This is a genomic window from Paenibacillus sp. FSL R5-0486 (assembly GCF_037975155.1).
Taxonomy (GTDB): domain Bacteria; phylum Bacillota; class Bacilli; order Paenibacillales; family Paenibacillaceae; genus Paenibacillus; species Paenibacillus amylolyticus.
The window spans coordinates 5,997,827-6,055,497 of the sequence record NZ_CP150237.1; the positions used below are offsets into that span (position 1 = coordinate 5,997,827).

The window sequence follows — 57,671 nt, forward strand, 5'->3', positions numbered from 1 at the left end:
TCTAGCCGGTCTGGCTTATGTCGATCCTGTCGTCGCGGCGAGTCCCATGCTTGCAGCTGCGGTAATGGTTGGCACGATCGCCGGTTCCCAGGCCCCTGACATTGATACTGCGTTACGTCTCAAAAGCAATTCGCTTTACATTCGGAATCATCGGGGCTTGTCACACTCTCTGCCATTTCTCCTGTTATGGGTTTTGCTCATCACCGGCGTCATTGCACTGATATTCCCTGGTGTCCCTATTGGACACGTTGCCACCTGGACCGCTGTGGCCGTAGGCTTTCACGTATTCACCGATCTGTTCAACACCTATGGAACCCAAGCCGCCCGGCCTTTTACGGAACGCTGGATCGCCTGGAACATCATTCATATTTTTGATCCGTTTCTATTCACTACACATGTCATAGCTATCCTGTTATGGGCCTTTGATCTGATCGCCCCTGCACCACTCTTCGTTACGTTGTATAGTTTGACCGGTTTATATTATATATGGCGAACGATTGCTCGTGCACAAGCAGTCAGAAAAGTTAGACGTCTCGACAACAGCCCAGAGCAGGCAAGATACATCGTCATTCCAACGATATCCTGGAACCGCTGGCATGTGGTTAAACGAGTTGAGGACGGCAGTTATGTGATCGGTAAAATGGATGGTTCTAATCTGGTATGGAGTCTGCACGCCTCGTCTTCTACTCACGCGGCCGTTGCTGCTTCACGCAAATCGCCGGAAGTCAGTGCCTTCCTCTATTTCACCTCCTATGCGGTGGCAGAGGTTGAAGAACTGCCTGCTGGTTACAAGGTCCGCTGGGCAGATGTACGTTATCGACACCGGAAACAATATCCATTTGTCGCTGTGATTGTGATGGATCGGAATTTTGAGACGATTGATACGTATGTAGGCTGGTTAAGCGATGAGAAAATGGATAAAAAACTTTTATCTGCACGCCCTTGACGAAGTGAGCATGGCAAGGCACAATCAGACATAGGAACTGATACGCGAGAAAGCCCGGAGCGTTTCCGCTCCGGGCTTTCCGTTTATCCTGTTTTGTTGCTGTTGGTTAAAATAAATTATTTGCCAGACCCAGCCAGAGACTGCTCAGCGATTTGTACCAGACGTTTGGTGATATATCCACCCAAAGATCCTGTTTCACGGGAAGTGTAGTTACCATAGTAACCGTCTTGTGGGATAGTTACACCCAGTTCCTGTGCAGCCTCGATTTTCAATTGTTGCAGTGCTGAATTTGCCTGAGGTACCACCAAGTTGTTAGAACGAGATCCTTGAGCCATATTTATAATCTCCCTTCAATCTGTGTCTGTAATGTAATTGCAAGCTTGCAAGATTATTATGGCTCGTAGGCTACAGGTTATACGGAGTTTTACTAAATTTGTAGATGGAGGTTTTTCCCAATGAGTAAAGGCTTGTCTTTATGGTTCGCATTCTCTTCGATTATCTTGTTAACGGTTTCAGCAATTATGATCTCCTACTCCGGTTGGTTTGCTGCACTACTGTTTGTCCTGTCCATTGCCAACATTGGCTGGGGATTTGTGATTCGTGCCAAAAAAGAACGTCAGGAAGTTCGTTCGGCTGCTTCAGAGCCCACTTCTTGATTAAGTCATTTGATAGTTCAATAATGAACGCACAAATAAAGAGGAGTCCTTCAATAGGGCTCCTCTTTATTTATGTTAACTATTCATTGCATGAAATGAAGATCTTGTTCAGGGCTACTGTTTACGTCTCGGAACAAATCCCATACGTTCTTTCACTGCATCCAACGTTTGAGCAGCAACTTCTTCTGCACGACGGGCTGACGTATCCAGAACATCCGCCAATTCGCCAGACTCACGAATCTCATTATATCGTTGTTGCAGCGGTTCAATCACAGATACAACCACTTCAGCCAGTTCCTTTTTGAACGGACCATACATCTTGCCTTCATAACGCTCAGCTACTTCCTTAAGCGTCATACCTGCACATTCAGCATAAATACTCATCAGATTGCTGACTTCCGGTTTGTTTGCCGGATCATATACGACTTCACGTCCCGAATCTGTAGTGGCACGGCTGATTTTTTTGCGAATCACATCCGGCGGATCCAGCAGGGCAATATAGCTGCCAGCGTTAGGGTTACTTTTGCTCATTTTCGAAGAGGCATCATCAAGTGACATTACCCGTGCACCCACCTGCGGAATATACGGATCTGGAATGGTGAAGTACTCCCCATAACGGTGGTTAAAACGTCCTGCCAGATCACGTGTCAGTTCCAGATGCTGCTTCTGGTCCTCACCTACTGGTACAAGGTCAGCATTGTATAACAAAATATCAGCCGCCATTAATGATGGATACACAAACAGTCCGGCACCAACGGAATCTTTACCGGATGATTTATCCTTAAACTGAGTCATGCGTTCAAGCTCACCCATGGAGGTCAGCGTTGTCATCAACCAGCCCAATTCCGCGTGCTGCGGTACATGGGATTGCAGAAATACGTTAGATTTCGACGGATCAATGCCTGCTGCAATAAACAGCGCAGCTACCGCTTCCGACTGTTCACGCAATGCTGCTGGCTCCTGAGCCACGGTGATGGCATGAAGATCAACCACCATGAAATGACATTGATAGTCATGCTGGAGTTTTACAAAATTTTTGATTGCACCAATATAGTTACCCAATGTGAGCTTACCGCTTGGCTGAATACCTGAAAGTACTGTTTTCATTACACATAACGCCTCCCTGATTGTATATAAAAAACTCCTGCCATTCTCTGCGAACGCAAAAAGGCCCCACATCCGCAAGGGACGTGAGACCGTGGTGCCACCCTTATTCGCTTTTCTTCGATTGCTCCTGACCCTGAAATCAAGTCAAGCTGAAGAAATGCCTTCATTGTTCCGTAACGTGGATTATACGGCAGACTCTAGTGGGGCAAGCCCATCTCTGGCTTAACCTGTTCAAACCTACACTCAAGGGTCCATTCGGTAAAGAGCTCACACCGGTTCACATCAACCACCGGCTTTCTGGAGAGGATTCTCTTGGCCTACTTATCCCTGTCATCGATTTCATGTCATTTAATTCTAATAAATGCTTTCAGAGTTCCATCTTAATGCGCACAGGCGTGAATGTCAAAATGAGTTGAACTTTTTTACCCGAGACATCAAAATCTGTTATGATGGAATTGCTTATCCTGTTGCCTACTTCACACAAAATAGCGCAGGAAATAGCTGGCATGTACACAACGACACGCCTGTAGCAGTAGCTTCATCACAACTGCTTGCAGACAGATTTCAAGTGGGAAAAGGAGCATCGATATGAAACAAGTGACCAAAGGCCAATGGAATGGTTACGACACGTATATCCTACATAGCCGTGAATTGGAAATCACCCTGCTGCCGCGTCTTGGAAATAATATTATTTCTATTCGCGATTTAGTGCAGGACAGAGATGTCGTCCGCCGTCCGGATGAAGACGATCTTGCCTTTTATCTGCAGAAGCCGTACCATTTTGGCGTTCCTCTCCTGATTCCACCAGGGCGCATTCATCGTGGACAATTCGAATATGAAGGCGTTCGTTACCAGTTTGATCAGAACACGGCGAATGACAACCATATTCACGGTCTCCACCGTACCCAATCCTGGTGTGTCAGTGACATTGAGGAAGATGAAGACGGCTGTGCAATTACGACTGAATTACTGACCAAAAATGAAGAGCATTGGATGGCCCAATTCCCGATTCCCCTAAAACTTGAGATGACGTTCAGTCTGCAAAACGCTGTATTTAGCCAGCGTCTGCGAGTCACCAATCTGAGCTCAACGCCTGCTCCTTTTGGGATGGGATATCATACATGGTTTTTGTTAGACGGCAAACCTGCCGACTGGACACTGCAACTTCCTGTTTCCGGAATATACGGACAGAATGAAGAACAACTACCGACAGGTGAACTGGAATCCCTGGGTGAATGGTCTGCTCTGAACGAAGGCATCAATTTGCAGGGACGTAACTGGGATACCCTGTTGAAAGCTACCGAAGGTGAACCGGCTACGGCTTACTTACGCAGGCAAGATGGATATACATTGAAATATTCAGCAGATGAAGCATTTTTCAAACATTGGGTTCTCTTTACCAAAGGTGAATCCGATCAGTTCTTGTGCATTGAACCGTACACTTGGCTCCCGGATGCACCTAATTTGGCTTTATCGGATGAACAAACCGGGTTGATTCGCTTGGAACCGGAACAGCCTGTTGAGTTATTTACACGTATTGAGGTTATACCTCCTACAGACTAAGCGAGCTGATCATGCTCTACTTTGCTTTTACGCATATCACCCTATATTTTGATATCCAAATACAACTTGCCGACCCGCATTGGGTCGGCTTTTTTATGTGTCCTGTGCACTGATAGTTATCCATATTTTCCCTGACGCCATATCATGTATATTTCCGTATTCTCTAACCATACTAACATCACCAACCCATAAGGAGGTGACACATATGTACGGAAGTCAAAACCAAGGTAGCGGTAGCCGCTCCAACAACCTGGTCGTTCCCCAAGCAACAGCAGCATTGCAACAATTGAAAATTGAAGCTGCTCAAGAGCTGGGTGTAACTATTCCACAAGATGGTTACTACGGTAACTATACTTCCCGTGAGACAGGTTCTCTGGGTGGATACATCACTAAACGTCTGGTGCAAATCGCTGAGCAGCAATTATCGGGTCGTTCGTAAGCTCGTAATTATTGCTTGAGCCTAAGCAGAATCCAAAAGTAAAAGCGGCCTTCTTCGGAAGTGCCGCTTTCTCTTGTGCAACTAATTAGGAGGTCGACTCCATATCTGAATCCTTGTATGTATTGGTTCTAGGGTAACGAATCATCAGGCTCGCCATATTGTAATTAGACTCCATCGTTGCATCTACCAAAATCATACCTTGTCTTACTGTGAAGTCGTACGATATTTCGCCATGCGTCCAATTACGTTTGAATTTCAACGTCTCCAGCGCCATCGCCCGGAAAGAAGTTCTCTGGGTTACGTTTAGCCCCCCTTCCTCCACATCCATCTGCCCATCTCGTCCAGCTATCGGATTATGTCGAATACCGAACTTCCCAATTACGTTGTTTCGTATTTGCACAAAAACTACCCCTGAATCTAACCCTGATAACTCATTATCAAGTTCTTTGAATACCAGATCCAACTGTCTCGCTAATGAAAGCTCATCAATTTTCATATTAACACTCTCCTTATATGCTTATAGTCCTATACAGCAAGGACTTACGACTCATTATATGACATCATATGTGCTCATTCAACAAAGAACGGAAAAGTTGGGTATTTCTAACTATGATTTGCACAATTAATTGCCATTCCGCTCCCTTAAACTGAGCTTTTTCAATTAATTACGACAAAATCTTCGAGAATCGAAAATGAGGATTCTGTACAAAAAAAAGGCTACAATCCTGTGTCTGTTAACACGGAATTACAGCCTTTTCATATATATTTAACCTATTTTTCGGTTGCTGTCATCTGCAGAAACTGCTCAATATCGGCAATAACCAAGTCCGCAGCATTTTGCCAGAATTCCGGTTGTGTCAGGTCCGTACCCAGATGTTTCTGAGCAAGTTCTTCGACCGTCATACGCCCTGTATCCCGCAACAAATCATCGTATTTATCTGCAAATGCCGTTCCTTCTTGCTGTGCTCTCGCATAGATTCCCGCACTGAACATATAACCGAACGTGTATGGGAAATTATAGAATGGCACACCCGTCAGATAGAAATGCAGTTTGGATGCCCAGAAATGAGGATGATCTGATGCAAGTACACCGCAGAACGCTTCCTGCTGCGCCTCCACCATTAATTTGGATAATTCATCCGCGTTGACAAGACCTTTTTTGCGTTGTTCATAGAAACGATTCTCAAACAGGAACCGGGCATGGATGTTCATAAAGAAAGCCACACTTCGCTGTATCTTGTCTTCCAGCAAAGCCAGCTTCTCTTGCTCATCTGTTGCCGCCTGCACCAGGGCATCTGCTACAATCAGTTCAGCAAACGTGGACGCTGTCTCAGCCACATTCATCGCATAACGTTGATTCAATGCAGGCAACTCTTCCATAATGTGTTGATGATATCCATGCCCAAGTTCATGCGCAAGAGTCGACACATTAGATGGTGTCCCGGAGAAGGTCATGAAAATTCGGGTTGCTTTGCTAAGTGGCAAAGACGTACAGAATCCGCCTGGACGCTTGCCAGGACGGTCTTCTGCTTCGATCCAGCGTTTCTCAAAAGCCATCTCTGCAAACGAGGAAAGTTTAGGACTGAACTTGGCAAACTGTTCAACAATATTGATGGCTGCCTCATCGTAAGTGATTTTGCCACTCGATTTACCTACAGGTGCATCTACGTCGCTCCAGCTGAGCTTGTCTACCCCCAGCAGTTCTGCCTTGCGCTCCAGATATTGAACAAGTGCAGGTTTGGCACCATTAATCACATCCCACATCGTATCCAGTGTCTGACGTGACATCCGGTTGATGGCCAGAGGTTCTTTGAGGATATCATCCCAGCCACGTTTCTCATATAACTTCAGACGGAATCCCGCGAGGTGATTCAGCGTGTCAGCACAGAAATCTTCGACATCAGTCCAAGCTTGCTCCCAGTTTGCGAATACCGTCTCGCGTACATTCCGATCACTATCGCTCAGCTTGTTGGCAGCCTGTCCTGCGGAGAGCATCACCGTTTCCCCATCTTGCTCAAATGGAATGTTCACCTTGCTGACAATCGTGTTATAGAATTTGCCCCAACCATGGTAACCATCCACACCCAGATCCAGTGCAAGGCCTTCCAGTTCAGGCGACAGCTTCTCACGAGCCAGCGTGCGACTCTCGTTCAGTACAAATGCCAGCGGCTGAATATCTTCCCGAGCAACCCAAGCGTCCCACACCAAATCCGATGTCTGACTGAGTGTATTATCAAACTTCGATTTGCTGCCGTTCAGCATCGCTGCAATAGAACTGATGGCGCCCTGAAGCTGCGTTGCCTTTTTGTCCTTCTGGTTTTGCGATGAGAGGCAGGATACAAACGCAGATCCTTCCGATATGCGGATATAACAGCTTTGCAGCAGTTCCAAAATCGGATCAAATGCAGCCGTCTCTTCTAATGAAGTCGGTGCAGCTGTTTCGTTCAACAGATGTTGCAGTTTACGTACATCCTCTTCCAGTTCAATCAGATACGCAGCAAATGTCTCGGAGGAAGAACCTCCACTAAAAATGGACTCCAGGTCCCATACGGGGTGTAATGGCGTTTTCATTTAATAAGGCACCTCTCTCTATAAATTGGATGGTTAGGATTGAATTAAAAACTGGTTTTCTGTCAGCCATATCTCTATACTAGAGAAATACTTATAGCAACCTTCAGGAGGTAAACGTATGAAACCTTTACAAGTATCGGCTGATACAGCCGTCAAATTAGCAGAATCCCTGGGCGTACCTTTGGAGCACCTGATGCACATGCCCCAACATATCCTGATGCAGAAGATTGCGGAACTCGCCAAACAAGAAACCTCCAAACCTTCCGCACCAGAAGGCCAACAAGAATGATTCCGTTTGAGAACAGCTGGCCTTACGATATTGTGATGGGAGACATCTATGTACAGCAATGTCCCTACTGTCACGCAAGCAACGTGCTGCTCCCCCTCAAACCCAAAGAGCTTGTGCTCATTCGCGAAGGCAAAAAGAAATTACTGGTCTTTCCCTGCTGTAATACAAGCATGACCGTGATCGACAACGACAGTGACTATTTGTTATCCAGCCGTCCTGTCCGTAACTAATGTAAGATCAACCTAGAGGGGGCTGCGCTTTGCAGCCTCTTTGTCTGTTTCCAGCATCTCTTCAGGGAGTTCCAACTTACTTGAAATCATCTGCTCACGCAGCACGGCCCACTGTTCCCTTGAAGCACGAATCATGGCCGCATCTGTGATCCGCTTGTCATGAATGACCTTGCTGAACCATTGCACTGCTTCATTAAACCGTCCTACCCTGCGGTTCAATTCCCCGAGCAAATACAACAGTTTGGCTTCATTGCCACCCGTTCCTTCACGTTCGAACACCTTCACATAGGCTTCCAGGCTAAATTCAAGAAAACGATGTTCCTGTGCATGGTCCTCCATATAACGATACAACCAAGCTATATGATGCAGCAGACCAGCGACGACACGATCTTTCTCCCGGATAACCTGTGCGCACAGCAAGGCAAGCTTGTACGTTGCCAACGCCTGTTCCAATGTTCGTGCTCCGCTATAATCACGTTTAACCCAGCGGTTACCGATCTGTTCCTTAAAAGCCTTGCGCTGAGCATCATTTAAATGCTCCGTTGCGTTCTCCGTCGTGGCAAACCCGCACTGCGGACAGATGCGAACCACATAAAAATCTGGATTCTCCAGCTTGTAGTAAGCACAAAAATCCGAATCCGTCCGGTAGGGCCTTTTCAAACTCGGTCTTACCCGTGAGGTTTCATACTCGGTTTCGCAATAATGGCAGGTCACTTTCACCCTATACAGCGGCTCTAATTCCAATCTCTTCCATCCCTCTCCCGTACGCTTATAATCATATTCGGATCTACGGTGTATTCACAAAATGATGTGCAGGCCCGGATAAACGCTGCAGGATAAACGAATGCAAGGGCTCCTCCACACCAATCTGTGTTAAGGCTTGATCCATACATGCAAGCCAAGCCTCAGCCCGTTCAACCGTCACTTCAAAATGCATATGACGGGCACGCATCATCGGATGTCCAAACGCCTCGGAAAACAGCCCTGGTCCTCCAAAAAACTGAGACAAAAACATATACTGCTTGTCGATGACCGGCTGAATATCTTCCGGGAAAAGCGGAGCCAGCTGCTCATTCTGCTGAACGATCGGATAGAAAGCCTCGACCAGTGCGCGAACACCTTTCTCACCGCCAAGATTATCATAAATACTCAAACTGGGATTCATTCGTCTGATTCCCCTTTCTGATGTCGAATTTTTCCATATATTACACGTTCCGTGAACATTGTGAAAACAGTAACAATATCCAGGCCACAAAAGCCTTTATCTCCATTCTATCAAAAAAAACCAAAAAGTCCTATATAACATGAAATCATCAGGACATGTAACCTGCCATCTGTATATAGGACCTTATTCGAAACATAACACAAAAAAAGCGCCAACCGCTTGGGTTGGCGCACTAGATATTTCATTAATAACTCCGCCAGTCCTCTTCCTCAGAGCGTACCAGCGAGGCACGTATCACATATACAAAAGCACAGACCAGGATTCCGGTGACAAGACTCATGATCATCACTCCATCCGAATTGAATTCCACCTTGGAGACAATTAGGTGACGTTCAGGCGTTTTTCTCATTTTAGCACACATCACTCAAAAACACAGCCACTTTTGCAAGCGCTTTCTGCGTATAATTTTGTACTGTTTGTCCACTTTTTTTCATATATTGATGGCAATAACATCACAGACTTCTGCACACCGACCATTCCAAATATAAAGGAGAAGAATTCATGGCTGCTTCACAACGACTCACCCATGTCCTGGTCACACTCGCTCTCCTGATCCTTTGTGTGTTAATGGTCTTGTATCCAGCGGAAACCTGGCATGCAGGTGTACGTGGACTGTCCATCTGGTGGGACGTATTGTTTCCCTCCCTTTTTCCTTTTTTGGTGCTGTCCGAGCTGCTGCTCGGCTTTGGCATTGTTCATTTTCTAGGTACCTTGCTGAATCCACTGATGCGTCCATTGTTTCGTGTTCCCGGAAGCGGTGGTTTTGTATTTGCCGTGAGCTGTGCATCCGGTTATCCTACAGGGGCGAAACTGACCGCTCAGTTATGGGAACAAAAGCTGGTTACCCGGGAAGAAGGAGAACGGCTCGTTGCCTTCACTACATCATCCGATCCGATCTTCATGATTGGAGCGGTATCGGTTGGGTTCTTCCATAATGTCGCCATTGCTCCAGTATTGGTTGCGAGCCATTACGCTGCAGCTTTTCTGGTGGGTATGCTCATGCGTTTTCACGGGGGTACAGCCAAAGGCTCACACCCAGACAGTTCTTCTGGATCTCCATCGGAGGAGATACCTAGAAACAGACTGGTCCGGGCCATCTATGCGATGCACGAAGCAAGAAAAGCTGACGGACGGGCATTTGGTGAACTGCTGCGCCAGGCAGTCTCCTCATCCCTTCGCCTTATTATTATCGTAGGAGGGCTGGTTGTATTCTTCTCGGTCATGATGGAGCTGCTTGTCCAGACCGGTTGGCTTGGCGGATTATACGGCATAACCGAGCAATTGTTACGACATAGCGGACTGCCTCCATCTTTATCTCCTAGCTTGGTCGGTGGACTATTTGAAGTAACGCTGGGGAACAAAGAGGCTGGGAGTGCCGGGGCATCCATCCCTCTCGTCTATAAAGTAGCAGCAGCAGCCTTTGTTCTCTCCTGGGGCGGATTATCCGTCCATGCACAGATTATGAGTGTCCTTAGCAACACACCCATGAGATATGGTCCCTTTCTATTTGCCAGAGCCATTCATGCGCTAATCGCACCTGTGCTGGTCCTGCTCTTGTGGACACCCATGATGGGACGTTCCTCTTCACCCGTTCTCATGGAGCCCGGTTTCATCCCATCGTTATCAACGTATACACCGGACTGGGGACTGATTTTCTTATCCGGAATGATTGTTTTTGTAAGCCTCATCGTGTTGTTGTTATTCCTTGCGATATTAAGTTCCATTCTCAAGCCTAGACGACATACCAAAAAATAAGTGAACGATTCATCTATATTTAACTGAATATGCGCCCAAACGTTGTGTTCTTCCGCGGAATTGATTATCATCGGTAGTATAATGACCACAAAGGAGCTTTCATCTTGAGATACTATGTTCAAGACCGCGGAGACCAGTTATCGATTGATCTCAGTCAGCAGTTTCACGCGCTGGCGAAGGAAGAAGGGTTCAAGCTGGATGCAGAATCGCCGGAGATTGTTATCTCCATCGGGGGCGATGGTACGATGCTACAGGCATTTCACAATTTCATCGACCGTATTCCGGATATTGCTTTTGTTGGGGTTCATACAGGCCATCTCGGCTTTTACGCCGATTGGAAGAAGGAAGAATTACGGGAGTTAGTCAGGCTGATGAGTGGCAAGGGAGATCCGGAGCGTCTCAAACCACGTATTGTACAATACCCACTCTTGGAGCTTGAGATTCGTAAAAAGTCGGGGAATTCCTCTTACATCGCCCTTAATGAATTTACGTTAAAAGGTGTAGACGGTACCGTCGTAGCCCAGGTCGATATTAACGATGTGACATTTGAGATGTTCCGTGGGGATGGCATCTGTGTATCCACGCCATCAGGCAGCACGGCATACAACAAGGCCCTTGGCGGTGCCATGGTTCATCCAACCATCGAGGCGATTCAGATTGCGGAGATTGCATCGATTAATAACCGGGTCTATCGTACACTTGGTTCACCGGTTATTTTGCCCAAGCATCATCATTGTGATATTTTCTCCCGCAAGGATCAGCGGTTATTGATGACGATTGATCATGTGAATGTGATGGTGGAGGATCTGATCTCCGTCCGTTGTCAGGTATCCAGTCACAAGGTCAGTTTCGCACGTTTCCGCCCTTATCCATTCTGGAACCGGGTTCGCACGGCATTTCTTGACTAAAATAAACACACCAAAAAAGCGGTCCTTCTCAGGAACCGCTTTTTGCTTTGGCTTGAGGTTGATCCTTGCTCTTCTGAAGCACAAAGTACGCACAGCCAAAGTTACAATATTCATTGATATAATCCACCATACTGGCAATCGTGGAATCCTTCGTTGCTTTTGGATGGTTATCACGGTAAAAACCTTTTAACCTCAACTGGCTATAACCCCAGTCTCCGATAATATAATCATAACGCTCCAGCACTTCACTGTAACGATCACGGAAAACCTCTGGATTCCAGCCCTCTTTGTGGTTCTGGACGATTTCATAATTTTTGCCGCCGATCTGTACAATGACCGGTTCTTTGGGCTTTTCCTCAACTGATTCAACAACTGATTCCTGAACCGGCTCCTGGATCTGCTCCTGAAGTTGGTCCTGAATCTGTTCTGTGATTTTTTCTTCTTCCAATCCGGTATCCTCCATCACGCGTGTGTTGCCGCCTGTTCAGCATGTTTGGTAGCCGATTTCACCTGTTCATGCGCATGGTAGGAGCTGCGTACCATCGGGCCGGATTCGACGTGGCTGAACCCACGTTTTAATCCTTCCTGTTTCAATGCAGCAAACTCCTCTGGCGGATAATACTTTTCAACATACAGATGTTTCTCCGATGGCTGCAAATATTGACCAATCGTCATAATATCACAGTTCACCGCACGAAGATCATCCATTGTTGATAAAATTTCATTATATTCCTCACCTACACCAAGCATAATGCTTGATTTCGTAGGGATGTTAGGTTGCATTTCTTTGGCACGAGCAAGCAATTCCAGTGAACGTTTATATTTCGCCTTGGCACGCACTTTGTCTGACAACCGCTCAACCGTCTCAATATTGTGATTCAGAATGTCAGGTTTGGCATCCATTACAATCTGCAAAGATTCCCGATCGCCCAGAAAGTCTGGAATGAGTACTTCAACGCTACACAATGGCAACCGTCGTCTTACGGCCTTCACGGTCTCTGCAAAAATCGTAGCTCCCCCATCCTTCAGGTCATCACGGGCTACACTTGTAATTACGCAGTGTTGCAGATTCATCTGCTCTGCTGCTTCCGCCACACGTTCTGGTTCCTGCAAATCAAGCTCCGTTGGCAAGCCTGTATTCACCGCGCAAAAACGGCATGCCCTTGTGCAAATGTCGCCCAAAATCATAAAAGTGGCCGTTCGATTGGCCCAGCATTCATAAATATTCGGACACCGTGCTTCCTCACATACCGTATGCAGCGTTTTGGAACGCATCATCGTTTTCATTTCCTGATAGTTATCGCCGGTTGTCAATTTGATCCGAATCCAATCCGGCTTCGGTTCTTTAACACGTTTAGCCAATGCATAAACCTTCTTTCTACTGAAGTTAGGCTGTTGCTCGGAACATATTATACCATGAAAGCGCTGGAAAAACCCCCATTTGTCACATCTTGTGCATTCATGCCCGATATGGACAATTTGTATAATTGGATTCCCCCCCCAAGAGCTTACATGGATAAAATGAGAACTTTTGAAGAACGCTAACCTTTAGCTTGGTTCATCGGGTACCTTGTATCATTCTAATGGAAAGGGGTTGCTTCCCAGTGCAACAACGCTTGACCTTCAGGCACACGTACCGCTTTTGGATCAAAACATTACTTGCAGGTACTCTGCTTCTCCCATTCTTGCCTGTTGAAGTTTACGGTGAACCCGCCCAGGCCGCTCCCAAACCACAGGCTGCCGAGTTAAAACCCGCAGAAATTTTCGCTGCACGTCGCCATTTATATGAAACCATTGGTCAGATGACCCAGATTCCCTGGTACAGGCTTGCTGCCATTGATCAGTATGAACGAACGATTACTCGTGCACATCCAAAGGATCGCAAGCATCCGGAGCGGCTTACGGGTATCTTCATGACCCCTCCGGCCTGGAGAGGATGGCTAAATCCCGATGAGACGGATCAACATCCGGAATCCATTCTTTTTTTCAAAGGATATGGACGTGATGGTTCAGGAGACGGTATAGCGGATGCCAACAATGATCAGGATGTGCTGTACAGCATGGCTTCTGTTATTCAAGGTTACGGAAACAAACAAGAGGACTTCAACATTGCCTTGTGGGAATATTATCACAACTCCCGTGCTGTGCAACGGATACAGCAATTCGCGAAGTTATATGAGCATTTTGACAATCTGGATCTATTCGGACATGCCTTTCCGGTCCCGCTCGGAACCAACTACTCCTATCGCAGTACCTGGGGGACAAAAAGAAGCTGGGGCGGTTATCGCATTCATGAGGGAACAGATATTTTCGCTCCACATGGCCTGCCTGTGCGCAGTACCTGTTACGGGGTCGTGGAAATCAAAGGCTGGAATCCGTTTGGTGGCTGGCGCATCGGAATCCGTGATTTGAACAATCATTATCACTATTACGCCCACCTTTCGGGTTTTGACAAAAGTGCACGCATCGGTGAAGTTGTGATCCCCGGTCAGGTCGTAGGTTGGGTTGGCAGTTCGGGTTACGGGAAACCTGGAACACAGGGCAAATTCCCTCCACATCTGCACTATGGGATCTATCGCGACAGCGGACTGCACGAATGGTCGTTTGATCCTTATCCACAGCTGAAACATTGGGAACAGGATGAACGCAAACAAAAGAGCAAGAAAAGCAAGTGAGACGAGGATATGCACGATCAGCAAAGCGAAAAAGGGACCTCTTTAATAGAGGCCCCTTTCTTTGCTTTGCAATTCAAATTTGTGTGTATCATGGGAGCGCGTCCTTATTGAGCTGCAATCCCCCATTCACATCAGGCAGATCATCCGGCTCAATTTCAAGTTCATTCCCTTGCAAATGGTCTGACGGCGTCTGTTGCTGATTCTGGCCAGGGGGATTCGTAGTTACTCCATTACCGCTTGATACACCCGTATGACCTGATGGCAGCGCAATAGCTGGGGCATTACTGCCGTTACTGCCCACTGGCTTGCCCTGATTATCGTAATAATACATTGGCACATCCCCGACAACCAAAAGGTAGGAAATCGGGATTTCCGTATCGACCGTTTCGGGTTCCATGTCGAAGGGCACCACGACCGCGACCTCAGCAATGATGTGAATGTACACTTCCACCAAAATCATGTTAATACCCGCATTCTGTTGACGGGTGTTCAGATCCACTTTGACAGCACCTTGGGGCTCAATACGAACCGGTATACTCGGGCCAAATGAAGCCAACACCGGACTGCCCAGCGCCTGCCCCAGCGGGATTTTTTCTTTTAACATGTGTACATTCTGCAACGTAGATTGCACAATATTCATCGTACTTGCAGTGATTCGCATATGCTCATTGTAGTTCAGCATGAAACCGGACACTTTCCCGGCGGTATCCGTCTTCCAGTCAATCAATCCTTCGTTGGTTTTGCCATCGGCAACCTGTGCTGTAATCGCCTTGTTGATCGCTTCGGTCGCAATCTGCTTCACTCTGATCTTGGCCAAGTGCATGATGGGGGGCTTCATCTTTTTATCCACATAAGCAAAGCCCTGCATCAAACAAAACGCGGTGACCAATAAAATGATCAACCACATTTTGCGTTTGCCGCTTGGCGGCTTACGGCGTCTCCGGCTTCGCCATTTTCTTCTCATCATCGAAGTGTCCCTCCCCTACGGGATGAGCTATAGGCTATATGTTAACCTTATGCACCGTTGTCCCGAAAAAGAAGGACAGCACATGGACACTGGATAAAAAGTAACAACAACATGAAAGGGACAAGTACTCCTCATTGGCTAAACTAACCTCGAATCGGAAACTACATAAACAGAGATAAAAAAACCTTTCACCCGCAGATTACTCTGCAAGGCAAAAGGTTTTATGTTCAGACCACCCAAAGATTCAGGCCATGTCTATCCTTTTATTTCGGAACAGATTCCCAGTCTTTCAGGAAACGTTCAATCCCGCTGTCCGTCAGTGGGTGTTTCCAAAGTGTCGGGAGAAGCGAACCCGGAATGGTGGCGATATGCGCACCGGAAAGGGCTGCATCCTCTACATGTTTGATATTGCGAATGCTTGCTGCGATAATCTCGGAAGGCAGATCATACATGTCCAGAATCAGACGCAGATCACGAATCAATTTCATACCATCCACCGCAATATCATCCAGGCGACCAACGAATGGACTGATGTAGGTTGCACCGGCTTTCGCCGCCATCAGACCCTGTGCTGCGGAGAAAATCAGCGTTACATTGGTTTTGATCCCTTTTTGCGTCAACTCATGACAAGCGTACAGCCCATCTTCGGTCATCGGCAATTTAATGACTACATTCGGTGCCCATTCTGCAATTTCATAAGCTTCCTTCAACATATCCTCGGCTTTGAGACCGATGACTTCAGCACTGACCGGGCCTTTAACAACGCCACAGATCTCCTGAATGACTTCTTTAAATACGCGACCTTCTTTGGCAATCAAAGACGGGTTAGTCGTGACTCCATCCACCAGACCCAGACGTTCGATCCGTTTGATTTCTTCCACATTCCCTGTATCCAAGAAAAATTTCATGATATGTTCCCTCCACTTGATGAATTCGTAAACACGATATAAGTCATTACCCGATTCTCATCATATGTTAACAGTTATATATAAAATTAATTTTTCTCTACAGCGTGACCGCCAAATTCATTACGCAATGCTGCTACCACTTTACCTGTGAATGTATCTGTTTCCAGGGAACGATAACGCATCAGCAAGGACAACGCAATAACCGGTGTAGCGGTTTGAAGGTCAAATGCCGTTTCAACCGTCCAACGTCCTTCACCGGAAGAGTGCATTACGCCTTTAATCTCATCGAGGTTTGCATCTTTGGAGAAGGCACGTTCTGTCAGCTCCATCAACCAAGAGCGGATAACGGAACCGTTGTTCCATACGCGTGCTACTTGTTCGAAGTCGAAATCAAATCCACTTTTCTCCAATACGTCAAAACCTTCACCGATGGATGCCATCATACCGTACTCGATACCATTGTGAACCATTTTGAGGAAGTGACCGCTGCCCGCTTTACCAGCATACAGGTAGCCATTCTCCACGGAAGTATCTTTGAATGCCGGTTCAACGATTGCCCAAGCTTCTGGGTCTCCACCGATCATATAACATGCGCCATTACGTGCGCCTTCCATACCGCCAGATGTACCTGCATCCATGTAGTGAATGCCTTTAGGTTTCATCTCTTCGTAGCGACGGATGGATTCTTTGTAGTGGGAGTTACCCGCTTCAATAATGATGTCGCCTTTGGACAACAATGGGCTCACTTCAGCCAGCACAGCATCTACCACGTTGTGAGGGACCATGATCCACAATACACGTGGGGATTCGAGTGAAGCCACCATCTCTGCGTATGAAGATACGCCTTCAGCGCCGTATTCTTTCATTTCATTTACTGCTTCAGCGTTCAGGTCAAAAGCAACCACTTCGTGTTTGTGATCAATCAGGTTTCTACCCAGGTTCAATCCCATTTTTCCTAATCCGACAAGTCCAAGTTTCATTTCAAAATCCTCCTGTTATGAACAATGTTTAATTTTTATTTGCGTTCAAAATTAAAAATAAGTGCTTAACGTTTGGCGAAGTAACCGTTCCGGTCACGAATCGTTCTTTTGATCGCTGTTATCCCCAGATTTTTTGAATCTCCTATATAGGAGAAAATCCGGGGATAAAGGCGAACGCTATGCTTCTACAGAATCGATTTCGTCCCCTACACTACATTCTCAGCGTTCAAGCCAACCATTTCCAAAACTGAACAGCTAATCTATATTCAAAAATTTTCACGGCCTTCCGGCCACATAACCGGAAGGGCTTATGCAAAATTGGAACGGTATAATTCACAATAGATACTGTATATATCAGCATCTTGCACATTCGATCCAACTTGCTCCTGAGTACAAGCTCTAGGGGAATAAAACATTTCGTTCTATATCCTGTTGACTTGAAAAGGTTTGTTTGGATTTGTGCAAATGATTATTTGTGAGCAGAACGGATTGAACTGTTGTTTTTACTATTGTGTTCTCTTATGCTCACTTTTTCGTTTCACTTACCACCAACGGTAGCCGTCTGCTGCGGTCAGACGATCTGCTGACTCTGGTCCATGCGAACCTGCGTTGTACGTATCCAGTGGCACGCTGCCCGCTTCGAATGCTTCCTGAATCGGTTGTACCCATTGCCATGCCAGCTCCACTTCGTTCCAGTGTGCAAAGAAGGTGGAATCTCCACGCATCGCATCAAAGATCAGATTCTCGTAAGCTTCAGGGATGTTACGTTTACCTGAGTTGAAGGTCATATGCATTGGTTCCACTTCACCATGGTTCAATGGATTCTTCGCATTTAATTGAAGGGAAATGCTTTCTCCCGGACCAATTTCAATCGTCAGCAGGTTAGGTTCCGTTGTATTTTCGGATTCATGACCGGTCTTCAGTGGTGCCTTGAACTCAACAACGATTCGGGTGGATTTCTCAGCCAGGCGTTTACCTGTACGGATATAAAATGGAACCTCGCTCCAGAATGGATCATCGATCCAAAGTCTTGCGGCAACATAGGTCTCGTTCTGAGATCCGGCTGGAATGCCAGGCTCGTCCAAATATCCAACAACCGAGGAACCTTGCAGCTCACCTGCTGCATATTGCGCACGAACAACTTCAGAAGCGATATTTTCTTTTGTCAACGGACGAAGTGCCTCAGCAATTTTTTGCTTTTTGAATTGAATTTCTTCCGGTGTGCAGCGTTTTGGCAAATGCAAACCAATCATCATCAGCAACTGAAGCATATGGTTTTGGAACATGTCACGAAGAGCTCCACTTTGGTCGTAATACGCGGCACGTTCTTCAACACCCACCGTCTCACTAGCCGTGATCTGTACATTGGCAATATAACGGTTAGACCACAACGCCTGAATCACCGGATTTGCATAGGTGAGCGTCTCAATATTTTGAACCATCGGTTTACCGAGGAAATGGTCAATGCGATAGATTTCTTCTTCCGCAAAGGTATTGCTCAGTTTTTCGTTCAAATCACGAGCTGATTGCAGGTCGTGTCCGAATGGTTTTTCGATAATCAGTTTCTTCCAGCCTTTGGTGTTACCCAGGCCACTTTCTTGAATGTTTAATGCGATTGGCTCAAAGAATTCCGGTGCCACCGACATGTAGAACATGCGGTTTTCGGGAATGTTAAGCTCTTGTTCACGCTGTTGAACCAGTTCCAACAGCTTGGTGTAATCTTCAAGCTTCGTATTATTTAAAGAACAATAACGGAAAGCTCCAATGAAATCACGAACTTGTGATTCTTCTTCCGGCGTCTGACGTGAGAATTCATGCAGTGACTTTTCAACATTTGCCTGGAAGTCCGTATCCGACAATTCACGTCGTCCCAATCCGATAACGGAGAAGGATTTCGGCATTTTCTGATCCATGTACAAGTTATATAATGCAGGGTAAATCTTGCGTTTGGCTAAATCGCCTGTTGCCCCGAACAGGACAAATGTCATTGCATCCATTGGAGTGCCTCCTGTGATCTGTGCAGTATAGTATATGATGTTGCAAAATGTTCAAATCCAAGCATGACAAAAGACGGAATAAGTGGGTGTGTTCCCCGCCTTGCCTCCGTTTATATAACAAGCCTGAATTCAACCATGGAACATTCCTTCTCTCCACAACCTGTGTTTAGGTTATAAATTGTAACCATTTGAATTAACGTTACCCATATTACACCTGTCGTCACAATTCGTCAATAATCGTGTCGAACCTGTGAACTCCAGTGTTTATAGGGTTTTTATTTGATGATAACGCTTTATGTGGTAACATTAAGAACAATTGGTATGTGACATTTTACACATATGGCCTGTGGACAAGTAGGTTACAATAAGTATACTAATGATATTACAAGCAATACTAAACCAAAGGAGTACAATCATGAGCGATGATGAGAATGCCAAGCAAATATGTACAAAAGTGGAACAATCTTATCAGATCATTGGCCGAAAATGGGTAGCCCTCATTATCCATGCGTTGATGGAGGAACCCAAACGCTTCAGTGAGATTCACGCTTATATCCCTGACTTGAGCAAACGTGTGTTAAATGAGCGAATGAAGGAATTGGAGGAAGAAGGACTTGTGGTTCGCCATGTGGTCACGGAACGTCCAGTTCGGACTGAATATATGTTGTCACGAAAAGGAACGGAACTGGGGAGAGCGCTAAGCGCCGTGGAACGTTGGGCTGATAAGTGGCTGTAACAGCTTGAGGAATCCTTAATGTTTATTTAGCTTGAAGGTTACCGATGTGCATCCCGGAGGTGAGTATCGCATTTAGCAACTGGCTAGTGCAATCCACAGCCGGGATTTATTTACTTCAAACGGTAAATACTAATTGTGTATATAGAGACGTAATAACGCTATTATTTTGCAAACTAAAATAATGCTTGCTGCACCGTTTAAATTGTTGCCTATAATACAACGGGCTCGTCCGGCAGATTTGCGAAATAATTGGATGAAATACATCCGTTCGGAAATCTGGCACGTCTGCCAATCTCCTCCACCGAAAATGTTGTTATATCAAGGCGTAAGTAGTCCTGCTTCAACCTTCGAGCTGTGACGTAATCCGTAATGCTACTACCTGTCTCTTGATGAAAAATGCGGGAAGCATACGATTTGGACAGGTGAACATCTGCCGCCATCTGATCCAATCTCATCTCATAATCCAAATGCTTTTCAATCCACCACATCATCTTCTCCAAGTGTCTAAAATGACGTGAATCCGCTACTGTTAGGGCGCTACATTTGCACCCTCTTTCTGTTGAACCAACACGCTCAAAAGCTGAAGCTAAACAGCACTGATTCTTCCCATTCTCCCCCAACACGACTCCGAGACTGATTGTAGCTCTCATACATCCAATCCACTTGATCCATATGGGAACTCAGGTCAAAAACTTGCTGCTGATTGCGCCCATTCCACAACCTCAAAAAAAAAGAACGCCGATGTGGGAACGCTTCTAGATAACGATCCATGACTATCGGCTCTACATAGAAGATATTTCGCTCATACGGGGTATTGGGATGAACTTCCGCATAGACATGATGCAATTGATAGGGTTGGAAAAAGAACAGCATGCCTTGGCGAATCGGATAGGTATGATTGTTAACGACTACTATGCCCTCACCTTGATGAACGTATAGAAATTCTCCACATTGATGCCAATGATAATATCCTTTGAAATGATCCACAGACTTGATTTGATAATCCCACGCTAACGTAGATCCTCCAAATTCCAACGCTCCAGCATCCCTGTTCACCCTCCCATATGATGACAACAGAACAACATTTCTTCATATCCTAACACAACTTTGTGCGAATAGAAAAAGATATACTGAGCACATGAGAAAGCGTTATCTTACTTTCTAGTTCTACACTCAGGAGGATGAATATGATTAAACCAGGATCGGCTGTTACAACCACATATTGGCAAGAAGTAATGCAGAGATTGGAACGAAAAGTAGGTGAAATGAAAGAACATATTGGAGATAAATGCCCTCATTTTGCAGGGAAAGACGGCAAGTATGATAACATCAATACAGACTGGTGGGCTTCCGGTTTCTGGCCTGGCATGTTATGGATTATGTATGATTTGACGGGAGAACAATCCTATCGGGATGCAGCATGGTCGTGGGATGAGACGCTGGAGCAATGGTTTGTTAAACCTACCGTGGAGCTTCATCATGATGTGGGCTTCCAGTTCCTCTCCACCGCTGTTATCAAACACAAGATCACAGGCGACGAGGATGCGCTCAGACGTGGTCTGGAGGCAGCCAATTTCCTCGCAGGTCGTTACAATCCGGCAGGGAAATTCATTCGAGCCTGGAATGAGGATAAATACAGTTGGGCTATCATTGACTGCATGTTGAATATCTCTCTGTTGTTCTGGGCTTCTGAGGTGACAGGTGACCCTCGGTACAGACACATTGCCATTAATCATGCCGAAACAACCATGCAATATGGTGTCCGGGAAGATGGATCAACCAAACATATCATCTCCTTTGATCCAGAAGATGGACGATATATTGAATGTTTTGGTGGTCAAGGATATGCCCCGGATTCATCATGGAGTCGAGGTACATCATGGGGTCTCTATGGATTCGCCAACACGTATCGGTATACCCAGGATGAACGATTCCTGAACACAGCGAAACGGATCGCACATTACTTTATTGCTGCGCTACCAGAGAATCATGTCCCCTATTGGGATTTCAGACTTCCGACGCTAGAAGGCCAGTCCCGCGACAGTTCCGCCGCAGCCATTGCTGCGTCCGGTCTTCTAGAGCTGGCCGCCGTCGTTCCCGAAGGCGAGAAACGCCTTTACGCAAGTGCCGCTGAACGTATCCTTCGTTCTTTAACCGAGAACTATGCCGTTTGGGATCAACCCAAGCATGAATCCATTCTGCTACACGCCACAGGTAGCGGCAATTCCTTCATCGATGTCTCTCTAATCTATGGAGATTATTATTATCTGGAAGCGGTTGCGAAGTTAAATGGTTGGAAGCACCGGGTGTATTGATTTTGGTGGTGATGTAGGTGTAGTCGACCTAAAACAAAAAAAGATGCCGATCTCACTGTGATGTGAGGCGGCATCTTTAGATTTCGATAATAATCGCTTATTACTCTCGATTAGAATTCACAGCAATAAATTTAGTCGAATTACCCGGAGTAGAAAAAACCAATATCACCTGATAGTTACTACATACAATAAATACAGATAATATTACTAAACAATTTCGCAGACCTCTAAATTCGATATGTACATCCTCTAATCAATTTGGTATATAGAATGACGTAAGGGAGTTACCAACCTTTATCGATGAAACGTTTAAAGTAACATCCTCAGAACGATATCGATTGATAGATTGGGCCATCCAATATCGCCTAGAAACCCCTTTTTTGAAAAAACCAGATTTCACATAATCTACTCTTGGCAAGTTTGTTATGCCATATTTTTTTACAGCTCCACTTGTAAAATTACTAGCTGCACCACTAGTTAAGCGATATCCAGTCGAGTTAGCTAAGGCAAGATTGCTAAGATTATTTCCATTAGGGGTAACTGTTACTTCCATAAAAACCATGTAGCGATCTTCATCAATGAATCTGTCAAAATCTTTATCGATAAACATTTTCCCATACATATTATTCACAGTGGACGAGGTAGGGGCGTCGGCTATGATCATTCGATGGACTATCATTTCTCCAAGATTGTTACGAAGTGAAAAAGGTTTCTCCGTTATCAAGTCAAAACTATTCAAATAGTCTGCGTTCTCATATTTACTGTAAACAAATGGCGTAGCAGAAGTCAGATTCGTTCCTGTTAGACCTACTTCCCGCATTTCATTCAGATCTCTATACGAAGTTGCCTTACTCACCTGCACCTGTTCGTAACGTGATAAAATAACTGCCGCCTCTGCACGTGTGGTTGTTTTACTTGGACCAAAGGTCCCATCTGGATATCCAGCCATCAATCCGGTTCCCAATACCACCGACACATAGGGATATGCCGCTTTCTTCAACCCACCCTTGTAATATTCTGCAACAGGCACTAGCGTATTCTCTGTATCCTTCAACGCTTGCCTGTAATCTTCATCCTGAGCTGCAAGTCCAGAGCTGAGCCACTTCGCCATTTCCTCTCGTGTCAATAATGTGCCTGGTTTAAACCCATTGGGGTAATCTGAAGCATTCAAAAAACCGAGGGATATCGCAAGGTTCACCTCTGTCTCACTCCAATGACCCGTCAAATCCTTAAATGCATTTGCTTGTTCTACCTCAGGCGTTCCTTTGGACACACGCGCCAGCAACGCTGCAAATTCCGCACGTGTCACCGTCGCCCCAGGCTTAAATGTACCGTCACTATATCCATTGAGATAACCTTTTGTCACGGCAGCATCTATGGAAGCTTTTGCCCAATGGTTTGCAGGCACGTCTTTAAATGAAGCAACCGTTGCCTCGCTCGTATTGTCAGTGAAAGGGAACATTCCGAATACCAACGCACCGCTTAATATGAGTTGTGTTACTTTTTTCAAATCTTTCACACTCCAATTTTAATTTCTTTTCTTTTCTTTGAATCCTTCATGCTATGTATTTTTTCTTTAGTCTGCCTTTTGCTGAAAATCTTTAATATCTTCTAATCTTATATTTTATACGATCCATCCTTGCGTACCATAATCACATCCCTTAACAAAATTACATTGAGTGAGTTAAGGTGAAATCTAGACTTTCATCATAAAGACAAACTGATTGTCTGTTAATTTTTCAGAAAAATTATTTTCATCCAAAAGTTCAACTGCCAAGTCTAAATCCCCTCCACGGATCACATCTCGATTTAGGAGCCTAAAAGCAAACTATACTGAATTTATTAAAGATTATATCTAATAAAGGAAGATCGCTAAAACCAGTAATTCTTAAATGAACTAAATTATTTAATTCCTCTTCATCAAAATCCATTTTTTTTAATTCTCTAAGTTCAATCTCAAGCAAACTTGATTGATTAAATACCTCAAACTTGCTAATCTCCCTACCTATAGAGTTATATTCATATAATCTAGTATAGTCTTTAATAATAATCCCTAATCTCTCCCTTGTTCCGCACCGGGAACTGTTCCTCGGGTATAAAATCAGCACCTGATCCTTCGCTATATTCATCTAGTTTTTTATAGTATTACCGTCAATATCTCACGAGTCTATACTAACTAGATTTTTCTGCCTAAATCTCTATCAGCTTCTATTTGTAGTTCTATCGTTTTAGGTCCCATATAATTCCGTGCAGTTCGTAGAATGGATCTATCATTACCGAGTATTTCCAATACCGTAATTGAAAAAATATTAATTAAATGAGCATCTTCATCATTAGATATTTCTTCAAAATATTTAAAAATACTTCCTAACAGCTCGATGTTTCTTTCCTCTCTTAATAGTTTAATTATTTCATGCATAAAGATGTCTTCAATAATGATAGTTTCTAGCACCTCACCGTAAGTCGCAATTGATTTTCTATAGGCAGCTTCAGTTGATGGTAAGAACTCTAACATTCTTCTAAAGAATTCTTCCGATTTTTTATTCATGACCACTAACTCCTCTATCTAAACAATTTTATTGCTTTCTTCAAATCACCTCTTAAAACATCAAGAGAAACAGACACGTACGATAAAATCAACTAATTTATTATTTTCGATACTTTTATACCGTCAAACTTATCACCCCATCCTCTATTTTCTTTAATAGAGTAAATCAAAAATGACTGAATATCTGGTAAAGGAAAATTATTTTGATTCATAAAAAAGATAATCTTCTGCAAGGAATTCAAACTACTTTCACCATATCCTTCAATCACAGAGTAAGCATGGCTAATACCTAATTCATAGATTTTTCGCAGTATAATAACAATCGTATTATCAATGTTCAAATATAATTTAGACAAATAAACAAATTCATCTTCACTCAGTCGTTCAAACTCATTCTCATCATATAAACTAAACTCCATCAAATTTTCAGGAATTAACTCGACAATAACATCAATCCAATCATCTAGATATTGTGTACTAGTAAATCCCCATAAGTACTCCAATCCCCCCCTCCAATCATTAGGGTTATATTTTAAGACCATAAGTATGTTCTCGAAACAACTAATTCCATAGGCTACTCTACCTCTAAACGAAACAAGCTTAATTTGCTCGATATCCACGATTATTGCCCCCTAGTCTATCTAGTCATTGTATCATCAATTAACTTTATTATATTGGATAAATACCTTTAAAGATGCTAGATAGCACAGCACAAACCTTTTCTAACTAAAGAAAGGTATTATTTCATAATGATCATGAAATAACACCTTATTCTTTAAAAATCCAACTTCCTCCCGAGTGTAATACTCGAATCCTCGAAGTTGTCCACCGTCGTCTTTTTTTCATAAAAGTGTACGGCATGTTGCATAATTCCTTCTCTTGTGTAAAACGCGTCTTCCGCCCCTAGTGGAAAAACAACCTTTTCTCCCGTACTCGCCGACTTATAGATACCCACAATCAGTTCAAGCGTATTCCGACCACTTTGGGCATCTACCAGAAGGGGTGATCCTGTCTCAATAACGTTTAACACATTCTCAACTTGCCCAGCGTGACCCACATGAGTAACATCCGGTAATTCGTCAGCGAGCTTCTGAATCTGGTGTTCCAACTCTCGATTCGGTTCCGGAAATCCGTTATTCCGCGTGGTAGAAGCAACCACTTTCCAAGGTGCAGATACCCGGGCTTCTTTGCCCTGAAAAATTAACTGTTGCTCCTCTCCGTGATGTACGACGGAACTGGTAATCATGCCAAGCGCCCCTTCCTGGAAGCGAAGCATTGCCATGGATATATCCTCAACTTCGGCATTATCATGTGCCGTATTTGCCATCATCGCCTGTAGTTCCACTGGAGGTCCCATCATCCAGAGCATGGCATCAATATGATGCACCGCATGATTAAGGGTACAGCCTCCGCCTTCTTTTTCCCATGTCCCGCGCCACCACAGATCATAATAATTGTGGCCCCGCCACCAGAACGAATCAACCTGCACATGTACAATCGGTCCCATCCGTTTACTGTCCAGCACACCTTTTAGCTTCATCATTGGTGTCGTAAACCGATTCTGTGCTACTACGGATAGCAACTTGCCACTTGCTTGCGCTGCTCTCAACATCAGATCCGCTTCCTCCAGGGAAGATGCCATCGGTTTTTCGACCAACACATGCGCACCTGCTTGCATGAAATCACAAGCAATGGGAGCATGCGTATATGGCGGCGTACAAACTGATACCAGATCAATGTTTTCGGCAAATAACTCTGTGTAATCCGTGACAGCTTGTGCACCTTCCAGACCATATTCATTAATTCGCTTCTGTGCTTTTTCCACGTAGATATCGACCACAGCAACAATCTGACATCGCTCAGGGAACGCCATATATGCTGAGATATGTGCTCCACTAATTGCACCTGCTCCGATAATAGCCACTTTTAACATCGTTGCATACCTCCCTTATTCCCTTCACAATACACAATAATAAAGCGCTTTTATGCGTTCATCTTGTGCTAAAATAAAACTATCTTGCGCATGATAAGGGAGGCATTCATGAAGTCCATCTTTCTGGGAGAACAATTTAATCTGGTCTGTCGTCGTGCATCCAACACTACGTTTCGCGAAGTGTTTCATGCTCATTCGCAGATGGAGATAACATATATCCATGAAGGATATGGGCAGTTGATAACCGAAGGTCAGGTTTTCTCCCTTGAACCTGGTATGCTCATGATTTTTCGACCTTTTCAATTGCATCACGTCCAGATTCAAGTATCCAGACAGCAGCCTTTCATTCGAAATGTACTCATGGTTGAGCTTGATATATTGAAGGCACTTTGGTCGCATTTTGTGGCGACTCACCACTTCATACAGGATCTGCTGGGAGAGCAATCCCCCATTCAGCCGATCCGACTTGCTGACACTTCCCCACTCGTTCAACGAATGGAGCAATATGCAGATACGTATCCAGGTCTGCTTCCCCACGAAGTAGAAGAGGATACACACCTCTTTTTATTGGATCTGTTCGCACAGCTTCGCTATCTGTGGCAAGATGGGCAACAGCGCCGCTCCCAGGATGTACTCTCGTCCAGTGCAAGCGTTCTTCCACCTCATGCCGAAACCATCATGCAATGGATTGAACAGCATTACCATGAGCCTTTTCGTTTGGAGGATATCGCAGATACACTTCATTTATCTCCCTATCATCTGTCTCATGTTTTCAAAAAAGCGACCGGAACCACAATCGTTGCTTATGCTCAAGCCACCCGCATTCGTCATGCCTGTGTGCTGCTCACCCGTTCCTCGCTCACCGTTCCCGAAATCGGTCACCGTGTTGGTATGACCAGCCCCTCCTACTTTTGCAAAGTATTCCGTACTGCCACAGGATCTACACCACATCAATATCGGCTGAAGGTGCAGGGGAGGAAGTAATGGATCACAACAACAAGAAAGAAGCGAAAGAATTCACTTCTCCGCTTCTTCTCGTACAAACCGATTTCACTTGCTTCACCGCACATCAAGCCCCAACTTCTCCAAATACGGAATAAGTCGCTCTCTTAATTGCCTCAAATCATCCTTCTGTTCCACTGACAAGCGCTCATCATGAATGCTTCCATCCTTATCTACCACCATCACTTCATAAGCCTTCATTTGTTCATACACAGATTTGAACTCGGTAAACTCCTCTTTAGTTAACATCTCCTCCGCCCGCGCCAACTGCTCCGTCCAGAATTGTTGCTCATTCATAGGATCCTTTTGTGAAGCAGTACTCACAGCTTCCAGCTTCTCGAAAAACGGTTCCAGCTCGGCTACAAGAAGGTTATATCGTTCCTGCTCCACTGTACTCCACTGCTCTGGATGCATATTGCCCTGAGAATCGGCATACTTCACGGCCATTTGCCCTAATTGCTTCAGCAAGTCCATATATTGAACAAATTCTTCTTCGCTGAAATGGGCCTTGGCCGTCTGCAACTTTGCTTCCAACCTCATATAATCATCAGCTGTTCCCCCCATAGCTTTGATATTCTCCTGTGAACCATATATTCCGTCTGCGAGATAGGTGTATCCTGCGTAGGCTCCGGTGGGAATAATGAGCACAACAGCTAATAGTCCAGTGACCAGCCATTTTTTTCGATTTCTTCCGATGTGTGAATCATTTCGAATACCATCCATCATTTTATTTTTAATCCTCGTAGGAACGGACCAGTCTTTGGTCTCTTCCTGGTAGGCTGTTCGCAACTGTTCATCGAGTTTCATGCAGATCCTCCACCTTTCCCCGCAACCTTGGATTCATCTTTTCTTTCTGTCTTAACTTCGCCAGCGCCGCATGTATACGCGATTTTACGGTTCCAAGCGGAATCTCCAATATGCCAGCAATCTCCTCTTGCGTGTATTCATTCAAATAATGAAGTGTAACCACCTGCTGCAGCTTGTACGGCAAACGGTGCACCTGTTCCAGCAGAGGACGATTTGCCAGTTTGTTGACCAGATCAGTGGAAAAATCATATTCTAGTCCAACGTCAGATTTTTCGATCCGCTTGCTAAACCGAAACTGCATCAATCTTTTGCGTCGATAACTCTGAACCTGTCGCATCGTCACCCCCATCAACCAGGGACGAAAAGCACGCTCCGCATCATATCGCGCCAATGATCGATACGCCTGAATGTAAATCTCCTGTACCACATCCTCCGCGTCAGACTTGTCCTTGATGAGAAATCGCACAGTTTGATATATCCTCGTCACTGTTTTCTCATATAATTCTCCATAAGCTTCTTCATGCCCCGCCCGTATTAACGTTACAAGTTCTATGTACTCATCTTGCTCACTCATTATCCATCCCCCTCCTCCTTACACTATATATTGGCATGCCAGCATCATATCGTTCGATTTATTTATTGAATGAGTAGGTATGGCTGAATCTGATACAAAAAGGTCCTCTGGTGTTTATCATGATATAATATACCTAATTTTGATATAATTGGAGGTTCTGCATCCAGAATTTACTTCGAGGCCTACGCCACGGTATACAGACTTATTGGGATATTGGTTATCTTATCGTCTCTTTTTCTTTCGAAAGCGGAAATAAGGGAGTAACTTAGCAGGGGTGGTCACTACTGTAATGAAACTTTTCAGCAAATTGTACTCAGAATATCTCCTGATTCCACGACCTCTACGTTTGTTGTTTTTATGGGGATGGATTGTTTTGTTTATTGTTGCTGGTACCAAATTCAGATGGTTCTACTTCCTACAATAAGCTGATTCAAAGAAGTCTGATCCCCTGGGACATCAAAAAAGAGCTGAGTCGTCATTATGACGTCTCGGCTCTTCTTTGATCATCCTCTTCCTTACAGATAAAGATATAGGTAATCAACTCGAGCTAGCTTATACGTTCCTTTTTGAGGCAAACTTTATTTGATATTCAGAAATTCATATCACTTGATCACCGCTTCTGAATAGTTCTACCTGTTCAAGTCTTGCCAGTACGTTGGCAAGGCTTTTTTCTCTTAAACATAAGTTGTTTGGCTTTGCTTATGTATTCTTTAGATTTTCTTCAGATTTATGCTCATTAATTCCTTAGTTTTTTTAATTAAGATTGCTATATCAACAAGAGAGGAGGCAAAACAATGATCAGTAATACGATCTTAGAGCTACTTCATCAGTATGGTTATCTGATTTTTTATTTTGCCTTCTCATTAGGGCCTTTCGGTATTCCAATCCCAAATGAAATCACGATTATCAGCGGTGCCATTTTGAGTCATACAGGAGTTATCAATTCATGGATCACATACTTCTGTATTTTATCAGGACTATTAACAGCCATTACCTTTGCTTATTTTGCAGGGAAGTTATTTGGACCCAAGATAAAACACAGATTCCAACATCATAGACACTTCGTTAAGGCTGAACTCATTCTGAATAAAAGTGGCAATTGGGCGATGTGCATCGGTTTGTTCATTCCAATCGTGCGATATATTCTCCCTTTAGTGATGGGACTCAGTGGCGTGCAGTATAGAAAATTTGCTCTTATCTCCTATTCCAGTGCTTTGTTATGGACCATAACGTATTTTACAGCGGGAATTTACTTCGGTGGCCCCATTCTATCTACGCTTCATTTATTACATTTCTAACTGGTTTGGATAACATACCATCACATTATGGAGGAACCCTATGAATTCCAATGAACCTGTTTTATTTTTGAAAAGCTTTCTGCAAAGCCCTAAACATGTCGGCAGTATCATACCCAGTTCCCGGTTTCTCGCCAGCAAAATGGTGAAGCAAGCCTCTTGGCTAGAGGCAAAAACAGTCGCCGAGCTTGGATCGGGTACAGGTCCGATCACTCGTTATATTCATCAACAAGTACAGGATTCCACCAAAGTCCTATTGTTTGAGATGAACGAAACGATGAGGAACACTCTTAAGACGACATACCCGGAGTTCTCCTGTTATCCAGACGCCGCTCGATTGGTAGAATCTATGAATCAAGAGGGCATTCAGCAACTGGATTACATTTTTAGCGGATTGCCGTTTTTCAACTTTGAACCTGAATTAAGAAATACGTTGGTAGACCAGATCCATAAGGCACTCAAACCTGGAGGATTATTCATCGCCTTTCAATATTCACTTCAAATGAAAAAAACATTATCCGAACACTTTATCATCGAAAAAATAGAATTCGTGCCTTTGAATATACCTTCTGCGTTCGTTTATGTCTGTCGCAAAAAGGAAACAATTTAAACATTCCGGACGATCGTTTACACTGATGTTATCCTAATTTTTAAGGAGTGTTGAATTATGAATACCGTTCTTGTTGTTGATGATGAACCCGATATCCGGGATGTCATTCATGTCTATTTACGTAACGAAGGATATCAAGTCATTGAAGCAGCCAATGGTGAGGAAGCACTAAATATTATCAAAACAACATCGGTCCAACTCGTAATACTGGATGTTATGATGCCCATCATGGACGGAATCAAAGCCTGCTTCAAAATAAGAGAAGTATCAGCCACTCCGATTATAATGCTATCCGCCAAGGAAGAAGACATTGATAAAATCACTGGCCTGACTACCGGGGCTGATGATTACATGGTCAAACCGTTTAATCCATTAGAGTTACTTGCTCGCGTTAAAGCTCAGTTACGACGTCAAACACTGATCGGAAAACCAGAATCCAACTCACTTATTTTAATTAAGGACCTTATCATTGATACAAATAAACATTCCGTGAAGCTCAAAGAAAAGGACATTTCGCTTACACCACTGGAGTTTTCCATTCTGGTGCTGCTTGCCAGCCATCCTGGACAAGTATTTAGCTCCGAGAAAATTTACGAAACCGTATGGAAAGAACCTTACGGGTATTCAGATAATACGGTGATGGTTCATATTCGTAACCTGCGAGAGAAATTGGAAGTAAATCCGCGGGAACCTCATTACATTAAAACGGTATGGGGAGTGGGATATAAAATTGATTAAACGATTACCACAGTTTAAAAAAAAGATACAGATTAACATCCTATATCAAATGTTGATCAGTTTATTGATTTCGTTTGTTGGCTCTGTGGGTGTCAATAATATGTTGATCATCGCTGCCGCAAAAATTAGTGAAAGATTTAATTGGCCTTCGCTCCTCTACATTTTTCCTTATGTTCTAACACCAATCTTCATCGTAATTTTCACGTTAATTTTTTTGTTTTCCACACGAAAAATTGTGAGAGATCTCATTACATTAGAGCAAGGGCTTCAAATCATATCTGAAGGAAATCTGAATTATAGGGTGCCCGTTAATCGACAAGATGAACTTGGACGCGTTGCTTCCAACATCAATCATATGACAGAACAGTTAAAGCAACAGATTGCTAAAGAACGTGAATTGGAGCAATCCAAGATGGACATGATCACTGGTATCTCACATGACCTGCGTACACCGCTTACCAGCATAATTGGCTATATTGAGCTTCTCAAATCAGAATCATTTCAAGACAAAGCAGAGTATGATCGTTTCATCCAAAATACCTATAACAAAGCAACGCATTTGAAGAAGTTACTCGATGATTTATTTGAATATACGCGTCTTAACGAAGTGAACACCCAATTGGATTTGAAAAATATTGACCTCTGTCAGCTATTGGACCAATTGTTGTTTGAATTCGAACCTTTAGCTCAGGAGCATGGGATTCGTATTGAACAAACACTCGGTAATGCTCCAATCATGGTTTCCCTGGATAGTGATAAGATCGCTCGAGCCATCGACAATCTCCTCATGAATGCACTGAAGTATTCCTTTAAACCGGGCACGATTCATGTTCGAATGAGTGTGCAGCATAATCACGTTACCATTGAAGTAGAGAATAAAGGCATACCACTAACGATAGAACAAAAAAATAGACTGTTTGATCGCTTTTATAAGGTGGATTATTCGAGGAATAGCGAAGGTATTCAATCAGGATCTGGTCTGGGACTTTCTATTGCGAGAAACATTGCAGATTTACATCAGGGGACTTTAACACTAAAACATACGCGTAACGTATTTATATTCCAACTAAGCTTGCCTTCTAACATCCAGTGAAACATCAATAGCATTGATAATGGAGGATACCGCGATGAAAACATTCGAACCACTTCTTTTTCTGCAAGGATTTCTGAGGAACCCCAAACGAGTAGGCAGTGTCCTCCCCAGCTCCAAATATTTGGCTAAGAAAATTGTCCAGTCTGTACGATGGGATGAGGTAAGAACCATTGCTGAGCTGGGGCCAGGAACAGGGGCCGTCACACATCTCATGAGAGCACATTTACCGAAATCTGCAACCGTGTTTTTATTTGAAAGAGACCCCAAAATGAGAAGTAATCTGAAGAAAACATATCCTGAATTCATGTTCCATTCCAATGCATCCTATCTATTAAAAAGGATCAATCAAGAATATATCCATCAGTTGGATAGCATCATTTGCGGACTGCCCTTTTTTAATTTTTCCAGAGAAATGAGACAAAACATCCTGTCACAGATCCATACAGCGCTCCGACCTGGAGGCACGTTAGTTTTATACCAGTACTCCCTTCATATGAGGAAACAATTAGCTGAGTTATTTGAGATGGAGAAAATTCAATTTGTGCCTTTCAGCTTCCCTCCTGTTTTTGTGTATGTTTGTCGTAAAAGACAAGATGAAGGACAACGTGTATCGATCGACTTGAGGAGGACTTGATTTATCCTCTTTATATGTTTAATGTCCTGTCTTGTCCTGTGAGGATCTAATTATGCGAGTCATCATCTTACGCGGCAACAACCGCGGCATAAACGCGATGAATCGGTTCCGAGCTCCAGGCATAATTAACGTCTTGCCACGTAAGAAGCCTCGATACCCTTCTTCGGCCACCTGTCCAGCTTCCATAATCGGACCCTGCAACATCTTCGAGACACCCATACCCGAACGATCAACAAATCCGGTAGATGTCAGGCCTGGGCACAGTGCTGTCACCGTAACCCCAGTTCCGCTTACTTCATTCTCCAAAGCCTCAGTGAACGATAGCACGTATGCCTTTGTTGCATAATATACCGACATCATCGGTCCAGGGAAAAAACCTACCAACGAGGCCACATTCATCACACCGCCGTGCCCACGTTGGATCATATCCGGCAAGAATAGCTTTGTCATGACGGTTAAAGCCTTGATATTCACGTCAATCATATTAACTTCTTGTTCCATATCCGTTTCCATAAACGTCCCGAACAGACCGAAACCTGCATTGTTGACAAGATAGTCAACAACAATGCCCTTTTCCTTCAGCTCATGATAAATCTCCTGTGGTACCCCAGGTGCTGCTACATCTTTGGCAATAACCGTCGCCTGAATGCCATACTTTTTCCGATACTCCTGAGCTAGATCCTGTATTTTACCCTCGCTTCGTGCTACCAGCACAATATGATGTCCACCTTTGGCAAACCGATTTGCTAACTCTTTACCGATCCCACCCGATACCCCTGTGATTAGAACTGTCTTTCTCATATCGTGACCTGCCTCTCTTTTCTATAAAATATGTTTCATCTGGAACATCAATTAGAATGAACATTCTATAATAGTAACAAATAGACTACCTTAGTATGAGATCCATGGATAGCATCGCTATACGAAGCAGTTTTTCCTTGGTCATCGAAGTCTTGGCCATCCCCCTTAACCCAATGCTTACGTTATGCAGATATTCCGCCAATACCTCGGCGTTGTACTCCGTTGTGAATTCACCTTCTTGCTGTCCCCACACCATAATGTCCTTGATTAGTTTCTCCGTATTTGCAAACATCTCCGTCGATCGGTGGTTCATGTCTTTATCACGTGCCGCCAATTCTACCGTCGAATTAACAATGAAGCAGCCTGATGCTGGAGATTCCTCTCCATGAATTAAAGAAAGAAATATAAACTGAAGTGCTTCCGTTGCCGTTTTAGAACGCTTTACGCCTGCTGCAAGAGCGGAGCTGATTTTGTGATCATACAGATCTACTGACTTTAGAAACAAGGTATGTTTATCACCAAATGTGTCATACAAGCTTTTACGATGAATTCCCATATGATTAACCAGATCCGTCATAGACGTCTTCTCGTAACCTTGTTCCCAAAAAAGTCTCATCGCTTTATCCAGTACAACAGACTCTTCAAACTCTTTGCTTCTCGCCATTGGCTTCCCTCCTGTTCAGAAAACGAATATTGAATAGCATAAGGATGATCTTAACGAGCCTTTAAAAGGTAACAATGACTTTGCCCTGAGAGTGACCCGTGGATACTTTGATCAATGCCTTTTCAATGTCATCAAACGTATACGTAGAATCGATCGAAGGTTTAATGTCTTCTTTTTCTATAAAAGCTGTAATCTCTTGCAATTGAACTCCACTGGAATGCACAAATAAAAAACGATATTCATTTTGATTCTTACGCGCTAAAGAATCCAGGCGTGCACCTACGAGACCAAACAATGCTCTTTTCCACAACGGGAATTGACTGTCCACTGCAAAGCGATAATTGGGTCCTGCCTTCAAAGAAACTAATTTGCCATGTGGTTTCAAAATGCTCAGTTCAGCTTTGATCTCATCCGCACCCAAGGTGTCGATCACATAATCGATATCGGACAGAATGTCAGCATACTGCTCAGTCTTATAATCAATGAATTGATCTGCTCCAATGGATAAACTACGTGCTCTGCCCCTCTCACTGCCACTTGTAATAACCGTTAATCCCATGGACTTGGCAATTGGGATAGCCATCGCACCGAATCCCCCGGTTCCGCCAGGAATAAACAACTTTTTATTCGGTTCCGCTCGGAGCACATCATGCAATGCTTGATACGCGGTCAAGGCAGTCAGGGGTACAGCAGCAGCTTCGATAAAAGACAGATTTTCAGGCATAATGGATAAAGCATCCTCATGTACAGCCGCATATTCAGCAAAAGCACCAATTTTATTTAGTGGCAACCTCGTATAAACCGAGTCCCCCACTTTAAAATTCAAAACATCATCACCGACAGCTTCAATGACACCCGATAATTCATTCCCTAAAGTTAAAGGTAACGTATAGTCGGCAATCATCCGAACACTGCCATTCATATTCAAGATATCCAGCGGATTTACACCCGCAGCTTTCACTTTGACAAGAACCTCATGGCTCTGGATCTGAGGTGTCGCAATATCATTAATTTCCACCTGGATTTTTTTAGAGTATTTCTGTATTTGAGCTGCTCTCATCATTTATCCTCTTCCTTTGCTTATAGACTACATAAGTTGAACTAAAGATTATTTACACTGATACTACGATGACAGAACACCCCTCCAATCGCTGTTATCCCCAGTTTTTTTTGATCCCCTTTCTAAAGGAAAAATCCGGTGATAAAGGCGAGGTGTATGCTTCCGAAGTAGCTTTCTTTCAGAAAGCTTTTAGCTTCGCTTTTTCAGGTTCTTTCTGTCCTCTCCGTTAATGTGTAAATGATTAGTTCAACTTATGTAGTAACATGGCGCGCAATGTTCAGTTGTACGCCATGCTCCATGCTTTGTGCTAGTGTAGCCCCTCTTGCGACTTTAATTCTTCCAACGTAGGGTAATCCGTGTAGCCCTTACTTCCCATACCAAAGAATGTTGTCGGATCTGCTTCATTGAGTGGCGCACCTTGTTGAAGTCGTTCCACCAAATCTGGATTAGCCAAGGACCATACACCTACAGGTACCACATCAGCGAGACCACGATCTAAATCGACACTAAGATCATCCAACGTTCTTCCAGCCCGATTGACCAACAGTGGATTTTGCCAGATCGAACGAATGTCTTGGAGTAAGTTCTCATCTCCAAGATGCATAACATGAAGGTAAGCCAAATCCAATTGAGCCAATTCTTTTACTAGATAGCGATAGAGTTGCGGACCTTGTTCACCATCTTGAATTCCACCCAGCGGTGTCCCTGGTGAGATACGGAAGCCTGTTCGTTCTGCGCCTATTTCCTCCACGATGGCTTTCGTTACTTCAATCGCAAAACGAACACGATTTTCAATAGATCCGCCATACTCATCTGTGCGTGTATTTGAATTTTCTCCTAAAAATTGATTGATCAAATAGCCATTGGCTCCATGAATTTCGACGCCATCTGCCCCCGCTTTGATCGCTGCGGCAGCTGCTTTTCGGAAATCGGAGATGGTCGTTTGAATATCCTCCTGACTCAATTCCCGGGGAACAGGGATATCCTGCATCCCTGTAGCCGTAAACATTTCTACACCCGGTGCGATTGCAGATGGAGCAACCGGTTGACGATGATGCGGGGTATTATCCGGATGTGACATGCGACCCGCATGCATTAATTGGATATATACATATCCGCCAGCTTCATGCACCGCATCCGTTACCTTTTTCCAACCTTTAATATGCTTATCGGTGTAGATGCCCGGTGACCATAAGTAACCCTGTCCATCATCAGAAGGCTGTGTTCCTTCTGTAATCAGGAGTCCCATGGTCGCACGCTGAGCATAATAAAGTGCCGCCAACTCTCCAGGTGTACCATCTTCTTGTGCTCTACTGCGTGTCATAGGTGCCATCGCTAGTCGATGAGACAATTCCATGTTACCAATCTTCGTTTTACTCCATATCTTTTCCATTTGGATGTACTCCTCTTCTTATTTGAGATTTTGTAGATGTATCCTCTAGATTCTGCTGTATTAATTCAATTCTGAAATGACCGGGTAGATTGCGCCTGTCAGCTGAAAATCATAGTTCTGGTCTACAATGCCTACAACCACTTCGTGGTGATCATACAGATCGATCATGAAGCCTGCCATTTCTTTAGCAGTGTGGTACTTAGACATGTTTGCTTTGTAATCAAATCCTTCAGCATCTATTGATTTTTGTACAAATTCTGTTTCCGTGATCGCTGGTGCAAGCACCTTCGCTTTCAGTTTTGCACCTTTCAGTTCCAGTTCTTTGGCAAGACCTTCTGTGAAGGCACTAACGTAGTATTTCGATGCAGAATAAGCAACACTGCCTACAGCAATGGCATATCCGAGTGCGGATGAGACGTTAATCAATTGAGTGCCAACCACATTCGCATAATCTCGCACATACAGTGTAGATAGAATGGTCAAAGATTCGATGTTAACACGCAGCATGGTCTCCACTTTATCCAAATTCTGTTCAGCAATGAACGAGCCTTCTCCAAGCCCTGCATTATTGATCCAAGTCTCAATTTCATATTCCTTCAAATCGTTATATAGCGTGTACGCCTCTGCGCTAACAGACAGGTCGCTTGTATGAACGATAACATTTACTTTAGGGTCGATATCCTGAATAGTCGATTTAAGTTCTTCAAGCTTATCCAATCTTCTAGCTACCAAAATCAAGTTTTTACCCCGTGCTGCAAATGCCAATGCTGTTTCATATCCAATTCCTGAACTTGCTCCTGTGATTACTGTGTATTTCATCATATTCTCTCCCTTATATTCTTTAGATTAGTGTAATTTTAGTTTTAAGAACGATCGTTCTTAAATGTGTAAAAAAAAGTAGTTAGATCTAACTTGCTGTTAGCATATCATTTCTAGAACGAACAGTAAAGAATTATTTTATATGTAAAACACATGCTTGGAACTTACTTAAATGAGAAGAGAAACGCTATATAAACCATTTTATATCATAAATTAAGAATTCCTATATCGTTTCACTCCTTCAATTTAAGCAGAACTAACTTTTCTTTCATTGGTTAATCTAATGTCAGGCCAATGGCCACAAGTATAACCATCAACCTTTCCTAGCTACGCTAATCTGAATTCGACATCATCCATGCCAGAAATTCTCCAAACGAATCGGATACCTTTTCAACCTCTTCAAATTCAGGCTCACATCCACGGACAATAGCTCCACTGTCGGTTGTTAAGTCAATGGCATAGAAGGAATATCCATCTTCCACAGACATTACGATCGGCAAGTGATGATCCCACCAAGCCGTTATCTCTGACTGCCAAATAGAATCACCCTCTGCTGCCTCCAAACTAAGCATTTCAAATTCATTCCATTGGAATGCGGTCTCCGTGCTATTGTTGAACTCAGCCTCACAAATAAACCAGGTTTTTTCATCCGGTGCAACGCATTTTTCAACTACATTTAGAAATTCTAAATATTCATCTGGAAGTCCTTTATATCTTGAAGTAACGTTGCTGTTTACATGTGACTGCGAACCGGGTTTACTCATTATGTCCCAGCCCTTTTCCCCGGCCCAAGTCATAAATTCCCTAAGGTGAGTTTTTCCTTTTCCATTATTCATTTCCAATTTATACACCTGCCCATCAGCTTTAGAAATAGAAACTATATCACCTATTCGGGATTTGAATGTAAAATCCCTGCCGTGCTGCTTTAAGAGGAGAGAAAAAGACTGGAACAATGGTTGAGACAATCATCAACCAGGCTCCAGTCTTTGGTGGTTTGGGGACAGTTAATTTTAAATTGGATGTGAGTAATCATCAATTGAGAATAAAATCACGTGAAATAACGTGTTTCTATATCATACCCGGATTTCACTACACAGTTGATATCCCGATCCATCTGGCAAATTGACATCCAACAAAATCAGATCGATCGACTCTGCCTGCAGTGCCTGCCTGGCTTCTTCAAAACTACCTGCCACAACGACCTCATATCCTTCACTGGACAATGTATATTGAATACCGAAACCAGATTTTCATCATCTTCTATGAGTAATCAGCGATTCATCGTACACCTCAGCCCTTGTCACATTTACATAAAATGGAATTGTAGTTTTTTAGATCACTCCAGCGTTAGTATACACCATTCTAACTTCTTCTCTAAATTTGCGTTTTGAACCCAATAAACAACACCTTTAGGCAAAGTAATTACGATTCCAATTTCATTTTTTGTATACTTACATCTATTTATTTTAGTATTCTACAAATTAAAAACAAACAGAATTAAGAACATAAGTGGAGGAACAGCTAATGCCGGCAACAGATTTAACGTCTTAAACTTTTTGATTCCTAAAATGCTCAATCCAGAACACAATATCAGGATCCCCCCAATGATTGATATCTCATTCATAAGATCTGTATTCAAAGAATTCTCTATTAAAGTGGCAATTAAATAAATGGAGCCCTGCCAGCAAAATAATACAAGAGCTGAAAATGCTATACCTATCCCAAATGTGGAAGCTAAAACAATAGAAGTGATAAAATCTAACATTCCATTAGCAAATAAGTATGTCATATTACCATTTAGAGCAGCTTCAACCGGACCGAGTATCGATAAGGAACCTATACAAAATAATAAAATAGCAGTAGATAATCCCTCCGCTAAATTCCCTTTCGAAAATCTGCTAACAATTTTGGAAAACTTCAATTCCAAGTTAAACCTCTGACCAATTAATGCACCTAAAGCCAGACTAACAATAAACAAAACCGGATATATACTAGAAGGCATATGTTGTACGATCGAATTAATTCCAAGCGCTATCGCAGCTAATCCCATTGAGTTCATCAAGATTTCTTGGTATTCGTTTTTTATCCCCTTTTTAAAAACACTCCCAATACAACTACCTAAAATAATCATTAGTACATTAAAGACGGTTCCAAACATTATTTTTCTCTCCTTTAATAATCAGCTTATAAAAAAAATAAACCCTCTAGTTACTAGAGGGTCAAGTAATTTTGTTAGCGACTAAAAGGTAATAATATTTCTGTAACGTATTTTTCCACACTATTAGTGATTCCGTAATCAATTAATGTCACTTCGATAGAATCATCTAAAATATTATAATGATGTTCCCGACTATAAAGAAGTAGCTTTTCATAAAATAAAAAAGCATTGGCATGAGTTCCTCTAAAACGCACTCTTAAATATTCCCGAGAAGGAATGGTCACCGCCTTAGGGATTATGTCGCCTTCCTCTAAAATCATAAAAATACTGTTATATCTGTCAAATTTATTTGATTGAATGTCTTGTAAAGCAACCGATATACCAATTTTACCTAAAAATATGCTTCCTTCAATGTTAAAGTTTTTTCTCAATTCAGCAATTGGATATTCAATATCTTCACCAGGTCTATATTCATGAATTAAATGGGCAACTCTTAGTTTGGGAAGCTTCACTTCTACAATCGTGCCTAGTGGTTTGTTTATTGCATCATCTATCTGATCCAATCGTCGCTTAATTTTTTTATCTACTAACTCGAGTTCTCTAATTTTATTAGCAACTTCTATTTGTTGCTTTTTTAACATTTCAATTAGCCGATCCGTATCACGGTAATCGAAAAACTCTAAAAGCTCGTTTATCGGCAAACCGAGAGCTCTTAAATATTTTATAGTACTTAATCTTTCAAAATGTTGAGTTGAATAATACCGATAATTATTTTTTTCATCCACATATTCCGGTTTCAAGAGACCAATGTCATCATAATATCTAAGTGTGGAAATTTTAACTTGAAATAATTTTGATAAGTCACCTATCGTGAATAATTCCTTCATATATAAACCTCCTTTTGAAATCTCTTATTGAAAAGTGAAAAAAGCTATAATTCACAATTTACCTTTCTTGGAGATTAGGATTTGAGATAGTAGCTATTAGCTTAAAACAAGTCAATATAATCGGTCTGATATCATCCATTATTTTTTAAAGCGAAAGTTTCGGAATCAAAATAAACGCCTACTCAGGCGTTTATAAAAAAAACTCGGTGTGCTTAGGCTCTGTCTGTGAAAAAATATTAATCAAGTTGATTAGGATATCTTTATTCCTTGTCCTCCCGATTCATACATATCTTACTGGATTTAGCCAAAGGATTGTATCGTCGGAACTATCGCAATTTTATCCGCCATTACCACTTGAGAATAAATTACCTTAGCTAGTCTTGTAGATCAATATAGATTTGTTCTTTAGCACAAACTCTTCTTAAGCATCGTAATCAATCCAACGGCATACTTGATGACTAGTATTTAAATGCCTGGATATGAATCTCCTTAATTCCATGTCGTTACCCCTTTCTCAGCTATCTAGCTGTATACTTGTCATTTGTTTACTACTTTATTGTGTAATCTCAACCAACAAATCTATCCACCACTTATTATAACTGTAACAGTTAAACTAGATAGATCAATGAATGACTTGAAAATCAATATAATAAAAAGAAGGAGTGCTAAACGCAGTCCTTCTTTTCTTATTATCATTTACTTGTTCGACGAGAACTCCGTCAATAGATAATGGAGCACGCCAAACCCTCAAAAAAGAATTAAATTTGAATGAATGTGCAATTTCTTCTTAGCTTTATACGATTCCCATAATATCATATTTCATTAATACACTAAATCATTCTTTAGCTTCTGGTGAAGTTATTAGTAGCAATTGATTTGAGTTTGGATTATCCAAATTGACTTGAACCTGATCATAATTGAATGAATTTGTAACTACAATCATTACAGTTGGATCGTAGCCTGCATCTACAACTTGTTTCAGATCAAACTCTACCAATCTGTCCCCAATTTTAATCTGATCATTTTCCTTCACCACGGGTTTAAAATGCTGTCCTTTTAGTTTCACTGTATTTATACCAATATGAATCAAAAGTTCAATTCCAGAATCCGAAACAATACCGATCGCATGCCCTGTTTTGTATACACTACTTATCTTACCATTGACAGGTGCGCTCACTACTCCATTTGATGGTATTATTGCTGCTCCCTTTCCCATTGCTTCAGAAGCAAATACTTCATCGTTTACACTAGTTAAAGAAACTACCTGACCTTCCACGGGCACCAATACCTCATTCGGAAGAGCTTTTACAGTGGGCATGATCTCACTTTTATTAGATACCCCGAAAAGGTATGTTAGGATAACAGCGCCAAAGAAAGCAATAATTAATCCAATTATCTCTCCTAGAAAACCATTTCCCAAATAGGTTGGAATCGCTAACAAACTTGGAAATGTGAACGTGGATGCATGAACTTCGAAAGAACCAATCACTGCTCCACCAATACCGGCAGCTATCATGGCACAGTAGAATGGGCGTTTTAATTTCAAAGTTACACCGTAGATTGCCGGTTCTGTGATCCCAAAAATAGCTGTGAGGGCAGCAGAGCCCGATAAACCTTTTAGCTTTTTATCTTTGGTTTTCAAGAACACACCGAGTGCTGCTCCAGCTTGAGAAAGTACTGCTGCACAGACAATAGGTAACCATTGGTCGTATCCTTGGTTAGCGACGTTGTTAATCATAAGCGTAATAAGTGCCCAATGTACTCCAAAGATTACGATCGATTGGTGGAAAGCACCTAATACTAACCCAGCCAACAGTGGAGAAAAACCATAAACTGCAAGCAATATCCACGCAAATACATCGCTAATTTGTGTTCCTACGGGGCCAATAAGGGCCAAGGTTAATGGTAACATCATTACTAACGAAGCCAGTGGAGTCAACATATTACGAATTGACTCCGGGAAAATTTTATTCAAGAATGGTTCCAGGTAGGAAAGGCCCCAGATAGACAACAAAATGGGAAATACGGAAGCTGTGTAAGTAATCGGTACAAGAGGTATACCAAAGAAATCAAGTGTTTGTGATTTTGTAACTACTTCTACCAAGGAGGGGTGAATCAGTGCCCCAGCTAAGGAAACAGCTACGAATTGATTCACTCTTAACTTTTTGGCCGCTGTAAAGGCCAAGAATATAGGTAAGAAATAAAAAATTGCATCACTTGCTGCATTCCATACTTTATATGCGCCACTTTCACTAGACAACCAGTTTAGTGTTATCACCAAAGCTAAGATTCCTTTCAGAATCCCTGCACCCGCTAATGCTCCAAGGAACGGAGTAAATACAGCAGAAACGAAATCCATCAATTGGCTTATTGGATTGAATTTTTTACCCCCCTCCTCTGAAGCGCTTTCAGAGTTAGAAGAAATATGTGTATCCATTCCTGGCAACGAAGTAAGTTCTTCAAAGACTTGAGCCACAGAGTTACCAACAACAACCTGATATTGCCCTGCACTATTTACAACAGTGATGACTCCATCTGTTTCTTCAATTTTTTTCGTATCTGCAGCATTGACATCCTTAAGTTTAAAACGTAGTCTTGTGGCACAATGCCAAACAGCATTCACATTTTCTTTACCGCCTACGCCCTCAAGGATTTCTTTTGCCGACTTTTGATGACTCATTGTTTTCCCCCCAGTTCAACTTTCCGGATCATCTTTATTTATTCCATTAAACAAAGATGATCCGGGATGTCTTAATCATTTTGATTTATTGTCATTTAAACTATTCACACTTGGATGGGAATAATCTTTACCGTTTGAATCAATAAGCTGCTTATACCAGTAAAAACTATCTTTGTGATGGAATTGTCCACTACCGTTTCCCTCATCATCGTAATCCACATAAATGAAGCCATAACGTTTACTCATTTCTGCAGTACCTGCACTGATGATATCGAAGGGTGCCCATGAACAATAAGCAAATATGTCTGCGCCATCATGTATTGCTTCTATCATGGCGGAAATGTGATCCTTATGATACTCAATACGATAGTCATCGTGAACAAAATTATCTTCCGTTAATATATCTTTGAAACCAATACCGTTTTCTGCGATCATCATCGGAACATGATATCTATCCCAATAGTTAGACATGCAGAGATAAAGTCCGGTTGCATTGATAGACCAGCCCCAACGATTCGCTTTTAGATGGGGATTCTTGACGGTTGTATTCGGATCCATTGTATTTTCACTTGCCTTGACCGTATTGGACCAATAGTAGGATACAGCAAGGAAGTCCGCTGTGTTATTCCTGAGAAGCTCCTTCTCTGTTTCATCAATATTCAACCGAATACCATTTTCTTCAAAGTAAGCGTATGCGTAATCAGGATATTCTCCTCGAATGAGGACATCGCTATAAAAATATTGCATCCGGTTCCGTTTAAAGCTTAACTTCACATCTTCAGGCTCACATGAGTACGCTGTGGTTAACGTGTCCGCTAACATCACACCTAACTGAAGGTTTGAATTTATTTTGTGCCCATACTGAGTTATTTTTGATGAAGCAACAAACTGATGGTGAATAGCCTGGAATTTTGCCTGTTCGTAGTGATCGACTTTATCCTTCAGTATGCCAAGTGAAGCAAAAGCTTCTTTGTGTACTAAGTTAATCTGATTAATAATGATCCAGTACTTCACTTTATTCTGAAATCTTTCTATCAAAGTTTGTCCATACTTCACAAAATAATCAATGAGTTTGGGGTTCACCCAACCTCCATATCGCTCAACCAAGTGTAACGGCATTTCATAATGGAACATGGTGACGATTGGCTCAATATTCTTTTGTTTCATATAATCGAACAATTGATCATAGAAGGCTAAACCTTGTTCATTTGGGAATTCATCATCCCCATTCGGATAAATTCTACTCCATGAAATGGATAATCGTAATGTTTTCACATGCATTTCAGCTAACACATCGATATATTCTTGATAGCGATCATAAAAATGTACCCCTTGACGTTTAGGGTAATAATAAGAGCCGTTTTTATAGCGTTCATACATTTCTGAATCCATCTCATTGAAATGCAACTCGGTGGGCTTAGCACCAGGTACAAATGGTTGAATGTCAGCAGTGCTTAGACCTCTTCCATCTCTCTGAAATGCGCCTTCGACTTGGTTAGCAGCAATAGCTCCTCCCCATAAAAAATCTTCTCTTATATCTCTCATACACTTCCCTCACAATACTAATTCAAAATTTTTGTACAATTATAACTCCAGCAATAACCAACAAAGCTCCCACCATTCGGGGAAGATTTATGGCATGCATTGTAGCTCCGACTAATCCGAAATGATCAATAATAATAGAGATAATAACCTGCCCTGCCAATACGTATCCCACAGTAGCCGCCACTCCGATTCTGGGCATAAGGATTGTTGTTGCCAAGACGTAAAAGGCTCCTAAGAGTCCCCCTGTCCACATCCACAAGGGAGCTTCCAACCATTCTTTCTTTACCAATGGCCCTCTCGTGAAAAAAGAAATAATTATTAGAGAAACTGCTCCTACTGTGAATGAAATGGCTGAAGCTGTAATGGGTGAACCAACAACAGTTCTTAACTGAGAATTCACACTGAACTGGGTGGGCAATGCCATGCCAGCCAGTAATGCAAATATCATAAAAAATATTGCCATTATTGTGTTTTCCTTTCGTTCAGAGAATGAATCACTCCAGCATCGGGACAAGTTAAACGTTCTCAATAATATCCATTCATTCATACTTTCACAACTCGAGTAGCACTTTTTACTCCTTAAAGAAAGAAATCAAATATCTATTGATTAATGGATAACCCGTGTAATCTCAGGACTATACTGGAGTGATTGATATTGATTTAACCATTGATTATTTTCTAACAATCCGAGTATAATCCAGAGATAAGAATAAGTAAAATTAATAAATAGTATGGGAGGTATACTGTATACTTATATGAATATAAACTTTGAACTGTATAAGGTTTTTTATATCACTGTTAAAGCTGGGAGTATGTCTAATGCAGCAAAAGAATTATTTACTTCCCAGTCGGCCGTAAGCCAGTCGATAAAACTTTTAGAAAGTAAAATGGGAAGACAATTATTTCACCGAAAGGCTCAAGGTGTAACTTTGACTTCTGAAGGGAAAATTCTTTTTCAATACGTGGAACAAAGCTACGAACTGTTACAAGCAGCCGAACGAAAATTTGAGGAGTTTAATAATTTGGATGCTGGCGAACTTCGATTAGCTGTCAGTACTACCGCCTGTAGTAATTTTTTGATGAAATATATAGAATCCTACTCTTTGTCATATCCTAACATTGAGATATACATTAAAGACCAATCTACGTATACCACGGTTAAACAGTTAGAATCAGGTGAAGTCGATATTGGCATTATTAATTTAGATGTAAAACAAGATTCATTATCTGTGATCGGAAAAATAGAAATACAAGATTGTTTTGTGGTCGGAGAGCGGTTTAGAGAACTAAGTCAGAAGGCAATATCACTTCAGGGGTTAGTATCTAATCATCCCATCAATTTACTTCAAAAGGGACTAAACACTCGAAATTACATTGAAAATGTTCTTGCTTCATATAAGTTAAAAGTAACTCCTAAAGCTGAATTGAGTACGATGGAATTGCTAATTGAGTTTGCAAGAAAGGGATTGGGTGTTTCATGTGTCATCGAAGATTTCATTCATCAATATGTAGAACGCGAAGAATTATTTATCATACCTGTGAAGGAAAATATCCCAAAGAGGCATCTAAGCATAGCTGTGAAAAATAATTTCCCTCTAAGCTCAGCCGCCAGAAAATTCATAGAACTTTTCCAGAGTTCTCACATTTAAGTTTTTTTATAATTACTGAAAGACGCTAAATAGTAATTTTATTGCATAACCATTTTCATAACTAAGAGATTCTATAGCTATAATAAAATAAAGGGATAGGACGTTCCTGCGATGGTAGCATATGGTCTCCAATTCTACATTCATTTTCAACAAAATGAATGTAGAATTATTTACACTACAAGTGTATTAAGGGCTCCATCGCTATTTACTATTAGGATAGAATAGCTACTTTTTAATGTTTTATTTAAACCTTTGGTTCTTGCACTTTTTTCAACCCTTACAATTACTAATACTTATACAACAAAAAAAGTCGCTATTACAGCGACTTTTTTTGTTGTATTATCCTTTTTTTCGCTGAATACTCTACAACAGCAATTTAGTGTAATATCTAGCTTTTTAATACTCTACTCTGAACATGATCCAACAGTAAAAAGGTAATAAATCATTTGATTATTATGGAGCATTATATCGTTTTAACTTTAATTCTAAAATCCCCTCTACTTCTTGTTTATCTTCCACGTTAAGCCTTCGAAAGCCTGAAATTAAATTTGATTCTATCTCATTTAATCTCACATTAAATCTTTCTGAGTTTGAAACTATCGCACATTGATCAAAAAGAAACGAATCCAGATCAACATCAAATTTTTCCTTCAAGGTAACTACCGTTTCCAAAGAGGGTTTATATTTATCTTTTTCTAAATCATTTAATGCTCCCTGAGACACACCAATTATCTGAGAAAACTCAGTTTGATTAAGCTTGTCCAACTTTATAACATATTTCATTTTTTCCCTATGCTCTTCATTATTACTGTCACCTTCTGTCCATAAAGTACAAACAGTCCCCGAAGAATTATTACTATTCATGGGGACTGTTCGTGTTAGTTATTAGGTTTGTTATCAGCAGGAGGTTTATCTTACTAAATCATATAAAAACAAGAGAATTTAATTAGACGATTAACAGAACTTGAGAATATATTTATCCGCGTATTTATGTTGTCTCATTCGATGATATAAACCACAAAATTTGAGTTATATCACTACCTACAACATCCGCTGTCTCATCGCCTCAAACAGCAAAATCGTCGCCGCCATTGCCGCGTTGAGCGACTCTGCCTGTCCCTGCATCGGGATCGTAATCGAATCATCCACCAAACGTGCTGTAGCGTCCGAGATACCTTTGCCTTCGTTACCGATCACAAGCCATACCGACTGCGTAAAATCATAACTATAACATGAATGCTCTGCCTGCAAAGAAGTACTGACCAGCTTCACGCCCGCAGCCTTCGCTTCGGGAAGCAAAGATTCCAACTGGCCCTCCACAATGGGTAAATGAAACAATGACCCCATCGTCGAACGAATCGTCTTTGGGTTATACACATCAGCACAGCCCGCGCCAAGTACAACCCCCGCGGCTCCAGCTGCGTCCGCACTACGGATGATCGTCCCCACATTCCCTGGGTCCTGCACACCATCCAGCACCACGACAAGCCCACGTGCTCCTGCGATCAGGCTTTCCAGTGGCTCACTGCCTTTACGCACAATTGCGAATACAGGCTGCGGTGTCATCGTATCCGTACATTTGGCGATAACCGCAGGAGATACACTAACCCACTCCACACGCTGTAGCGCGTTCTCAAGCCCGGCGAGTTCGCTAGGTACACCTTGCTCTCCGTCGTACACAATGCACTCCAGATCTGCTCCGGCGCGTAATGCTTCCTGTACCAGATGAATGCCCTCAATGATATATTTATGTTGACGGGTACGATGCTTTTTCTCCAGCAACTGCGCCCATTCTTTTACACGTGTATTTTGCGGTGATACAATATCCATCTTTCCATCCTTCCCATCTGCATCCATCACTTCGGATACGCAAGCTCCATTTTCGTCAAATGATCCTTGTGACCCACAATGATCAGCACATCTCCAGCTTCGATCCGGTCCTCCGCGTACGGCGAGATGTTCATCGAATTTCCACTGCGAATCGCCATCACGTTACAACCAAAACGTGCACGGATGTTTAATTCCATCAGGTTTTTACCGATCATTTGCTCGGAGGCTCTCATCTCCAGAATGCTGTAATCCTCAGATAACTCGATGTAATCCAGTATATTAGGCGAGGTCAGATGATGGGCTACGCGCAGTCCCATATCCCGCTCAGGATAGATGACTTTATCCGCCCCAATCTTCTGCAATACCTTACCATGAAGCTCATTTTGGGCTTTTACGATCAGAACGGGTACACCCATATCTTTCAATATCAGGGTTGTCAGAATACTCGCCTGTATATCTTCACCAATCGCCACAACGACAACGTCGAAATTCCGTATGCCCAGCGCACGCAGCGCTTCTTCATCTGTTGAATCTGCCGATACCGCATGGGTCACCACATTGGACATTTCCTGAGTCCGCTGCTCGTCCGCATCAATTGCCAGCACGTCGAATCCCATGCCACTCAGTGCATTGGCAACACTTGATCCGAATCGTCCCATACCAATTACGGCATACTGTTTCTTGGCCATTAGGGTCTTAACCTCCCGCTGCTCTTCAGCATGACGCATCATTACGGATACCCATGCTAACGTAAATAATCCTTCGTAGTATACCACAAAGCCCGATAAACTTGAATGCGCTCGCGCTTCCCAGGGAACAGTATTAGAGCAGCCGAATATACGAGGAGGGAATTGCGATGCCCATTACATTAAGCCTGCGTGAAGCGATTGTTCATAAAGTTCATGACAAGAGTGATGATCAGCTCCGGGAGATGATTGAAGGTTCAGTAGATGGACCGGAAGCTGCATTACCTGGACTTGGCGCCATTTTCGAGATGATCTGGAAGAACACAGAACCTGCCAAGCAGGAAGAACTGATTCAAATCGCGCAAGAGCATCTGCACACCATTCCCGTCCAACCGCTTAGCTAATCGAAGCAGTGGATGGTAAGGTAACCATCATTACGTTTGTTCTGTCTGCAAAAGAAAGCTTTCCCTTATTCGGCTGGATCATACCCGCCTCCAGGTAAGGTGTATAGCAATAGATCCCTCCGCCAATTGGCGGAGGGATCTTATTTTTAACAAGCTCTATCTCATCACATGAGCTTGTCACGTTTAACTAATTTTTTAACAATTCCCACGAAATACTTCTGTCTTCACTTAAGGCGCAGTCTCCAGGAATTGAGCTGTAGGATTTTTATCCATAGCCGTTCTCATTGCATACTCATTTTCGAAGAGCACCACATAATTCCCTTTTTTATCTTTTACAAGCGCAGAGTTAATCCGGAATTTGCTTGGGTCCAGATTCTCGTCCACGATCCAGCGAGCGAACTGATAAGGCATGCGCTGCAATTGCACATCTACCCCATACTCACCTTTCATCCGGTATTCAAATACCTCGAACTGAAGTTGACCAATTACGCCGAGGATTGTCTCGTCGAAACTTGCCGTCTGGAACACCTGAATGGTTCCTTCCTCCGTCAACTGATCAATTCCTTTTTGGTACTGTTTATGTTTCAACGCATTTTTCACGGTAACTTTGGCGAAAATCTCTGGTGAGAACGTTGGCAACTCCTCAAAGACAACCTCGCTGCCTTGGCTCAGTGAATCGCCAATCCGGAAGATACCCGGATCGAACAAACCGATAATATCGCCAGCATATGCCTCTTCGACAATATCCCGATCTTGTGCCAGGAATTGCTGTGGCTGTGACAGCTTGATTTCTTTGCCCACACGAGTATGCTTCACACTCATTCCACGTTGGAACTTGCCTGACACAATACGCAGGAACGCAATACGATCCCGGTGTGCCGGGTTCATGTTTGCCTGAATCTTGAACACATAACCGCTGAATTTCTCATTCGTTGGCTGAATCTCTCCTGCCGTACTGCGACGTGGTTCAGGCTTCGGTGCCAGTTCCAGGAAATTCTCCAAGAAGGTCTGTACGCCGAAATTGTTGATCGCACTACCGAAGAAAATAGGTGTCAATTCGCCGCGTTGAACTTTCTCCATGTCGAATTGGTCGCCCGCAATATCCAGCAACTCCAGATCCTGACACAATTGATCATGCAGGTATTCTCCTGCCATCTCACGGATAATCGGATCTTTGTAGCCATCTACCTTTTGTACTTTAATCATCGAGTGATCGTCCCCTTGGAACAATTCCACCTGATTTTTCATCCGGTCATAGACACCACACAGCTCGCGACCTGTACCAATAGGCCAGTTCATCGGAACCGAACGAATACCCAGTACATTTTCAAGTTCTTCCATCAGGTCAAATGGGCTTTTACCCTCACGGTCAAGTTTGTTGATGAACGTAAAGATTGGAATGCCACGCTTCGCACATACCTGGAACAACTTGATCGTTTGTGCCTCGACACCTTTTGCCACGTCAATCAACATTACCGCGCTATCGGCAGCCGTCAGTGTACGATACGTATCTTCACTGAAATCCTGGTGACCCGGTGTATCCAAAATGTTGACGCGATGATCCAGATAATCAAATTGCATTACGGAAGAGGTAACCGAGATCCCCCGTTGTTTCTCAATTTCCATCCAGTCACTTGTTGCGTGTTTGCTGGCTTTCCGAGCTTTTACCGTTCCCGCAAGGCGAATCGCGCCCCCGAACAGCAACAGTTTCTCGGTCAATGTAGTTTTACCCGCATCAGGGTGAGAGATAATGGCAAACGTCCGGCGTTTGTCCACTTCCTGTTGAAGAATTTCATTTGCAGCTTTGCTCATAGGTTTAATCCCTTTCGTCCGTTCATTCACGTTAATCCGGCATGGCCGGTCCATCATTCAATCTTTATGCAATCCGGCGAGGCCGGTTGATTGTACACGAGTTTTTACGTACTAGGTATTTACACACTAGATTAATTTTACACATTTACAATGGAGTTCATCCTCCTCAAATCTGTGCTTTCATGTATACCGTGAACTGCTTCTTAACCCAACTCTCCTATTGTACCATAATCTGTACCGAAAATAACCGATTACTACCGCAGATTCTTCTCTTTTCACTTGCAAAAAAAAAGCACCCTTCAGCCGTTTCCATGGCATCCAGGCACTCCTCATTCATTTTTATTTATCGGTTTTAGAAAATCAATGCATCCAGCGCGTATTGTCCGCCACCAGTCAGGGCCAGCGCTACACCAATCACCAGAATCGCGAGATTATATTCGAATCCGTTCTGTGTGGACCAGTATCCGTTCGCACCATGGACTTTCACAATCGCAATGACCATCGTCAATGCAATCAGAATGCCACCTACCGGTGTAAGCAGACCCAGGGCCAGCAGCAATCCGCCACCGAATTCCGCGAGTCCAGCCAGTAACGCCACCAATGCACCTGGCTTCATGCCCATCGACTCAAACCAGCCGCCTGTACCCTTGATCCCGTAACCTCCGAACCAACCAAACAGCTTTTGAGCTCCGTGCGCCATGAACGACAATCCAATCACCAAACGAATCAACAACAACCCTACATCCAACATCATTTTCTTTTTCCTCCATTCGATATATACAAAATAGTATTCTTAGATTAAAGATATTATGCACATTTTTTCTTCATGATTCTCTGTGACGTAAACCCCTTCAAATGGTTTACATTTTATCTCATGAATGATAACTTATCCGAAACGTTTGCCCGAATGAAGTTTGTCATTTGCGTAACTCTTTAACTCATGTGTTGAGTATAAGTTACATACTTACTTTTTGTCAACAACTTAATTTAAATTACTTATTTCCTTATGATGGATACCTACCTTTTCCCCGCTAAAAAGCCTGGGTACACCGCAAAATTTGCGATTTCCCCAGGCTCAGTCATGTTGTGTATGTTGTTAATACTGTTGTTAATGCCCTTACCCTACCCTAACCATTCACTTGCCAGATCACACTGTCCTCGTCCTGACCATTCACCGGCCACCAGTGGAATCCGTCCTGCTCCAGCAGCTTATCTGTCGCTTCTGGTCCCCAAGTTCCAGCAGGATACGTATGAAGCTCTCCTTGATTTTTTCCCCAGGTTGCTGCGATCCGATCGACAAAAGACCAGGCTGTTGCCACTTCATCCCAACGGGTAAAGTACGTAGAATCCCCCTCTGCTGCATCGTGCAGCAGACGTTCATACGCTTCAGGCGAGTTAATTCCAATCATGCAGCTCTGACAGAAATCCATTGCGAGTGGCTGAATCTCAGAATCCGAGCCTGGCTTCTTGGCATTGATTTTGATATATATGCCTTCCATCGGATTCACCCGAATGACCAGCAGATTCGGCTCCAATTTATACTTTTTCCCAAGGTACACGTTGTTTGGCATCGACTTGAATTCAACTACGATCTCGGTCGTTTTTACCGGCAGACGTTTGCCTGTCCGAATATAGAATGGCACACCCGCCCAGCGGAAATTATCCACGAATACACGTGCTGCAAAATAAGTTTCCGTATTCGACTGCGGATCAACCTTGTCTTCCTGGCGATACCCCGGAAGCTGCTTGCCACGGTACTCCCCTTCGGCATACTGCCCCCGCACAACGTTGTTGCTCACTTCCTCATCCGAAGTAAAGGCTCGCAATGAACGCAATACCTTCACCTTCTCATCCCGAATGTCCTCCGGGAATAGGCGACTCGGCGGTTCCATCGCAATCATTGTCAGCATCTGAAGCATATGGTTTTGCCCCATATCACGGAGTGCTCCGGAGTGATCATAATAACCGCCACGTTCTTCCACGCCTACCGTCTCACCAAGCGTAATCTGAACGTTGGCAATATGTTTGTTGTTCCAGAGCGGTTCAAAAAAAGCATTTCCGAAGCGGATCACTTCGATATTTTGCACCATTTCCTTGCCCAGATAATGATCAATCCGATAGATTTCCTCTTCACGGAATACCTCACGAATCTGCTCATTCAGATGTTCGGCCGATTGCAGATCATAACCAAATGGTTTTTCGATCACCAAACGGTTCCATCCCTGACTTTCCAACATACCACCGTCCCGCAAACTGTACGAGACACTGCCAAACAGCTCAGGTGCCAGTGCCAGATAGAACAGTCGATTCCCCGGCGTGTTAAACTTTGATTCCAGATGTTCCGTCTGCGCACGCAGCTCTTTGAATCCTTCCACATTATTGATATCCAGTGCTTTGTATTCAAAATGATCGACAAAAGCGTTCCACTCATCAGGTTCCCCCGCTGGATAACGGCAGAACTCTTTAATGGATTCATAGATGTCTTCCCGGAATTCTTCTGGGGACCTCGGACGACGTGCTACGCCAATAACCGCAAAGTCTTCGGCAAGCTTGCCTTCACGGTAAAGACTGTAGATAGCCGGAAACAGCTTCCGGCGGGCCAAATCACCCGTTGCTCCAAAAATGAAAAATACTGCGCCTGGTGTCTGTACTTCATCTTGCAATTGTTTTTCAACCATGGGCTCCTCTTTCTTCCGGGAAGATAACCTTCACGCTCTCCCCGAGCTATGTAATGGTGTTATATATGCACGACATACAACTGTCAATTACCAGCAAGTTCCTTCTTGGATGTGATGCCATTTTAGCATATCAACTGAATGGATGCACTATTTCAAACTCATTTTTCTGATAAAGATTCTCAATATTGGGTCCCAATTCATGAAAAATCCATCCCTTAGTATTCAATCGTAATCACCGGAAACCCCACTGTAATTCGATTATCGACCTCGTCCCCAACCTGGTGAACTGCGAGTTGCATATTCAACATGTGCGAGCCACTCTTGATCGACAAGGGCAGCTCGGCCGCCTCATAAGAGACACTTGCGCTGGCTACATCCGTATATCGTTCAACGGAGGCGATATCCACCTTTGTGGACAGCTGTTCTTCGATCAGTTCCAGTTGCTGACTCGCATCATGTTCAATAGCAGTAACTGCTGTACCTTGCACAGACATATTCCAGGTTGCCTTCATCCCTGAGTCTACAAGCAGTTGATCGACCTCTTCATGTAATGTCATTAATGCCTTCCGATCCGTGTGTGCATCCCCTGAGAGTTGTACGATGGCATAGTAACCATTGTCTCCTGTATCGACGACATTGACCAACATGCCTGCACCTCCAGTAGCCGTATCGACAATCTCTTCACTGCGGTAAACATCATGACCCGTCTGGCTTACCCGCACAGGTGGTTCAAGTCCCAAGTGACTTGCCAGTAACACGGCCTGCGCTTGTGCATCTCCCTTGCCTTCTCCTTGCCATTTAATAACTAGACGATCCACATTATCAATCACACTGTCAGCAGTATAGATTAACTGTTCCAGTTGGGTAGCTTTGGATTCGTTCTTCTCTGCGTATACCTGTGTCACACCAATAAGAATTATGATAACTATTGCCAAGATACCTGCTGTCATCCATCGATTTAACATTTGAATCCCCCGCTTCTTTCTTGCATTCTATGAATCTATCAACAGCATGCCCCTTTCGCATATTTGCTATACTTCTTCTGCACACAACAAAAAAGCCCCATCCGCCACTTGCATGGCAGATCAGAGCTTTCCATTCATCTTTTCTATATAAATTGAACTACACAATATTTACACTCGCCACTCCGATGACAGAACAACCTTCTGATCGCTGTTATCCCCAGATTTTTTGATTCCCTTTTTCAAGGTAAAAATCCGGGGATAAAGGCGAAGTTTATGCTTCCGAAGTAGCTTTCTTTCAGAAAGCTTTTAGCTTCGCTTCTTCAGGTTCCTTCTGTCCTCTCCGTTTTGTGTAAATCTTTAATTCAATTTATATAAATCATCTCTTATCTATAACTTCCGCACATGAAAGCACGGTTCTTTGGCTTAATTATGGATAGTACATATGATTCTTCTTACTCTGCAAGTCCGTTTTTATAAGCATAGATCGCAGCCTGTGTACGGTCGTCTACGCCCAATTTTGCCAGTAAGTTTGTAACATGGAATTTGACCGTCTTAATGCCGATGATTAGATCATCAGCGATGTCCTGATTCGATTTACCTTTGGCGAGCAACCGGAGCACATCCATTTCTCGGTCAGTCAATTCATCATGCAAAGGAGCTGCTGCCTGTGGCTGCCGGAAGCGATTCATCATTTTCGAAGCCACCTGTGACTCCAGAACGGATTGCCCGCGAGCTGCTGCGCGAATCGCATCTGCCACTTCATTGGCTCTTGATGTTTTCAACAGATAACTGAATGCGCCTGCTTCAATGACAGGATACATTTTTTCATCATCCAGGTAACTGGTCAATACGATGACTTTGCACTCTGGATACATTTTAAGTACCTGACGAGTAGCCTCAATGCCGTCCATTCCTTCCATAACCAGGTCCATCAGAACAACATCAGGCTTATATTCCTGTGCAAGCCGAATGCCTTCCTCTCCACTACCTGCTTCACCAACAACTTCAATTCCATCTTCGGTATCCAGTACCGCTGCAAGACCAATACGTACCATCTCATGATCATCCACGAGCAATACTTTGATCGACGTTTCCGTCTCCGTTTCGACTTCCGGTTCCATTGACATGTTCTTCCTCGCTTTCATCGTTCATCAAAGGTATCGTAATCTCAATCCGCGTTCCCTTACCAGGCGCTGTTACAAAATGTATGGCCCCGCCAATCTCCGTAACACGTTCACGCATGTTAGCCAGACCGTAAGAAGCTTGTTTATTCTCATCCAGATCAAAGCCTTGCCCATCATCACGAATCAATACCCGGATCGCATCAGTACGGCGCTGGATCCGTATCTCCATTTTTTCCGCTTTTGCATGCCGTAACGTATTGGACATAGCCTCCTGAACGATCCGGAACAGATGATTCTCGATGCCTTTGATCAGATCAATGTCTTCGTCCATTTCGAGCACAATGTCCATGGGTACTTTTGTTTTCAGTTCCATCACCAGATCACGCAGACCTTGTTCGAGATGTTTACCCTCCAGATAGACTGGACGCAGATGTAACAGTAACGCACGCATCTCGGACTGGGCTACCGAAGCCATCTCCTCAATCAAAGCCACCTGCCGCTGAGCACGTTCAAAATCCTTCTCCATCTTCCGTCCAACGGCCGTTGCTGTCATGGATATCGCAAACAATTGCTGCGATACCGCATCATGTAGTTCCCGTGCCAAACGTTGCCGCTCTTCCACAATAGCCGTAATTCTGGCTTGTTCAGCAAGCTGTGCATTATGAGTAGACAACCGCTGGAGCGTAGATATCTGATCTTCCCACTTTTTGCCGATTCGTCCGAGTTGCTCACTTAAACGGCCCACATCATCATCGCCCAGATCAGGTACAGTGCGTGATAGAGAGCCCTTCTCCCACAGTAGAAGTGTTTCCCGCAGCAGTTCGAGCCGGCGTTTAACCCGGTAACTCTGATAGAACCCAAAGACCGCACCGATTCCAATCAGAAGCAGCAATAAGGCCAGACCCGATTGAATCAGATGACGCCAACCTGTAAACGGAGCAAGATAACCATATGTATACAATACATACAAAATAACAGCGAGCACAATGAAAACCAGGAGGATCCCTTCACCCAT

At 43.2% G+C, this 57,671-nt stretch carries 62 protein-coding genes and 1 other annotated feature (2 of these 63 running past the window's edge); of the genes, 19 read left to right on the forward strand and 43 right to left on the reverse strand.

Features of this window, described 5'->3' with window-relative positions; all coding sequences use genetic code 11:
• On the forward strand, window positions 1-946 hold the 3' portion of the coding sequence (locus tag MKY01_RS26525; RefSeq protein WP_036605731.1) for a metal-dependent hydrolase. 35 nt of this gene lie to the left of the window's left edge; only the last 946 of its 981 coding nucleotides appear in the window; its start codon lies beyond the left edge, outside the window; it ends in the stop codon at window positions 944-946.
• 116 nt (window positions 947-1,062) lie between these two features.
• Here the strand turns inward: MKY01_RS26525 and MKY01_RS26530 are convergent, their stop codons facing one another.
• On the reverse strand, window positions 1,063-1,281 hold the full coding sequence (locus tag MKY01_RS26530) for an alpha/beta-type small acid-soluble spore protein (protein ID WP_017692386.1): 219 nt from the start codon (window positions 1,279-1,281) through the stop codon (window positions 1,063-1,065).
• Window positions 1,282-1,401: 120 nt separating this feature from the next.
• On the opposite strand from MKY01_RS26530, the gene MKY01_RS26535 reads away from it, so the two are divergent.
• Complete coding sequence (locus MKY01_RS26535) at window positions 1,402-1,602, forward strand: hypothetical protein (protein ID WP_017692385.1); 201 nt, start codon at window positions 1,402-1,404, stop codon at window positions 1,600-1,602.
• 114 nt (window positions 1,603-1,716) lie between these two features.
• Here the strand turns inward: MKY01_RS26535 and trpS are convergent, their stop codons facing one another.
• Window positions 1,717-2,709 (reverse strand): tryptophan--tRNA ligase, encoded by a 993-nt coding sequence (gene trpS / locus MKY01_RS26540; protein ID WP_036605729.1) that lies wholly within the window; start codon window positions 2,707-2,709, stop codon window positions 1,717-1,719.
• A 74-nt stretch (window positions 2,710-2,783) separates the two neighbouring features.
• Window positions 2,784-3,052: a binding site (T-box leader), on the reverse strand.
• A gap of 245 nt (window positions 3,053-3,297) precedes the next feature.
• Here trpS and MKY01_RS26545 point away from each other — a divergent pair.
• Together MKY01_RS26545 and MKY01_RS26550 are read left to right on the forward strand one after the other, a co-directional pair.
• Window positions 3,298-4,272 (forward strand): aldose 1-epimerase, encoded by a 975-nt coding sequence (locus MKY01_RS26545; RefSeq protein WP_315371211.1) that lies wholly within the window; start codon window positions 3,298-3,300, stop codon window positions 4,270-4,272.
• Between the two features lie 205 nt (window positions 4,273-4,477).
• Window positions 4,478-4,711 carry an alpha/beta-type small acid-soluble spore protein gene (locus MKY01_RS26550; protein ID WP_047841310.1) on the forward strand — a complete coding sequence of 78 codons (234 nt, stop codon included), beginning with the start codon at window positions 4,478-4,480 and terminating at the stop codon, window positions 4,709-4,711.
• A gap of 85 nt (window positions 4,712-4,796) precedes the next feature.
• Here the strand turns inward: MKY01_RS26550 and MKY01_RS26555 are convergent, their stop codons facing one another.
• Both MKY01_RS26555 and MKY01_RS26560 read right to left on the reverse strand, forming a co-directional pair.
• Window positions 4,797-5,207: an O-methyltransferase gene (locus tag MKY01_RS26555; RefSeq protein WP_282320259.1), complete on the reverse strand. Its 411-nt coding sequence runs from the start codon at window positions 5,205-5,207 to the stop codon at window positions 4,797-4,799.
• Window positions 5,208-5,482: 275 nt separating this feature from the next.
• Window positions 5,483-7,282 carry a M3 family oligoendopeptidase gene (locus tag MKY01_RS26560; protein WP_339284230.1) on the reverse strand — a complete coding sequence of 600 codons (1,800 nt, stop codon included), beginning with the start codon at window positions 7,280-7,282 and terminating at the stop codon, window positions 5,483-5,485.
• Window positions 7,283-7,400: 118 nt separating this feature from the next.
• Here MKY01_RS26560 and MKY01_RS26565 point away from each other — a divergent pair, with 118 nt between their 5' ends.
• Both MKY01_RS26565 and MKY01_RS26570 read left to right on the forward strand, forming a co-directional pair.
• Window positions 7,401-7,571, forward strand: coding sequence for a YycC family protein (locus MKY01_RS26565; RefSeq protein WP_282320257.1), 171 nt, complete (start codon window positions 7,401-7,403; stop codon window positions 7,569-7,571).
• Window positions 7,568-7,801, forward strand: a complete 234-nt coding sequence (locus tag MKY01_RS26570) for a hypothetical protein (protein ID WP_017692378.1) — start codon at window positions 7,568-7,570, stop codon at window positions 7,799-7,801. Before MKY01_RS26565 ends, MKY01_RS26570 begins: the two co-directional genes overlap by 4 nt.
• A 12-nt stretch (window positions 7,802-7,813) precedes the next feature.
• Here the strand turns inward: MKY01_RS26570 and MKY01_RS26575 are convergent, their stop codons facing one another.
• From MKY01_RS26575 to MKY01_RS26585, 3 genes are all read right to left on the reverse strand, one after another.
• Window positions 7,814-8,545, reverse strand: a complete 732-nt coding sequence (locus tag MKY01_RS26575; RefSeq protein ID WP_127548166.1) for a DUF2225 domain-containing protein — start codon at window positions 8,543-8,545, stop codon at window positions 7,814-7,816.
• Between the two features lie 43 nt (window positions 8,546-8,588).
• Window positions 8,589-8,966, reverse strand: a complete 378-nt coding sequence (locus tag MKY01_RS26580) for a globin (RefSeq protein WP_036605723.1) — start codon at window positions 8,964-8,966, stop codon at window positions 8,589-8,591.
• 244 nt (window positions 8,967-9,210) lie between these two features.
• On the reverse strand, window positions 9,211-9,375 hold the full coding sequence (locus MKY01_RS26585) for a hypothetical protein (protein WP_155984997.1): 165 nt from the start codon (window positions 9,373-9,375) through the stop codon (window positions 9,211-9,213).
• Between the two features lie 152 nt (window positions 9,376-9,527).
• Between MKY01_RS26585 and ylbJ the strand changes: the two genes are divergently transcribed.
• Together ylbJ and MKY01_RS26595 are read left to right on the forward strand one after the other, a co-directional pair.
• On the forward strand, window positions 9,528-10,781 hold the full coding sequence (gene ylbJ / locus MKY01_RS26590; RefSeq protein WP_127548164.1) for a sporulation integral membrane protein YlbJ: 1,254 nt from the start codon (window positions 9,528-9,530) through the stop codon (window positions 10,779-10,781).
• A 104-nt stretch (window positions 10,782-10,885) separates the two neighbouring features.
• Window positions 10,886-11,689, forward strand: a complete 804-nt coding sequence (locus MKY01_RS26595; RefSeq protein WP_036673293.1) for an NAD kinase — start codon at window positions 10,886-10,888, stop codon at window positions 11,687-11,689.
• Window positions 11,690-11,717: 28 nt separating this feature from the next.
• Here the strand turns inward: MKY01_RS26595 and MKY01_RS26600 are convergent, their stop codons facing one another.
• Complete coding sequence (locus MKY01_RS26600; protein WP_235200693.1) at window positions 11,718-12,137, reverse strand: YutD-like domain-containing protein; 420 nt, start codon at window positions 12,135-12,137, stop codon at window positions 11,718-11,720.
• 14 nt (window positions 12,138-12,151) lie between these two features.
• Entirely contained in the window at window positions 12,152-13,051 is a 900-nt protein-coding gene (gene lipA / locus MKY01_RS26605; protein WP_017692371.1) for a lipoyl synthase, read from the reverse strand.
• Between the two features lie 242 nt (window positions 13,052-13,293).
• Between lipA and MKY01_RS26610 the strand changes: the two genes are divergently transcribed.
• Window positions 13,294-14,364 (forward strand): peptidoglycan DD-metalloendopeptidase family protein, encoded by a 1,071-nt coding sequence (locus tag MKY01_RS26610; protein ID WP_127548162.1) that lies wholly within the window; start codon window positions 13,294-13,296, stop codon window positions 14,362-14,364.
• An 88-nt stretch (window positions 14,365-14,452) separates the two neighbouring features.
• Here MKY01_RS26610 and yunB read toward each other — a convergent pair whose 3' ends face one another.
• The 4 genes from yunB to zwf (MKY01_RS26630) all read right to left on the reverse strand — a co-directional run bounded on the left by yunB (window position 14,453) and on the right by zwf (MKY01_RS26630) (window position 19,216).
• Window positions 14,453-15,331, reverse strand: coding sequence for a sporulation protein YunB (gene yunB, locus MKY01_RS26615; RefSeq protein WP_127548160.1), 879 nt, complete (start codon window positions 15,329-15,331; stop codon window positions 14,453-14,455).
• Window positions 15,332-15,594: 263 nt separating this feature from the next.
• Complete coding sequence (gene fsa / locus MKY01_RS26620; protein ID WP_036605718.1) at window positions 15,595-16,239, reverse strand: fructose-6-phosphate aldolase; 645 nt, start codon at window positions 16,237-16,239, stop codon at window positions 15,595-15,597.
• 86 nt (window positions 16,240-16,325) lie between these two features.
• Entirely contained in the window at window positions 16,326-17,219 is an 894-nt protein-coding gene (gene gnd / locus MKY01_RS26625) for a phosphogluconate dehydrogenase (NAD(+)-dependent, decarboxylating) (protein ID WP_017692367.1), read from the reverse strand.
• 542 nt (window positions 17,220-17,761) lie between these two features.
• Window positions 17,762-19,216 (reverse strand): glucose-6-phosphate dehydrogenase, encoded by a 1,455-nt coding sequence (zwf, locus tag MKY01_RS26630; RefSeq protein ID WP_127548158.1) that lies wholly within the window; start codon window positions 19,214-19,216, stop codon window positions 17,762-17,764.
• Between the two features lie 415 nt (window positions 19,217-19,631).
• Here zwf (MKY01_RS26630) and MKY01_RS26635 point away from each other — a divergent pair, with 415 nt between their 5' ends.
• Window positions 19,632-19,952 carry a helix-turn-helix domain-containing protein gene (locus MKY01_RS26635; protein WP_036605715.1) on the forward strand — a complete coding sequence of 107 codons (321 nt, stop codon included), beginning with the start codon at window positions 19,632-19,634 and terminating at the stop codon, window positions 19,950-19,952.
• Window positions 19,953-20,161: 209 nt separating this feature from the next.
• On the opposite strand, the gene MKY01_RS26640 is transcribed toward MKY01_RS26635, so the two are convergent.
• Together MKY01_RS26640 and MKY01_RS26645 are read right to left on the reverse strand one after the other, a co-directional pair.
• Entirely contained in the window at window positions 20,162-20,443 is a 282-nt protein-coding gene (locus tag MKY01_RS26640; protein ID WP_339284234.1) for an AraC family transcriptional regulator, read from the reverse strand.
• An 82-nt stretch (window positions 20,444-20,525) separates the two neighbouring features.
• Window positions 20,526-20,987 carry an AraC family ligand binding domain-containing protein gene (locus MKY01_RS26645; protein WP_339284235.1) on the reverse strand — a complete coding sequence of 154 codons (462 nt, stop codon included), beginning with the start codon at window positions 20,985-20,987 and terminating at the stop codon, window positions 20,526-20,528.
• A gap of 152 nt (window positions 20,988-21,139) precedes the next feature.
• Here MKY01_RS26645 and MKY01_RS26650 point away from each other — a divergent pair, with 152 nt between their 5' ends.
• Entirely contained in the window at window positions 21,140-22,267 is a 1,128-nt protein-coding gene (locus MKY01_RS26650; RefSeq protein ID WP_339284237.1) for a glycoside hydrolase family 88 protein, read from the forward strand.
• A gap of 253 nt (window positions 22,268-22,520) precedes the next feature.
• Here the strand turns inward: MKY01_RS26650 and MKY01_RS26655 are convergent, their stop codons facing one another.
• The 5 genes from MKY01_RS26655 to MKY01_RS26675 all read right to left on the reverse strand — a co-directional run bounded on the left by MKY01_RS26655 (window position 22,521) and on the right by MKY01_RS26675 (window position 26,748).
• Complete coding sequence (locus MKY01_RS26655; protein WP_339284239.1) at window positions 22,521-23,777, reverse strand: S-layer homology domain-containing protein; 1,257 nt, start codon at window positions 23,775-23,777, stop codon at window positions 22,521-22,523.
• Window positions 23,778-24,084: 307 nt separating this feature from the next.
• Complete coding sequence (locus MKY01_RS26660) at window positions 24,085-24,375, reverse strand: hypothetical protein (RefSeq protein ID WP_339284241.1); 291 nt, start codon at window positions 24,373-24,375, stop codon at window positions 24,085-24,087.
• Window positions 24,376-24,443: 68 nt separating this feature from the next.
• Window positions 24,444-24,815, reverse strand: a complete 372-nt coding sequence (locus MKY01_RS26665) for a resolvase (protein ID WP_339284242.1) — start codon at window positions 24,813-24,815, stop codon at window positions 24,444-24,446.
• 92 nt (window positions 24,816-24,907) lie between these two features.
• Window positions 24,908-25,435, reverse strand: coding sequence for a hypothetical protein (locus MKY01_RS26670; RefSeq protein ID WP_339284244.1), 528 nt, complete (start codon window positions 25,433-25,435; stop codon window positions 24,908-24,910).
• Between the two features lie 155 nt (window positions 25,436-25,590).
• A complete protein-coding gene (locus MKY01_RS26675; protein ID WP_339284246.1) occupies window positions 25,591-26,748 on the reverse strand; it encodes a Gfo/Idh/MocA family oxidoreductase in 1,158 nt (385 codons plus the stop codon).
• A gap of 108 nt (window positions 26,749-26,856) precedes the next feature.
• Here MKY01_RS26675 and MKY01_RS26680 point away from each other — a divergent pair, with 108 nt between their 5' ends.
• Window positions 26,857-27,732 carry an AraC family transcriptional regulator gene (locus MKY01_RS26680; protein ID WP_339284248.1) on the forward strand — a complete coding sequence of 292 codons (876 nt, stop codon included), beginning with the start codon at window positions 26,857-26,859 and terminating at the stop codon, window positions 27,730-27,732.
• 75 nt (window positions 27,733-27,807) lie between these two features.
• On the opposite strand, the gene MKY01_RS26685 is transcribed toward MKY01_RS26680, so the two are convergent.
• Window positions 27,808-28,557, reverse strand: coding sequence for a DUF3600 domain-containing protein (locus tag MKY01_RS26685; protein ID WP_339284250.1), 750 nt, complete (start codon window positions 28,555-28,557; stop codon window positions 27,808-27,810).
• Window positions 28,544-29,131 carry a sigma-70 family RNA polymerase sigma factor gene (locus tag MKY01_RS26690; protein ID WP_339284252.1) on the reverse strand — a complete coding sequence of 196 codons (588 nt, stop codon included), beginning with the start codon at window positions 29,129-29,131 and terminating at the stop codon, window positions 28,544-28,546. Before MKY01_RS26690 ends, MKY01_RS26685 begins: the two co-directional genes overlap by 14 nt.
• A gap of 794 nt (window positions 29,132-29,925) precedes the next feature.
• Between MKY01_RS26690 and MKY01_RS26695 the strand changes: the two genes are divergently transcribed.
• The 5 genes from MKY01_RS26695 to MKY01_RS26715 are packed head-to-tail and all read left to right on the forward strand — an operon-like array spanning window position 29,926 to window position 33,501.
• Entirely contained in the window at window positions 29,926-30,429 is a 504-nt protein-coding gene (locus MKY01_RS26695; RefSeq protein WP_127548144.1) for a DedA family protein, read from the forward strand.
• 40 nt (window positions 30,430-30,469) lie between these two features.
• Window positions 30,470-31,036 carry a methyltransferase domain-containing protein gene (locus tag MKY01_RS26700; RefSeq protein WP_127548142.1) on the forward strand — a complete coding sequence of 189 codons (567 nt, stop codon included), beginning with the start codon at window positions 30,470-30,472 and terminating at the stop codon, window positions 31,034-31,036.
• A 57-nt stretch (window positions 31,037-31,093) separates the two neighbouring features.
• On the forward strand, window positions 31,094-31,774 hold the full coding sequence (locus tag MKY01_RS26705; protein WP_339284256.1) for a response regulator transcription factor: 681 nt from the start codon (window positions 31,094-31,096) through the stop codon (window positions 31,772-31,774).
• 49 nt (window positions 31,775-31,823) lie between these two features.
• The gene (locus tag MKY01_RS26710) at window positions 31,824-32,867 is read left to right on the forward strand and encodes a HAMP domain-containing sensor histidine kinase (protein ID WP_127548189.1); all 1,044 of its coding nucleotides are present in this window, start codon (window positions 31,824-31,826) and stop codon (window positions 32,865-32,867) included.
• 34 nt (window positions 32,868-32,901) lie between these two features.
• Window positions 32,902-33,501 carry a methyltransferase domain-containing protein gene (locus tag MKY01_RS26715; protein WP_076320415.1) on the forward strand — a complete coding sequence of 200 codons (600 nt, stop codon included), beginning with the start codon at window positions 32,902-32,904 and terminating at the stop codon, window positions 33,499-33,501.
• Between the two features lie 18 nt (window positions 33,502-33,519).
• On the opposite strand, the gene MKY01_RS26720 is transcribed toward MKY01_RS26715, so the two are convergent.
• From MKY01_RS26720 to MKY01_RS26775, 12 genes are all read right to left on the reverse strand, one after another.
• A complete protein-coding gene (locus tag MKY01_RS26720) occupies window positions 33,520-34,302 on the reverse strand; it encodes an SDR family oxidoreductase (RefSeq protein WP_339284258.1) in 783 nt (260 codons plus the stop codon).
• 85 nt (window positions 34,303-34,387) lie between these two features.
• On the reverse strand, window positions 34,388-34,966 hold the full coding sequence (locus MKY01_RS26725; protein ID WP_100529793.1) for a TetR/AcrR family transcriptional regulator: 579 nt from the start codon (window positions 34,964-34,966) through the stop codon (window positions 34,388-34,390).
• Window positions 34,967-35,027: 61 nt separating this feature from the next.
• A complete protein-coding gene (locus MKY01_RS26730; protein WP_339287273.1) occupies window positions 35,028-36,026 on the reverse strand; it encodes an NADP-dependent oxidoreductase in 999 nt (332 codons plus the stop codon).
• 307 nt (window positions 36,027-36,333) lie between these two features.
• On the reverse strand, window positions 36,334-37,419 hold the full coding sequence (locus MKY01_RS26735; RefSeq protein WP_282320243.1) for an alkene reductase: 1,086 nt from the start codon (window positions 37,417-37,419) through the stop codon (window positions 36,334-36,336).
• A 60-nt stretch (window positions 37,420-37,479) separates the two neighbouring features.
• Window positions 37,480-38,238: an SDR family NAD(P)-dependent oxidoreductase gene (locus MKY01_RS26740; protein ID WP_282322275.1), complete on the reverse strand. Its 759-nt coding sequence runs from the start codon at window positions 38,236-38,238 to the stop codon at window positions 37,480-37,482.
• Window positions 38,239-38,570: 332 nt separating this feature from the next.
• A complete protein-coding gene (locus MKY01_RS26745; protein ID WP_282320242.1) occupies window positions 38,571-39,203 on the reverse strand; it encodes an SMI1/KNR4 family protein in 633 nt (210 codons plus the stop codon).
• Window positions 39,204-39,311: 108 nt separating this feature from the next.
• Window positions 39,312-39,434 (reverse strand): response regulator, encoded by a 123-nt coding sequence (locus MKY01_RS26750; protein ID WP_339284260.1) that lies wholly within the window; start codon window positions 39,432-39,434, stop codon window positions 39,312-39,314.
• Between the two features lie 278 nt (window positions 39,435-39,712).
• Window positions 39,713-40,396 (reverse strand): DUF554 domain-containing protein, encoded by a 684-nt coding sequence (locus tag MKY01_RS26755; RefSeq protein WP_339284262.1) that lies wholly within the window; start codon window positions 40,394-40,396, stop codon window positions 39,713-39,715.
• Between the two features lie 74 nt (window positions 40,397-40,470).
• The gene (locus tag MKY01_RS26760; protein ID WP_076328942.1) at window positions 40,471-41,283 is read right to left on the reverse strand and encodes a MerR family transcriptional regulator; all 813 of its coding nucleotides are present in this window, start codon (window positions 41,281-41,283) and stop codon (window positions 40,471-40,473) included.
• A gap of 835 nt (window positions 41,284-42,118) precedes the next feature.
• On the reverse strand, window positions 42,119-43,963 hold the full coding sequence (locus MKY01_RS26765; RefSeq protein ID WP_282320238.1) for a beta-glucoside-specific PTS transporter subunit IIABC: 1,845 nt from the start codon (window positions 43,961-43,963) through the stop codon (window positions 42,119-42,121).
• A 75-nt stretch (window positions 43,964-44,038) separates the two neighbouring features.
• Window positions 44,039-45,508 carry a glycoside hydrolase family 1 protein gene (locus tag MKY01_RS26770; RefSeq protein WP_076328940.1) on the reverse strand — a complete coding sequence of 490 codons (1,470 nt, stop codon included), beginning with the start codon at window positions 45,506-45,508 and terminating at the stop codon, window positions 44,039-44,041.
• A gap of 22 nt (window positions 45,509-45,530) precedes the next feature.
• On the reverse strand, window positions 45,531-45,971 hold the full coding sequence (locus tag MKY01_RS26775; RefSeq protein ID WP_076328939.1) for a DMT family transporter: 441 nt from the start codon (window positions 45,969-45,971) through the stop codon (window positions 45,531-45,533).
• A gap of 292 nt (window positions 45,972-46,263) precedes the next feature.
• Between MKY01_RS26775 and MKY01_RS26780 the strand changes: the two genes are divergently transcribed.
• Entirely contained in the window at window positions 46,264-47,157 is an 894-nt protein-coding gene (locus tag MKY01_RS26780; RefSeq protein ID WP_076328938.1) for a LysR family transcriptional regulator, read from the forward strand.
• Window positions 47,158-47,610: 453 nt separating this feature from the next.
• Here MKY01_RS26780 and MKY01_RS26785 read toward each other — a convergent pair whose 3' ends face one another.
• The 3 genes from MKY01_RS26785 to MKY01_RS26795 form a co-directional block, all read right to left on the reverse strand.
• Complete coding sequence (locus tag MKY01_RS26785; protein WP_083677483.1) at window positions 47,611-48,021, reverse strand: helix-turn-helix transcriptional regulator; 411 nt, start codon at window positions 48,019-48,021, stop codon at window positions 47,611-47,613.
• A gap of 177 nt (window positions 48,022-48,198) precedes the next feature.
• Entirely contained in the window at window positions 48,199-48,987 is a 789-nt protein-coding gene (locus MKY01_RS26790) for an RNA methyltransferase (protein WP_282320237.1), read from the reverse strand.
• A 26-nt stretch (window positions 48,988-49,013) separates the two neighbouring features.
• Window positions 49,014-49,715: a TrkA family potassium uptake protein gene (locus MKY01_RS26795; RefSeq protein WP_076254620.1), complete on the reverse strand. Its 702-nt coding sequence runs from the start codon at window positions 49,713-49,715 to the stop codon at window positions 49,014-49,016.
• 128 nt (window positions 49,716-49,843) lie between these two features.
• Between MKY01_RS26795 and sspI the strand changes: the two genes are divergently transcribed.
• Window positions 49,844-50,077, forward strand: a complete 234-nt coding sequence (gene sspI / locus MKY01_RS26800; RefSeq protein ID WP_017692323.1) for a small acid-soluble spore protein SspI — start codon at window positions 49,844-49,846, stop codon at window positions 50,075-50,077.
• Between the two features lie 228 nt (window positions 50,078-50,305).
• On the opposite strand, the gene MKY01_RS26805 is transcribed toward sspI, so the two are convergent.
• The 6 genes from MKY01_RS26805 to MKY01_RS26830 form a co-directional block, all read right to left on the reverse strand.
• On the reverse strand, window positions 50,306-51,889 hold the full coding sequence (locus tag MKY01_RS26805; protein ID WP_282320236.1) for a peptide chain release factor 3: 1,584 nt from the start codon (window positions 51,887-51,889) through the stop codon (window positions 50,306-50,308).
• A gap of 352 nt (window positions 51,890-52,241) precedes the next feature.
• Window positions 52,242-52,640, reverse strand: a complete 399-nt coding sequence (locus tag MKY01_RS26810; RefSeq protein WP_024634146.1) for a DoxX family protein — start codon at window positions 52,638-52,640, stop codon at window positions 52,242-52,244.
• 376 nt (window positions 52,641-53,016) lie between these two features.
• On the reverse strand, window positions 53,017-54,567 hold the full coding sequence (gene zwf / locus MKY01_RS26815) for a glucose-6-phosphate dehydrogenase (protein WP_282320235.1): 1,551 nt from the start codon (window positions 54,565-54,567) through the stop codon (window positions 53,017-53,019).
• Window positions 54,568-54,782: 215 nt separating this feature from the next.
• Window positions 54,783-55,532, reverse strand: a complete 750-nt coding sequence (locus MKY01_RS26820) for a YwmB family TATA-box binding protein (protein ID WP_282320234.1) — start codon at window positions 55,530-55,532, stop codon at window positions 54,783-54,785.
• Window positions 55,533-55,984: 452 nt separating this feature from the next.
• Window positions 55,985-56,653, reverse strand: a complete 669-nt coding sequence (locus MKY01_RS26825) for a response regulator transcription factor (RefSeq protein ID WP_091020933.1) — start codon at window positions 56,651-56,653, stop codon at window positions 55,985-55,987.
• Window positions 56,595-57,671 carry the 3' portion of a sensor histidine kinase gene (locus MKY01_RS26830; protein WP_036605687.1) on the reverse strand. It continues 39 nt past the right edge of the window, so the window shows 1,077 of its 1,116 coding nt (coding positions 40-1,116); the start codon falls outside the window, past its right edge — the gene reads right to left on this strand; the stop codon is at window positions 56,595-56,597. The genes MKY01_RS26825 and MKY01_RS26830 overlap by 59 nt, the downstream gene beginning before the upstream one ends.

Coding starts and splice junctions, on each gene's coding strand:
- MKY01_RS26690 (WP_339284252.1), bottom strand. CDS start 29,131: ATGAGTGAGCAAGATGAGTACATAGAACTTGTAACGTTAATACGGGCG.
- MKY01_RS26675 (WP_339284246.1), bottom strand. CDS start 26,748: ATGTTAAAAGTGGCTATTATCGGAGCAGGTGCAATTAGTGGAGCACAT.
- MKY01_RS26785 (WP_083677483.1), bottom strand. CDS start 48,021: ATGAATAGTAATAATTCTTCGGGGACTGTTTGTACTTTATGGACAGAA.
- MKY01_RS26795 (WP_076254620.1), bottom strand. CDS start 49,715: ATGCGTCATGCTGAAGAGCAGCGGGAGGTTAAGACCCTAATGGCCAAG.
- MKY01_RS26555 (WP_282320259.1), bottom strand. CDS start 5,207: ATGAAAATTGATGAGCTTTCATTAGCGAGACAGTTGGATCTGGTATTC.
- MKY01_RS26735 (WP_282320243.1), bottom strand. CDS start 37,419: ATGGAAAAGATATGGAGTAAAACGAAGATTGGTAACATGGAATTGTCT.
- MKY01_RS26570 (WP_017692378.1), top strand. CDS start 7,568: ATGATTCCGTTTGAGAACAGCTGGCCTTACGATATTGTGATGGGAGAC.
- MKY01_RS26720 (WP_339284258.1), bottom strand. CDS start 34,302: ATGAGAAAGACAGTTCTAATCACAGGGGTATCGGGTGGGATCGGTAAA.
- sspI (WP_017692323.1), top strand. CDS start 49,844: ATGCCCATTACATTAAGCCTGCGTGAAGCGATTGTTCATAAAGTTCAT.
- zwf (WP_127548158.1), bottom strand. CDS start 19,216: ATGGATGCAATGACATTTGTCCTGTTCGGGGCAACAGGCGATTTAGCC.
- MKY01_RS26550 (WP_047841310.1), top strand. CDS start 4,478: ATGTACGGAAGTCAAAACCAAGGTAGCGGTAGCCGCTCCAACAACCTG.
- yunB (WP_127548160.1), bottom strand. CDS start 15,331: ATGATGAGAAGAAAATGGCGAAGCCGGAGACGCCGTAAGCCGCCAAGC.
- MKY01_RS26650 (WP_339284237.1), top strand. CDS start 21,140: ATGATTAAACCAGGATCGGCTGTTACAACCACATATTGGCAAGAAGTA.
- MKY01_RS26775 (WP_076328939.1), bottom strand. CDS start 45,971: ATGGCAATATTTTTTATGATATTTGCATTACTGGCTGGCATGGCATTG.
- MKY01_RS26695 (WP_127548144.1), top strand. CDS start 29,926: ATGATCAGTAATACGATCTTAGAGCTACTTCATCAGTATGGTTATCTG.
- MKY01_RS26700 (WP_127548142.1), top strand. CDS start 30,470: ATGAATTCCAATGAACCTGTTTTATTTTTGAAAAGCTTTCTGCAAAGC.
- MKY01_RS26635 (WP_036605715.1), top strand. CDS start 19,632: ATGAGCGATGATGAGAATGCCAAGCAAATATGTACAAAAGTGGAACAA.
- MKY01_RS26770 (WP_076328940.1), bottom strand. CDS start 45,508: ATGAGAGATATAAGAGAAGATTTTTTATGGGGAGGAGCTATTGCTGCT.
- MKY01_RS26725 (WP_100529793.1), bottom strand. CDS start 34,966: ATGGCGAGAAGCAAAGAGTTTGAAGAGTCTGTTGTACTGGATAAAGCG.
- MKY01_RS26765 (WP_282320238.1), bottom strand. CDS start 43,963: ATGAGTCATCAAAAGTCGGCAAAAGAAATCCTTGAGGGCGTAGGCGGT.
- trpS (WP_036605729.1), bottom strand. CDS start 2,709: ATGAAAACAGTACTTTCAGGTATTCAGCCAAGCGGTAAGCTCACATTG.
- MKY01_RS26585 (WP_155984997.1), bottom strand. CDS start 9,375: ATGAGAAAAACGCCTGAACGTCACCTAATTGTCTCCAAGGTGGAATTC.
- MKY01_RS26820 (WP_282320234.1), bottom strand. CDS start 55,532: ATGTTAAATCGATGGATGACAGCAGGTATCTTGGCAATAGTTATCATA.
- ylbJ (WP_127548164.1), top strand. CDS start 9,528: ATGGCTGCTTCACAACGACTCACCCATGTCCTGGTCACACTCGCTCTC.
- fsa (WP_036605718.1), bottom strand. CDS start 16,239: ATGAAATTTTTCTTGGATACAGGGAATGTGGAAGAAATCAAACGGATC.
- MKY01_RS26715 (WP_076320415.1), top strand. CDS start 32,902: ATGAAAACATTCGAACCACTTCTTTTTCTGCAAGGATTTCTGAGGAAC.
- MKY01_RS26640 (WP_339284234.1), bottom strand. CDS start 20,443: ATGATGTGGTGGATTGAAAAGCATTTGGATTATGAGATGAGATTGGAT.
- MKY01_RS26780 (WP_076328938.1), top strand. CDS start 46,264: ATGAATATAAACTTTGAACTGTATAAGGTTTTTTATATCACTGTTAAA.
- MKY01_RS26825 (WP_091020933.1), bottom strand. CDS start 56,653: ATGGAACCGGAAGTCGAAACGGAGACGGAAACGTCGATCAAAGTATTG.
- MKY01_RS26545 (WP_315371211.1), top strand. CDS start 3,298: ATGAAACAAGTGACCAAAGGCCAATGGAATGGTTACGACACGTATATC.
- MKY01_RS26755 (WP_339284262.1), bottom strand. CDS start 40,396: ATGTTTGGAACCGTCTTTAATGTACTAATGATTATTTTAGGTAGTTGT.
- MKY01_RS26805 (WP_282320236.1), bottom strand. CDS start 51,889: ATGAGCAAAGCTGCAAATGAAATTCTTCAACAGGAAGTGGACAAACGC.
- MKY01_RS26680 (WP_339284248.1), top strand. CDS start 26,857: ATGAAGTCCATCTTTCTGGGAGAACAATTTAATCTGGTCTGTCGTCGT.
- MKY01_RS26665 (WP_339284242.1), bottom strand. CDS start 24,815: ATGAATAAAAAATCGGAAGAATTCTTTAGAAGAATGTTAGAGTTCTTA.
- MKY01_RS26535 (WP_017692385.1), top strand. CDS start 1,402: ATGAGTAAAGGCTTGTCTTTATGGTTCGCATTCTCTTCGATTATCTTG.
- MKY01_RS26560 (WP_339284230.1), bottom strand. CDS start 7,282: ATGAAAACGCCATTACACCCCGTATGGGACCTGGAGTCCATTTTTAGT.
- zwf (WP_282320235.1), bottom strand. CDS start 54,567: ATGGTTGAAAAACAATTGCAAGATGAAGTACAGACACCAGGCGCAGTA.
- MKY01_RS26705 (WP_339284256.1), top strand. CDS start 31,094: ATGAATACCGTTCTTGTTGTTGATGATGAACCCGATATCCGGGATGTC.
- MKY01_RS26580 (WP_036605723.1), bottom strand. CDS start 8,966: ATGAATCCCAGTTTGAGTATTTATGATAATCTTGGCGGTGAGAAAGGT.
- MKY01_RS26790 (WP_282320237.1), bottom strand. CDS start 48,987: ATGGATATTGTATCACCGCAAAATACACGTGTAAAAGAATGGGCGCAG.
- MKY01_RS26685 (WP_339284250.1), bottom strand. CDS start 28,557: ATGAAACTCGATGAACAGTTGCGAACAGCCTACCAGGAAGAGACCAAA.
- MKY01_RS26810 (WP_024634146.1), bottom strand. CDS start 52,640: ATGTTGGATGTAGGGTTGTTGTTGATTCGTTTGGTGATTGGATTGTCG.
- MKY01_RS26760 (WP_076328942.1), bottom strand. CDS start 41,283: ATGAAGGAATTATTCACGATAGGTGACTTATCAAAATTATTTCAAGTT.
- MKY01_RS26730 (WP_339287273.1), bottom strand. CDS start 36,026: ATGAGAGCAGCTCAAATACAGAAATACTCTAAAAAAATCCAGGTGGAA.
- MKY01_RS26530 (WP_017692386.1), bottom strand. CDS start 1,281: ATGGCTCAAGGATCTCGTTCTAACAACTTGGTGGTACCTCAGGCAAAT.
- MKY01_RS26710 (WP_127548189.1), top strand. CDS start 31,824: ATGTTGATCAGTTTATTGATTTCGTTTGTTGGCTCTGTGGGTGTCAAT.
- MKY01_RS26740 (WP_282322275.1), bottom strand. CDS start 38,238: ATGAAATACACAGTAATCACAGGAGCAAGTTCAGGAATTGGATATGAA.
- MKY01_RS26565 (WP_282320257.1), top strand. CDS start 7,401: ATGAAACCTTTACAAGTATCGGCTGATACAGCCGTCAAATTAGCAGAA.
- gnd (WP_017692367.1), bottom strand. CDS start 17,219: ATGAAACTTGGACTTGTCGGATTAGGAAAAATGGGATTGAACCTGGGT.